This window comes from Mesonia mobilis DSM 19841 (assembly GCF_000423405.1).
GTDB lineage: Bacteria > Bacteroidota > Bacteroidia > Flavobacteriales > Flavobacteriaceae > Mesonia > Mesonia mobilis.
Map to the genome: position 1 here is coordinate 57,672 of NZ_KE384013.1, position 57,671 is coordinate 115,342.

55 protein-coding genes and 1 tRNA gene (2 of these 56 cut by a window edge) are annotated in these 57,671 nt (G+C 34.9%); 31 read left to right on the forward strand and 25 right to left on the reverse strand.

Annotation, left to right across the window (positions count from 1 at the left end):
• Positions 1 to 401, forward strand: the final stretch of a protein-coding gene (locus G551_RS0112665; protein ID WP_027885902.1) for an efflux RND transporter periplasmic adaptor subunit. 871 nt of this gene lie to the left of the window's left edge; the window shows 401 of its 1,272 coding nt (coding positions 872-1,272); its start codon lies off the left edge, out of view; its stop codon occupies positions 399 to 401.
• Between the two features lie 2 nt (positions 402 to 403).
• On the forward strand, positions 404 to 1,078 hold the full coding sequence (gene tsaB / locus G551_RS0112670; RefSeq protein ID WP_027885903.1) for a tRNA (adenosine(37)-N6)-threonylcarbamoyltransferase complex dimerization subunit type 1 TsaB: 675 nt from the start codon (positions 404 to 406) through the stop codon (positions 1,076 to 1,078).
• On the opposite strand, the gene G551_RS0112675 is transcribed toward tsaB, so the two are convergent.
• The gene (locus G551_RS0112675) at positions 1,075 to 1,941 is read right to left on the reverse strand and encodes a mechanosensitive ion channel family protein (RefSeq protein WP_027885904.1); all 867 of its coding nucleotides are present in this window, start codon (positions 1,939 to 1,941) and stop codon (positions 1,075 to 1,077) included. The two genes, tsaB and G551_RS0112675, sit on opposite strands and share 4 nt — an antisense overlap.
• Before the next feature lie 80 nt (positions 1,942 to 2,021).
• On the reverse strand, positions 2,022 to 4,037 hold the full coding sequence (locus tag G551_RS0112680) for a thioredoxin domain-containing protein (protein ID WP_027885905.1): 2,016 nt from the start codon (positions 4,035 to 4,037) through the stop codon (positions 2,022 to 2,024).
• 148 nt (positions 4,038 to 4,185) lie between these two features.
• Between G551_RS0112680 and G551_RS0112685 the strand changes: the two genes are divergently transcribed.
• Positions 4,186 to 6,450, forward strand: a complete 2,265-nt coding sequence (locus G551_RS0112685) for an inorganic phosphate transporter (protein WP_027885906.1) — start codon at positions 4,186 to 4,188, stop codon at positions 6,448 to 6,450.
• Positions 6,451 to 6,524: 74 nt separating this feature from the next.
• Here the strand turns inward: G551_RS0112685 and G551_RS0112690 are convergent, their stop codons facing one another.
• Positions 6,525 to 7,430, reverse strand: coding sequence for a NifU family protein (locus tag G551_RS0112690; RefSeq protein ID WP_027885907.1), 906 nt, complete (start codon positions 7,428 to 7,430; stop codon positions 6,525 to 6,527).
• Between the two features lie 229 nt (positions 7,431 to 7,659).
• On the opposite strand from G551_RS0112690, the gene G551_RS0112695 reads away from it, so the two are divergent.
• Positions 7,660 to 8,679: a PorP/SprF family type IX secretion system membrane protein gene (locus tag G551_RS0112695; protein WP_027885908.1), complete on the forward strand. Its 1,020-nt coding sequence runs from the start codon at positions 7,660 to 7,662 to the stop codon at positions 8,677 to 8,679.
• On the opposite strand, the gene murI is transcribed toward G551_RS0112695, so the two are convergent.
• The 8 genes from murI to G551_RS0112735 all read right to left on the reverse strand — a co-directional run bounded on the left by murI (position 8,676) and on the right by G551_RS0112735 (position 16,672).
• Entirely contained in the window at positions 8,676 to 9,461 is a 786-nt protein-coding gene (gene murI / locus G551_RS0112700; RefSeq protein WP_036243936.1) for a glutamate racemase, read from the reverse strand. The two genes, G551_RS0112695 and murI, sit on opposite strands and share 4 nt — an antisense overlap.
• Positions 9,462 to 9,527: 66 nt before the next feature.
• Complete coding sequence (locus G551_RS0112705) at positions 9,528 to 10,043, reverse strand: OmpH family outer membrane protein (RefSeq protein WP_027885910.1); 516 nt, start codon at positions 10,041 to 10,043, stop codon at positions 9,528 to 9,530.
• A gap of 42 nt (positions 10,044 to 10,085) precedes the next feature.
• Entirely contained in the window at positions 10,086 to 10,955 is an 870-nt protein-coding gene (locus tag G551_RS0112710) for an OmpH family outer membrane protein (protein WP_027885911.1), read from the reverse strand.
• A 42-nt stretch (positions 10,956 to 10,997) separates the two neighbouring features.
• Positions 10,998 to 13,580: an outer membrane protein assembly factor BamA gene (bamA, locus tag G551_RS0112715; RefSeq protein ID WP_084626415.1), complete on the reverse strand. Its 2,583-nt coding sequence runs from the start codon at positions 13,578 to 13,580 to the stop codon at positions 10,998 to 11,000.
• A gap of 7 nt (positions 13,581 to 13,587) precedes the next feature.
• Positions 13,588 to 14,328 (reverse strand): isoprenyl transferase, encoded by a 741-nt coding sequence (locus G551_RS0112720; RefSeq protein ID WP_027885913.1) that lies wholly within the window; start codon positions 14,326 to 14,328, stop codon positions 13,588 to 13,590.
• Positions 14,329 to 14,997 (reverse strand): type IX secretion system protein PorG, encoded by a 669-nt coding sequence (gene porG, locus G551_RS0112725; protein ID WP_229797276.1) that lies wholly within the window; start codon positions 14,995 to 14,997, stop codon positions 14,329 to 14,331.
• A gap of 127 nt (positions 14,998 to 15,124) precedes the next feature.
• A complete protein-coding gene (locus G551_RS0112730; RefSeq protein WP_027885915.1) occupies positions 15,125 to 16,009 on the reverse strand; it encodes an NAD kinase in 885 nt (294 codons plus the stop codon).
• A 3-nt stretch (positions 16,010 to 16,012) separates the two neighbouring features.
• Positions 16,013 to 16,672: a CBS domain-containing protein gene (locus G551_RS0112735; protein ID WP_027885916.1), complete on the reverse strand. Its 660-nt coding sequence runs from the start codon at positions 16,670 to 16,672 to the stop codon at positions 16,013 to 16,015.
• Positions 16,673 to 16,755: 83 nt separating this feature from the next.
• Here G551_RS0112735 and G551_RS0112740 point away from each other — a divergent pair, with 83 nt between their 5' ends.
• From G551_RS0112740 to G551_RS0112780, 9 genes are all read left to right on the forward strand, one after another.
• Complete coding sequence (locus tag G551_RS0112740; protein ID WP_027885917.1) at positions 16,756 to 17,469, forward strand: pyridoxine 5'-phosphate synthase; 714 nt, start codon at positions 16,756 to 16,758, stop codon at positions 17,467 to 17,469.
• Positions 17,470 to 17,477: 8 nt separating this feature from the next.
• Positions 17,478 to 18,248: an alpha/beta fold hydrolase gene (locus tag G551_RS0112745; protein WP_027885918.1), complete on the forward strand. Its 771-nt coding sequence runs from the start codon at positions 17,478 to 17,480 to the stop codon at positions 18,246 to 18,248.
• A 106-nt stretch (positions 18,249 to 18,354) separates the two neighbouring features.
• Complete coding sequence (locus tag G551_RS0112750) at positions 18,355 to 19,608, forward strand: OmpP1/FadL family transporter (protein ID WP_027885919.1); 1,254 nt, start codon at positions 18,355 to 18,357, stop codon at positions 19,606 to 19,608.
• 16 nt (positions 19,609 to 19,624) lie between these two features.
• Positions 19,625 to 21,190: an SGNH/GDSL hydrolase family protein gene (locus G551_RS0112755; RefSeq protein ID WP_027885920.1), complete on the forward strand. Its 1,566-nt coding sequence runs from the start codon at positions 19,625 to 19,627 to the stop codon at positions 21,188 to 21,190.
• A gap of 125 nt (positions 21,191 to 21,315) precedes the next feature.
• On the forward strand, positions 21,316 to 21,663 hold the full coding sequence (locus G551_RS0112760) for a phage holin family protein (RefSeq protein WP_027885921.1): 348 nt from the start codon (positions 21,316 to 21,318) through the stop codon (positions 21,661 to 21,663).
• A gap of 69 nt (positions 21,664 to 21,732) precedes the next feature.
• Entirely contained in the window at positions 21,733 to 23,055 is a 1,323-nt protein-coding gene (gene tig / locus G551_RS0112765) for a trigger factor (RefSeq protein WP_027885922.1), read from the forward strand.
• A 111-nt stretch (positions 23,056 to 23,166) separates the two neighbouring features.
• Positions 23,167 to 23,847 carry an ATP-dependent Clp endopeptidase proteolytic subunit ClpP gene (gene clpP, locus G551_RS0112770; protein WP_027885923.1) on the forward strand — a complete coding sequence of 227 codons (681 nt, stop codon included), beginning with the start codon at positions 23,167 to 23,169 and terminating at the stop codon, positions 23,845 to 23,847.
• Between the two features lie 3 nt (positions 23,848 to 23,850).
• On the forward strand, positions 23,851 to 25,083 hold the full coding sequence (gene clpX / locus G551_RS0112775) for an ATP-dependent Clp protease ATP-binding subunit ClpX (protein ID WP_027885924.1): 1,233 nt from the start codon (positions 23,851 to 23,853) through the stop codon (positions 25,081 to 25,083).
• Positions 25,084 to 25,127: 44 nt separating this feature from the next.
• Positions 25,128 to 26,987, forward strand: a complete 1,860-nt coding sequence (locus tag G551_RS0112780) for a DUF4139 domain-containing protein (protein ID WP_027885925.1) — start codon at positions 25,128 to 25,130, stop codon at positions 26,985 to 26,987.
• Between the two features lie 186 nt (positions 26,988 to 27,173).
• Here G551_RS0112780 and G551_RS0112785 read toward each other — a convergent pair whose 3' ends face one another.
• From G551_RS0112785 to miaB, 8 genes are all read right to left on the reverse strand, one after another.
• Positions 27,174 to 28,820, reverse strand: a complete 1,647-nt coding sequence (locus tag G551_RS0112785) for an ABC1 kinase family protein (RefSeq protein ID WP_027885926.1) — start codon at positions 28,818 to 28,820, stop codon at positions 27,174 to 27,176.
• Between the two features lie 132 nt (positions 28,821 to 28,952).
• Positions 28,953 to 30,593: a chaperonin GroEL gene (gene groL, locus G551_RS0112790; protein WP_027885927.1), complete on the reverse strand. Its 1,641-nt coding sequence runs from the start codon at positions 30,591 to 30,593 to the stop codon at positions 28,953 to 28,955.
• A 57-nt stretch (positions 30,594 to 30,650) separates the two neighbouring features.
• Positions 30,651 to 30,926, reverse strand: a complete 276-nt coding sequence (locus G551_RS0112795) for a co-chaperone GroES (RefSeq protein WP_027885928.1) — start codon at positions 30,924 to 30,926, stop codon at positions 30,651 to 30,653.
• Between the two features lie 147 nt (positions 30,927 to 31,073).
• Positions 31,074 to 31,421: a preprotein translocase subunit SecG gene (gene secG / locus G551_RS0112800; protein ID WP_027885929.1), complete on the reverse strand. Its 348-nt coding sequence runs from the start codon at positions 31,419 to 31,421 to the stop codon at positions 31,074 to 31,076.
• Positions 31,422 to 31,424: 3 nt separating this feature from the next.
• Positions 31,425 to 32,252 (reverse strand): hypothetical protein, encoded by an 828-nt coding sequence (locus G551_RS0112805; RefSeq protein WP_027885930.1) that lies wholly within the window; start codon positions 32,250 to 32,252, stop codon positions 31,425 to 31,427.
• Positions 32,253 to 32,777: an LptE family protein gene (locus G551_RS0112810; RefSeq protein WP_051191398.1), complete on the reverse strand. Its 525-nt coding sequence runs from the start codon at positions 32,775 to 32,777 to the stop codon at positions 32,253 to 32,255.
• A 1-nt stretch (position 32,778) separates the two neighbouring features.
• Positions 32,779 to 34,056 (reverse strand): sigma-54 interaction domain-containing protein, encoded by a 1,278-nt coding sequence (locus tag G551_RS0112815; protein WP_027885932.1) that lies wholly within the window; start codon positions 34,054 to 34,056, stop codon positions 32,779 to 32,781.
• A gap of 3 nt (positions 34,057 to 34,059) precedes the next feature.
• Positions 34,060 to 35,505 (reverse strand): tRNA (N6-isopentenyl adenosine(37)-C2)-methylthiotransferase MiaB, encoded by a 1,446-nt coding sequence (miaB, locus tag G551_RS0112820; RefSeq protein ID WP_027885933.1) that lies wholly within the window; start codon positions 35,503 to 35,505, stop codon positions 34,060 to 34,062.
• Between the two features lie 146 nt (positions 35,506 to 35,651).
• On the opposite strand from miaB, the gene G551_RS0112825 reads away from it, so the two are divergent.
• The 9 genes from G551_RS0112825 to G551_RS0112865 all read left to right on the forward strand — a co-directional run bounded on the left by G551_RS0112825 (position 35,652) and on the right by G551_RS0112865 (position 47,354).
• Positions 35,652 to 36,869 carry an LVIVD repeat-containing protein gene (locus tag G551_RS0112825; RefSeq protein WP_027885934.1) on the forward strand — a complete coding sequence of 406 codons (1,218 nt, stop codon included), beginning with the start codon at positions 35,652 to 35,654 and terminating at the stop codon, positions 36,867 to 36,869.
• Positions 36,870 to 36,973: 104 nt separating this feature from the next.
• Positions 36,974 to 37,756, forward strand: coding sequence for a hypothetical protein (locus tag G551_RS0112830; protein WP_027885935.1), 783 nt, complete (start codon positions 36,974 to 36,976; stop codon positions 37,754 to 37,756).
• A gap of 99 nt (positions 37,757 to 37,855) precedes the next feature.
• Positions 37,856 to 40,375 (forward strand): type I DNA topoisomerase, encoded by a 2,520-nt coding sequence (gene topA / locus G551_RS0112835; RefSeq protein ID WP_027885936.1) that lies wholly within the window; start codon positions 37,856 to 37,858, stop codon positions 40,373 to 40,375.
• 6 nt (positions 40,376 to 40,381) lie between these two features.
• Entirely contained in the window at positions 40,382 to 41,536 is a 1,155-nt protein-coding gene (locus tag G551_RS0112840) for a formimidoylglutamase (RefSeq protein ID WP_027885937.1), read from the forward strand.
• Between the two features lie 114 nt (positions 41,537 to 41,650).
• On the forward strand, positions 41,651 to 43,039 hold the full coding sequence (gene porK, locus G551_RS0112845; protein ID WP_027885938.1) for a T9SS ring complex lipoprotein PorK/GldK: 1,389 nt from the start codon (positions 41,651 to 41,653) through the stop codon (positions 43,037 to 43,039).
• An 85-nt stretch (positions 43,040 to 43,124) separates the two neighbouring features.
• Positions 43,125 to 43,769 carry a type IX secretion system motor protein PorL/GldL gene (porL, locus tag G551_RS0112850; RefSeq protein WP_027885939.1) on the forward strand — a complete coding sequence of 215 codons (645 nt, stop codon included), beginning with the start codon at positions 43,125 to 43,127 and terminating at the stop codon, positions 43,767 to 43,769.
• A gap of 33 nt (positions 43,770 to 43,802) precedes the next feature.
• Positions 43,803 to 45,344 carry a type IX secretion system motor protein PorM/GldM gene (porM, locus tag G551_RS0112855; RefSeq protein ID WP_027885940.1) on the forward strand — a complete coding sequence of 514 codons (1,542 nt, stop codon included), beginning with the start codon at positions 43,803 to 43,805 and terminating at the stop codon, positions 45,342 to 45,344.
• Positions 45,345 to 45,360: 16 nt separating this feature from the next.
• Positions 45,361 to 46,257, forward strand: a complete 897-nt coding sequence (gene porN / locus G551_RS0112860) for a type IX secretion system ring subunit PorN/GldN (protein WP_027885941.1) — start codon at positions 45,361 to 45,363, stop codon at positions 46,255 to 46,257.
• Positions 46,258 to 46,319: 62 nt separating this feature from the next.
• Positions 46,320 to 47,354: an NAD(P)/FAD-dependent oxidoreductase gene (locus G551_RS0112865; protein WP_027885942.1), complete on the forward strand. Its 1,035-nt coding sequence runs from the start codon at positions 46,320 to 46,322 to the stop codon at positions 47,352 to 47,354.
• On the opposite strand, the gene G551_RS0112870 is transcribed toward G551_RS0112865, so the two are convergent.
• Positions 47,347 to 47,724 carry a DUF983 domain-containing protein gene (locus tag G551_RS0112870; RefSeq protein WP_027885943.1) on the reverse strand — a complete coding sequence of 126 codons (378 nt, stop codon included), beginning with the start codon at positions 47,722 to 47,724 and terminating at the stop codon, positions 47,347 to 47,349. The two genes, G551_RS0112865 and G551_RS0112870, sit on opposite strands and share 8 nt — an antisense overlap.
• A gap of 70 nt (positions 47,725 to 47,794) precedes the next feature.
• On the opposite strand from G551_RS0112870, the gene G551_RS0112875 reads away from it, so the two are divergent.
• Together G551_RS0112875 and G551_RS0112880 are read left to right on the forward strand one after the other, a co-directional pair.
• Positions 47,795 to 49,711: an ABC-F family ATP-binding cassette domain-containing protein gene (locus G551_RS0112875; protein ID WP_027885944.1), complete on the forward strand. Its 1,917-nt coding sequence runs from the start codon at positions 47,795 to 47,797 to the stop codon at positions 49,709 to 49,711.
• A gap of 11 nt (positions 49,712 to 49,722) precedes the next feature.
• Positions 49,723 to 49,902 carry a CPXCG motif-containing cysteine-rich protein gene (locus tag G551_RS0112880; RefSeq protein WP_027885945.1) on the forward strand — a complete coding sequence of 60 codons (180 nt, stop codon included), beginning with the start codon at positions 49,723 to 49,725 and terminating at the stop codon, positions 49,900 to 49,902.
• A 46-nt stretch (positions 49,903 to 49,948) separates the two neighbouring features.
• On the opposite strand, the gene G551_RS16475 is transcribed toward G551_RS0112880, so the two are convergent.
• From G551_RS16475 to G551_RS0112895, 3 genes are all read right to left on the reverse strand, one after another.
• Positions 49,949 to 50,110: a DUF1328 domain-containing protein gene (locus G551_RS16475; RefSeq protein ID WP_027885946.1), complete on the reverse strand. Its 162-nt coding sequence runs from the start codon at positions 50,108 to 50,110 to the stop codon at positions 49,949 to 49,951.
• A 5-nt stretch (positions 50,111 to 50,115) separates the two neighbouring features.
• Positions 50,116 to 50,484 (reverse strand): hypothetical protein, encoded by a 369-nt coding sequence (locus tag G551_RS0112890; protein WP_027885947.1) that lies wholly within the window; start codon positions 50,482 to 50,484, stop codon positions 50,116 to 50,118.
• A gap of 99 nt (positions 50,485 to 50,583) precedes the next feature.
• Entirely contained in the window at positions 50,584 to 51,621 is a 1,038-nt protein-coding gene (locus tag G551_RS0112895) for a helix-turn-helix domain-containing protein (protein ID WP_027885948.1), read from the reverse strand.
• Between the two features lie 118 nt (positions 51,622 to 51,739).
• Between G551_RS0112895 and G551_RS0112900 the strand changes: the two genes are divergently transcribed.
• From G551_RS0112900 to G551_RS0112920, 5 genes are all read left to right on the forward strand, one after another.
• Positions 51,740 to 52,792 carry a glycosyltransferase gene (locus G551_RS0112900; protein ID WP_027885949.1) on the forward strand — a complete coding sequence of 351 codons (1,053 nt, stop codon included), beginning with the start codon at positions 51,740 to 51,742 and terminating at the stop codon, positions 52,790 to 52,792.
• Between the two features lie 75 nt (positions 52,793 to 52,867).
• Positions 52,868 to 52,940: transfer RNA gene (locus tag G551_RS0112905), tRNA-Met, on the forward strand.
• Between the two features lie 275 nt (positions 52,941 to 53,215).
• The gene (locus G551_RS15905; protein WP_036243942.1) at positions 53,216 to 53,401 is read left to right on the forward strand and encodes a hypothetical protein; all 186 of its coding nucleotides are present in this window, start codon (positions 53,216 to 53,218) and stop codon (positions 53,399 to 53,401) included.
• 62 nt (positions 53,402 to 53,463) lie between these two features.
• Entirely contained in the window at positions 53,464 to 53,928 is a 465-nt protein-coding gene (locus G551_RS0112915) for an RNA methyltransferase (RefSeq protein ID WP_027885950.1), read from the forward strand.
• 93 nt (positions 53,929 to 54,021) lie between these two features.
• Positions 54,022 to 54,516, forward strand: a complete 495-nt coding sequence (locus tag G551_RS0112920) for a GreA/GreB family elongation factor (RefSeq protein ID WP_027885951.1) — start codon at positions 54,022 to 54,024, stop codon at positions 54,514 to 54,516.
• Here the strand turns inward: G551_RS0112920 and G551_RS16290 are convergent.
• Complete coding sequence (locus G551_RS16290) at positions 54,513 to 55,010, reverse strand: hypothetical protein (protein ID WP_051191399.1); 498 nt, start codon at positions 55,008 to 55,010, stop codon at positions 54,513 to 54,515. The genes G551_RS0112920 and G551_RS16290 overlap by 4 nt on opposite strands.
• A 232-nt stretch (positions 55,011 to 55,242) precedes the next feature.
• The gene (locus G551_RS16295; RefSeq protein ID WP_051191400.1) at positions 55,243 to 55,779 is read right to left on the reverse strand and encodes a carboxypeptidase-like regulatory domain-containing protein; all 537 of its coding nucleotides are present in this window, start codon (positions 55,777 to 55,779) and stop codon (positions 55,243 to 55,245) included.
• 129 nt (positions 55,780 to 55,908) lie between these two features.
• Here G551_RS16295 and trhA point away from each other — a divergent pair, with 129 nt between their 5' ends.
• Complete coding sequence (trhA, locus tag G551_RS0112930; protein WP_027885952.1) at positions 55,909 to 56,556, forward strand: PAQR family membrane homeostasis protein TrhA; 648 nt, start codon at positions 55,909 to 55,911, stop codon at positions 56,554 to 56,556.
• 69 nt (positions 56,557 to 56,625) lie between these two features.
• Positions 56,626 to 57,671, forward strand: partial view of a M1 family metallopeptidase gene (locus G551_RS0112935; protein ID WP_027885953.1) — the 5' portion only. 877 nt of this gene lie beyond the right edge of the window; 1,046 of the gene's 1,923 nt are visible here — the first part of the coding sequence; the start codon lies at positions 56,626 to 56,628; its stop codon lies beyond the right edge, outside the window.

Sequence of the window (57,671 nt, forward strand, 5' to 3'; positions counted from 1 at the left end):
ATTCATATCAAGAATTAAAAGAAGGGAAGCCTGAAAATTATTATCCATTTCGTCCGGGAATGACGGCCACGGTAGATATAATTACCAGTAGACGTAGTAATATTGTAGGTGTTCCTATAAGTGCAATTGTTATTAAAAACGATACCACTTCCACCCGAAAGAACACAGGAGCAGTTTCGACTAAAAAAGAAGAAAATTTTGAATGTGTTTTTGTAAAACAAAACGGAAAAGCGAAATTGCAAGTTGTAGAAACAGGTATACAAGACGATACCAATATTGAAATTACTGCTGGTTTAGAAGAAGGAGTTGAAGTAATTACCGGTCCATATAATATGGTTACCAAACTTTTAAAACCAGGAGATAAAGTAGAAAATCAAACTCAAGAAGAAAAAGAAGAATAATTTTGGCTAAAATTTTAAACCTAGAAACGACCACCACTAACTGTTCGGTTTCGATCGGGATTAATAACGAAGTTGCAGTATTAAAAGAAGATAAAGAAGGCGGTTATTCTCACGCCGAGAAATTACACGTTTTTATTGAAGAGGCTTTAGCAGAAGTTAATTTTCAACTTAGCGATCTAGATGCTATTGCTGTAAGTAAAGGTCCGGGTTCTTATACAGGTTTGCGTATAGGCGTTTCTGCAGCGAAAGGTTTATGTTATAGCTTAGGGATTCCGTTGATTTCTATTTCTACTTTAGAGGCTTTAGCTCATCAAGTAACTCCTGAAAATAAAGAAGAAGTGATCGTACCAATGTTAGATGCTCGAAGAATGGAGGTTTATACGGCGGTTTATTCTTCAGAGAAACTTTTAATTTCACCTATTGAAGCTAAAATTTTAGAAGAACATTCTTTTGATAACTATTTTAGCGATTTTCATCCGGTACATTTTATTGGTAATGGCGTGAAGAAATTTGAAGAGATCTCTTCTGCAAAAAACGCTTTTTTTATCGATGCTTTACCATCAGCCAAAGAAATGGTAAAACTTGCTGAAGCTAAATACAAAAAAAGCGACACCGAAGATGTCGCTTATTTTGAACCTTATTATTTAAAAGATTTTGTAGTAAATCGAAAGAATTAAGCGTTATTTTCTTTTTTCTCTACCGTTCCATTCATTTTGGTTTGGTCGTAAAAGTAAACGTCTCTTTGTGGGTAAGGTATCGTCATACCGGCTTCTTCTAATCTAATTTTACCTTCTTCGATCATATTCCAGTGAATATCCCAGAATTTATCGTTTGGAGCAAAGTAACGAACCGAGAAGTTTACCGAGCTGTCTGCTAATTCAGCAACTAATACTTGCGGAGCAGGATCTTCCATAATGCCATCTTGCTCTTTTACTAATTGCATTAAAACCTCTTTTGCTTTCTTAATATCATCATCGTAAGAAATTCCGAAAGAAAGATTTTCTCTTCGAATACCGTTTACTGTATAGTTTACAATGTTGTCGTTCGCTAAACTTCCGTTAGGGATCACAGCTTCTTGATTACCAAATGTGTTTATTTTGGTATAAAATAAATTTACTTCTTTCACACTACCAGAAACGCCTTGTGCTTCAATCCAATCGCCAATTCGAAATGGTTTTAAAATAATTATTAAAACTCCTCCCGCAAAATTGGCAAGTGAACCTTGTAAAGCTAAACCAATAGCTAAACCTGCGGCACCTAAAACAGCGACTAAAGATGTAGTTTCGATCCCAGCTTGAGAGATGGCAACGATCACTACTAATATTTTTAATGCCCAAGTCACTAAAGTACTTAAAAAACCTTCTAAAGCCGGATCGTAATCTTTTTTAGCAAGCATCTTTTTCATGTACTTTACTACTCGTTTTACAATCCAAAACCCAACGATTAGAATTAGAATTGCGGCAATTAAATCAGGTAAAAAGTCTATAAGTTTTTCAATGTATTCTTTAGCGAGTTTAGAAAAGTCGTTTAATTTTTCCATAGTTAATTTTTTGGTTTTTAAAATGAAGATTTAAAGTTAAAATAAAAATCACCTAACCCATCGTTTAATTTTTGTTAAACTTAGGAATTTAGACGATCTATAACGTTTTCTATAGTTTTTTGCGGAAGCTCACAAGCGCCTTCTTTGCATAAATAGTAAAGTTCATTTTTATTTTCTTTACCGTGAGTTAGCGGAATTTCATCATCTGCAACAGCATAAATAAGCTGAGGTAAATAGTATTGCTGAATTTTTTCTTGGGAAGAAGCGCTTTCTTTCGAAAACACCAATTCATAAAATTGATGGGTAAAATTGAGCTGCAACGATAACCAATTACTGTAACCTGAAGGATAATCGTTTATTTGCGGTAAAATTTTCTTCAGCATCATTTCAGCAACTTCTTGCCATTCGTGTTTTAAATAGAATTTTGAAAGTTTAAAAAGATTATGCGCCATCACAGAATTTGAAGCCGGGATCACATTATCTTGCGTTTCTATACTACGCTGAATAAGTTTTACTTGGGTTGAAGTATAAAAAAAGAAACCACTTTTTTCATCGTAAAAATCTGTAAAAACCTGTTCAGTTAAATTTTTAGCGAGTTTTAGATGTGCAGTTTTAAAAGTAGTTTGATACAGTTTTAGTAAAGCTTCAATTAAAAAAGCATAATCTTCAAGATTAGCGTTGATGCTTTTTTTGTTTTTAAAATTTCTGTAGAGCTGAAGTTCTTCTAGTAAGTTTTCAGTGATAAAATTGATAGCCTTTTCAGCAATGGTTAAATATTCTTTTCTTTGAAAGATTTGATAGGCTTTTGTGTAAGCTTTAATCATCATTGCATTCCACGAGGTTAAACCTTTATCATCTAAACCGGGTCGTTTACGCTCTTTCCTTTTATTGAATAAAAGTTGTTTGCAATAGTTGATCTTTTGTTGAAGCTTCTCTTCAGTTATAGAAAATTGAGCGGCAATTTCTTCGGGAGTTTTGGTATTAATCAATACATAATCGCCTTCTTCCCAATATCCGTAAGCGTTAATATTGAAATATTCAGCAAAAATTTCAAAATCATCTTGAAGAAATTTTTGTAGCTCGTCTTTCTTCCAAGTGTAAAAAGCACCTTCTTTTTTAAGGTTTTCTTCGTTTAAACTATCGGCGTCTAAAGCGGCAAAAAAATAACCTTGTTGCGCAGTAAGCTCTCGTTGAATAAACTCTAAACTTTCTTCAACAACTTTTTTGAAATTTTCGTTTTTAAAGACCACATAAGCATCGCTATATAATTCGATGAGTTGCGCATTATCATAAAGCATTTTCTCGAAATGCGGAATGTGCCAGCGTTCATCGACACTGTATCGCGAAAAGCCTCCGCCGAGTGTGTCGTAAATTCCGCCTTGAGCCATTTTTTCTAGAGAGAATTCAACAAAATCTAAAATTTCTTTTTGTTGATGCTGAAAACCATAGCGCAATAAAAACGAAAGATTATTAGGCATCATAAATTTTGGAGCTCCACGAAAACCTCCGTTTTTAAGATCGAACTTCGATTGCCAAGAGGTAATAGTTTCCTCTAAAAAAGTTGAAGAAAATACTTGTCCTTCACTTTCGCTACTCACAAGGTTATTGAGCTGCTCCATTCCTAAGCTTAATTTTTGAGCATAATCTTCCATATGCTCCGGAGCTTTTTTATACAAATCTGTTAACTGGTGCAGCGATCCCATCCATTTTTTCTTTGGAAGATACGTAACGCCCCAAACCGGTCTGCCGTCTGGTAAAGCCACAATATTTAATGGCCAGCCACCTTGCCCGGTCATAATTTGCAGCGCACTCATATAAATTTGATCGACATCGGGACGTTCTTCTCGATCTACTTTAATGCTAATGAAGTTTTCATTCATCACTTGCGCGACTTCTTCATCTTCAAAACATTCGTGTTCCATCACGTGGCACCAATGGCAAGCAGAATAGCCAATGCTAATGAGTAAAAGTTTATTGTTATCTTTAGCAAACTTTAAGATAGAATCGTTCCAAGATTGCCAAAAAACGGGGTTATTTGCATGTTGTAATAAATAAGGACTTGTTTCTTTTGCAAGTAGATTTTCTAATTGTCTCATAAATCTGTAATATTGGCGTCTGAAAACGTAAAAAATACAAGGTAAAAAGAATAATTTGAAGATGTACAATTTAATGTTTTGGTAACAATAGAAGCATGAAAATCTCAAATTATTAAAACACTTTTGCAGATTGTAAAAAAGAATATTTATGGAGAATATTTATATTGTAATGTTGGTGGTTCTTTTTGGCCTCGCCATTACAGATTTAGTAGTAGGAGTAAGTAACGACGCGGTTAACTTCTTAAATTCTGCTATTGGATCGAAAGCCGTTTCTCTTCGCACAATTATGATTGTTGCTAGTGTGGGAGTTGCTGTTGGAGCCATTTTTTCTAGTGGTCTTATGGAGGTGGCAAGAAAAGGTATTTTTATGCCGAGCCAGTTTTACTTTGATGAGATCATGATCATTTTTATGGCCGTCATGATTACCGATGTCTTACTGCTCGATTTCTTCAACTCGCTTGGTTTACCTACTTCTACAACCGTTTCTATTGTTTTTGAATTGTTGGGTGCGGCAGTGAGTATTGCAGTAATAAAACTTTATTCTGAAGGAGAATCGTTAGCGTTACTTTCTGATTATATAAACACCGCTAAAGCAACAGAAATTGTTTTAGGTATCTTACTTTCGGTGGTAGTTGCCTTTAGTATTGGTGCATTTGTACAATATGTTTCTCGATTAGTATTTACCTTTCAATATGAAAAGAAACTGAAGTATTTTGGTGCTATTTTTGGCGGAGTTTCTTTTGCAGCGATTACTTATTTCATCTTCATTAAAGGGATGAAGAGTATTACCTTTTTATCTTCAGACGTAAAAGAATTTGTAAATGAGCATACTTGGCTCATCATATTAATAAGTTTTGTGTTCTGGTCGTTGATCTCACAATTGTTAATGAGTGTTTTTAAAACGAATATTTTAAAAGCTATTATTATTGTGGGAACATTTGCTTTAGCGTTAGCCTTTGCAGGTAACGACTTGGTGAACTTTATTGGAGTTCCAATTGCGGCGTGGCAATCTTTTGGATTGTGGCAAACCGCTTACGAAACTTCTGGAGTGTTGCCTTCAGAATTTGCAATGAGTGGTTTGGCAGGAAGTGTACAAACTCCGGAATTTCTTTTAATTATCGCCGGTGGGGTAATGGTGTTAACACTTTGGTTATCTAGTAAAGCAAGAGCGGTTGTAGATACCGGTGTAAATCTTTCTCGACAAGGCGATGGTGCTGAACGTTTTGAGCCAAATACCTTAGCACGTGTGTTAGTAAGATATTCTGTTGTGGCAAGTAATGCGGTAACCAGTATTTTACCTGGGCGTGTAAAAAATAAAATTGAAGCAAAGTTCGAAAAGCCGAATTCAGCTCTAGCAGATCGTAGAGTTGATGCTCCGGCTTTTGATACTGTAAGAGCTTCTGTAAATTTAGTAGTTGCCGGTATTTTAATTTCTATTGGTACCAACTTAAAACTTCCTCTTTCAACTACTTATGTAACGTTCATGGTAGCGATGGGTACTTCGTTAGCCGATCGTGCTTGGGATCGTGAAAGTGCGGTTTATCGAGTAGCAGGTGTAGTGAACGTTGTAGGAGGTTGGTTTGTAACTGCCGGTGTTGCCTTTTTAGCAGCTGCGATTTTTGCCGCTATCATTTGGTATGGTGGTACGATTGCTTTAGCGATATTGGTAATTTTAGCGATTGTTCTAATCGTTAGAAGTGCAGTGCTTCATTCTAAGAAAGTAAAAGAAGAAAAAAGTAAAAAACGTTTTAATCGTCACGATATCATTACCATTAATGAAATTACGATTGAAACTTCACAAAATATTTCTAGCGTAATTAGCGGGATTAATAAGCGTTACAGCAAGACTGTAGATCATTTAGGGTATCATGATCTTAGTAAATTGAGAAAAGATACTAAGAAACTGAATGATCTTGAAGATGAGGTCGATGAGTTAAAAGATAACGTATTCTACTTTATCAAGTCGTTAGAAGATAATTCGGTTGGGGCGAGTAAGTTCTATATTTTGTTCTTAGATATTCTTCAGGATATGGTGCAGTCTATTGGTCAAATTACACGTTCAAGTTATAGACACGTGAACAATAACCATAAGAATTTAAAATTCAACCAGATTCGAGACTTAAAGAGTGTAGATAGAGAAATGCAAGTGTTGTTTGATGAGATTATTGAAACTTTTGATAATCACTCATTCTCTAGAATTGATCAGATTTTAAATGATAAGCAAACCTTATTAGATAAAGTTTCAGGATTAATTCAGAAGCAGATTGAGCGTATTAGAACTTCAGAAACGAGTCCTAAGAACACTAAACTATACTTTGGTCTTCTATTAGAAACAAAAGATTTAGTGACATCTACGATGAGTCTTCTACAATTATTTAAAGAATATTACGAAGACGCTAAACGTGAGTTCTAATTCGAAAAAGTTTAGAGATAAAAAAAGGAGCATCAATTTGATGCTCCTTTTTTATTGAATTAAAATCTTACATACTAACCATTAATGGCGTGTACGGTATTTACTTTACCGTGTAGCATATCTTTTAGCATGGTTTCGATTCCGTTTTTTAGTGTAATGGTTGAAGACGGGCAGCCGCTACAAGCTCCTTGTAAAACAACGCTTACATTTTTAGTTTCCGGATCGTAAGAATTAAACATAATATTACCGCCGTCACTTGCTACCGCAGGCTTAATGTATTCATCTAAAATAGCGATGATCTGTTTCGAAGTATCGTCTAAATTTTCAGTATTTACGGCAGATGAGGTTTGTGGTTCTGAAGATTTATCTGAAATCGTACTTTCAGTGATCACTTCATTACCTTCTTGAATGTAGTTGCGAATAAATTCTCTTAGCTCCATTACGACTTCTTCCCATTCAGAAATATCGTATTTAGTGATCGAAACATAATTTTCATCAAAAAATATTTCTTTTACAAAAGGAAAGTGAAATAGCTTTTGAGCTAATGGTGAATTTTTAGCTTCATCAATATTCTTGAATTCTGTCGTATTGATAACCAATTTTTTATTGGCAACAAACTTCATCACTTTTGGGTTCGGTGTACTTTCAGCATACACTGTAACCGGTACATTTTTTTTAGTTTCTGGAGTTTTTACAACTTCTTTGCCTGAATTTAAATAATTTTCAACTTGTTCGGCTACTTCTTTTTCAACATCATTCCATTCTACAATGTTATATTTTTCTATCGCTACAAAATTTTGTGCGATATAAACCGTTTTAACAAAAGGTAAGTGAAAAAGTTGTTGTGCAATTGGAGAATTTTTAGCCTCCTCAATATTTTTAAATTCGTATCCTTCGCCTTGAATTAAAAATGAATTCGCTTCAAATTTCTGAATTGATTCATTATTGGTAGGTTTTATTTCGATAGAATATTTATTCATAACATAAATTTTTGACAAAAATACTAAAAGAAATACAATGAAATCAATATATTTACGCCCAATATTTGCTAGCATAATTTGTTAAAAACCCTAATTATCTATTGTTAACCGGGATTAATGTTGAAAAAGATTAATGTTTTAAGTCTTTATCTGTTTAACATTTTTACAACAAATTTTGCAAAGCTTATATTAAAGTTTATTTTAGTGATGAAATAACCCTTAAGTACCCATGAAAAAACTTAACCCCTTATTAATACTTGTATGTCTTTTTTTAACCGCAGGATTACGTGCGCAAGAAAGAGGGATTCCAGTTTATTCTGATTATTTAACAGATAACTTATATTTAGTACATCCATCAATGGCTGGTGCTGCAACACAAACTAAATTACGTTTAACAGGACGTAGACAGTGGTTTGATGTAGATGATGCTCCCGCTTTAGAAACGGCTAGTTTAAACGGTAAAGTAGGTGAAAATGTTGGTTTAGGAGCGATCTTGTATAACGATTCTAACGGTAGATTTTCACAACAAGGTGTTTATGCTACAATGGCTTATCACTTATTACTTTCTAGAAACCGTATAGACCTTAATCAATTATCTTTTGGATTGAGTGTTGGAGTTCTACAAGAGCGTTTAGACGAAAGTGATTTAATTGGAGGTACAAACCCTAATGATCCTAATATTTCTGGAGCACAACAAAGAGATGCTTTTTTTAATGTAGATTTTGGGATGTCTTATTACTTATTTGAGTTTTATACGCATTTTACGGTAAAAAACTTAATTCCGCAGCAAAGGGATATTTTTTCTCAAGAATTCGAAACTGATAACCAAAGACAGTACTTACTTTCTGCAGGGTATATTATCGATCCTTATAGTACAGAATGGTCTTTTGAGCCTTCTGTTTTATTTCAGTTGAAGGAAGAAACTTCAGAAGCTGCTATCGATGTGAACTTTAAAGCTTACAGAGATTTTGATTTTGGACGTTTATGGGGAGGTTTGTCTTACCGTAGAAGTTTTGATGGTGCAGAATATACTACCGATGGTGCATCTTCTGTAGATAATCAAAAATTACAATATGTTTCTCCGTTTGTAGGTATTAATTACGGTAACTTTATGTTTGCTTACACGTATACTTACCAAGCCAACTCTATTGTGTTGTCTAACTCAGGATTCCATCAAATTACTTTAGGATATAACTTCGGGGAGAACAAAGAGCCTTACGAATGTAACTGTCCAGCAATTAATTATTAAAAGTCTAAATACTTAACCGGAAATTCCGGAACAAAGTTTTTCAATATTTCTTCGCTTCTATTGGTGTAAAAACGAATGGAAGCTTTTTTTTGCTCTTTTTCTAACAGTGATAATTGTTGCAATACATTCTTTGTTTGTCGCGCAACAGCTTCACCAGAATCGATAATAACTACATCTTTTGGTAATAACTCGTGTAGTAAGGGAATTAAATAGGGATAATGACTACAACCCAATACCAAGTAATCTATATTTTTGTTAAGCATTGGTTGTAGTAATTGTGATAATAGTTGTTTTGTAGAAGGCTGGCCGATGTTTCCTTGTTCGATAGCTTCCACCAATCCGGCGCCGATGACTTCGATCACTTCAATATTTTTAGCGAAAAGCTCTGAGGTTTTATGAAATAACTCGCTAGATAAAGTTCCTTTGGTGGCTAAAATGCCAACGGCTTTATTCTTTGAGTTTAGTGCTGCAGGTTTAATGGCAGGTTCAATACCAATAAAAGGTACGTTGTAAGTCGATCTTAGCACGTCTATAGCGTTTACAGTTGCAGTATTACACGCAACAACTATAATCTTACAACCTTGCGCTAAAAGTAGTTCTGTGTTCTTTTTTGAAAGCGCAATTATTTCTTCTTTCGATTTGTAACCGTAAGGTGCATTTTTACTATCGGCTAAATAGATAATGTCTTCGTGAGGTAGTAATTGGTGAATTTCTTTAAAGATAGAAGTTCCGCCGATTCCGGAATCAAAAATACCAATGGGTTGAGAAGAAACTTGAGTCATAATAAATAAAAAAGCACTTTCAAAATTAATGAAAGTGCTTTAGATATTTAGCTTTTTAGCTTGAAATTAGATTCCTAAGTCTTTCTTTACATCTGCCATTAAATCGTAACCATCTGCTAAGATCACTCCACCAGCTCCGGTAGTAGAATCTAAAACATAGTCGTAACCTTTTTCTCTAGCTACTTTCTGAATAGAAGTACGAGCTTTTTCGTAAACTGGTCTTAACAATTCGCTTTCTTTCTTCTGAAGTTCTTTTTGAGCGTTTTGCTGAAACTGAACAATTTTTTGCTGATCTTGTTGAAGTTCTTGTGCTCTTTTAGCATTTTCTTCTTCAGTTTGGTTAACAGCTTCTTGCTGGTATCTTTGGTTTTTACTTTGAGCTTCTTTGTATAAATCGTCTATGTCTGCTCTGTAAGTACTTTCTAATTTTTCTAACTGAGACATTGCAGATTTGTAAGCCGGCATCGTTTCAATTAATTCTTGCGTATTAATGTGCGCAACTTTAGAATCTTGTGCGTTACTTAGGGCAACGGCTCCAAAAACAAATGATAATGCTATTAATAATGTTCTAAACTGTTTCATTTTTGTTTAAATTAAGGTAATTAGATTATTGTAATTGATTATTTATTCTTCTTCTTCATTATTAGCAGGAGCTCCCGGTGGAGTGCTGCTATTATTGCTGTTTTGCTGTTGTTGTTCTCTTATACGTTGTAAAGAATCTCTTTTGCGATCTCGATCGGCTAAAAGTTTGGCTCTTCTGGCTTCAAACTCTCTTTGTCTAGCATCTCGAATAGAGTCTCTTTGGCGTTGTCTTTCATTAAGTATTCTTTCTCGCTCATCTTCTTGCGCTTGTCTTGCGGCTTCGCGCTCCTCTTTCTCTTCTTTATCTTCTGCAGCTTGTTCTACAGATTTATAAGGTTCTTCAGCATTGGCTTCTTTTTCTTCTCTTCGGTTTTCTAGATCTAATTTTCTAGATGAACGCTGAATGATATTTAAAACTTGGTCGCTAATATCGTGTCTTTTTGCTGAAAATAAAAGTAATGCGTCTGCAGAGTTTTCAAAGATGAAATCGTATTGTCTTTTTTCACCTATTTCTTGTACTGCATTAAAAACTTGGTCTTGTATAGGCTGAATTAATTGTCTTTTCTGAACAATAAATTGGCCTTGAGGTCCAAATTTTTCCTGCTGATAGTCTAAAATTACTTTCTCTTCATATTCAATTTCTTCTTCTCTTTCAACAATAAGCTCTTTGGTTAATAGCGCTCGTTCATTTTCTAAATTCTGCTTCATATCTTCAACCTTTTGCATTTTAGATTGAATTTCTGCTCGCCATTTTTGAGTTCTTGCTTCTAACTGATTGCTTGCTTCTTTATATTCAGGAACATTTTCTAAAATATATTCCATATCGATATAAGCAACTTTAATTCCCCTTTGGGCAAAAGTAAATACCGGAATAAGTAGCAGTAAGCATAAGGTTAAAAATCTATTTCTCATAATGTTTTTTGTTTATAGAAAATATCGTGCCAAATCAAAAAACTAGAATTGTTGTCCGATAATAAAGTGCGTTTCCCATCCGTTAGGGCCGGTGTTTGTTCCCGGGATCGGATCGAAACCATAACCAAAGTCAATCCCTAGCAATCCGAAGGCCGGCATAAAGATACGAACCCCAAATCCTGCAGATCTGTTTAATTGAAATGGATTAAAATCTTTAAAACCATCGTAAGAAGCACCACCTTCTGCGAAAGTTAACGCATAAATAGATGCGGAAGGTTTTAAGGTTATAGGATATCTCAATTCTAAGCTATATTTATTGTAGATCGTCGCTCCGTCGTTTCTGGTAACTCCAGTAGTCGCTGTATAATTTCTGTCAATAGGTACTAAGGATTGGTTAGGGTAACCTCTTAATCTAATCGTCTCACGACCATCTAAGCTGTAACCACCAAGACCATCACCACCAAGATAAAAACGCTCGAAAGGTGGGATTCCTCTATCATTGTTATACGCTCCTAAGAAACCATATTCTACGTTTGTTCTAAGAACGAACTTATCTACGATTTGATTGTACCAATCTCCATTAAATTTAATCTTATAATATTCTAACCAGTTAAAACGTTGCTGGTCGATCTTTGCTAAATCTGGATTACCGTCTTCGTCTTGGTAAGCAGTTTGATTAGCTAAATCTCCGTAATCTATACCATTCCATAAAGAATAAGGTGGAGTGAATTTAGCAGTAATACTAAATTTAGATCCTCCTAATGGGTAAATTGGATTGGTAAAGGTGTTATCACGACTTAAGCCTAAAGTAAGCGCAAAATTGTTTGCGTGACCATCAGGGAAATTAAATAAACCAATGTTGTAGTTCTTTAAATTATAATGTTGGAAACTTAAAGCTGTAGATAATGTGAAATAGTCATCAGGAACGCTCAAACGTTTTGCTAAACCAACAGAACCTCCAGTAATCAAAAACCTTCTGTCTCTATCGGCTTCACGAGCGTAAGCATCATAAAAATACTGTACGGTATGCGATAAAGAGGTCGTTAAACGAATTGGCTTTTTACCTCCTAACCAAGGTTCAGAAAATGAAAAGCTAAACGTTCTATAAAACGTAGAAGCTTGTAGTCTTAGCGATAAAGTCTGGCCGTCACCCATTGGTAAAGGTTTGTAAGCGTCTTTATCGAAAATACCTTTTAATGAGAAGTTGTTGAAGGATAAACCTAACGTTCCCACAAAGCCACCACCACCGTAACCCCCTTGAAGCTCGATCTGGCTGGCGCCACTTTCAACTACGTTATATTCTAAGTCTAATGTACCGTCGTTAGGGTTTACATTTTTAAATTCTGGTGAAAGTTGTTCTGCATCGAAAAAGCCTAACTGACCTAATTCTCTCACGGTTCTTACAACATCTTCTTTGCTGTATTTTTGACCGGGACGCGTTCTTAAGTTTCTGTAAATAACGTGATCGTTAGTCTTGTCGTTACCATTAACTACGATATCGTTAAAATAGGCTTCTTTACCTTCAACAATTCTAATTTCGAAGTCGATGGTGTCGTTGTAAACACGAGTTTCTACCGGATTGATCTGAGAGAATAAATATCCGTTGTTTTGGTAAAGGTTGGTTAAGTCGTTAGCATCTGGTTTTTCGTTGTCTGCGATTTTCTTTTTCAATAATACTCCGTTATAAACATCTCCTTTAGAAATACCTAATACTTGTTTTAACTGCTGATCTGAATATACGCTATTCCCTAAAAATTCAATATTTCCGAAGTAATAACGATCACCTTCTTCTAGCTGAAGGTTAATAACGATATCTTTATCACCTTTCTTAATGATCGAATCTGAAGTGATTCTGGCATCACGATAACCTTTTTCTTTGTATTTGTTAATGATCTTTTCTTTATCGTTCTTATAATCTTCAGCGATAAATTTTGATCTTTTCCAGAAGCGTAAGAAATTTTTACGCTTGGTTTTCATTTGTCTTCTCACTTTAGCATCAGAAAAGACATTGTTTCCTTCAATATTAATTGAAGAGATTTTTACTTTTTCACCACGCTCGATATTTAAAATCATATCTACTTTAGAGCTTTCTGAAGCAGTGGTGTCTTGTACTTCTCTGGTTCTAATATCTACAGAAGCATTTAAATATCCGTCACTTTTGTACTCTTCTCTTAAGTTAGCACGGGTATTGGCAATAAGGTTTTCAGTTACTTTAGTGCCTGGTTTAAGTTTATTGTCTTTAATAATTTCTTCACGACGTTTTTTCTTTTTAAGTCCATTAATGGTGACTTCGCGAAGTTCGGGTACTTCTTGTATTTCAAGTTCTAAGTAAGCTTGATCGTCTTCAATTTTAGTAATGTAGAAGTTGATGTCGCTAAAAAGGCCAAGATCCCATAATTTTTTGATGACGTTACTCATTCTGTCGCCAGGAATGTAGATCTTATCTCCCTCGCGTAGACCGGTAAAGGCAATTACAGTTTGTTCATTATAATTTGAAGTTCCTGTTACTTTAATTTCAGCAATCGTATATTCTTTACTGTTTGCGATAGGAACATCATTTTGGGCTATAGCTTTAAAACCAAATGTAATGGTGCATATTAAGATTAAAAATAGTTGTTTGTTCATCATTACATTAACTAAGTTGCTCACTCGTTTTTCCAAATCTTCTCTCTCTGTTTTGATAATTCAATACGGCCTCTAATAAATTTTCTCGTCTAAAATCTGGCCAAAGTGTTGGGGTAAAGTATAATTCTGCATAAGCAATTTGCCATAATAAGAAATTACTTATTCTTTCTTCACCGCTGGTTCTTATTAATAAATCGACGTCTGGTAAATTGTGGGTATATAAATGTTGATTTACCGTATCGTCGTTAATGCTTTCTATATCAAGACTGCCATCTTTTACCTTTGTTGCAATAGATTTTATGGTACTTACCATTTCTTCTCTTGAACCATAGCTTAATGCTAAGGTTAGCGTCATTAATTTATTACCAGAAGTTTTTTGAATTACTTCATCTAATTCTTTTCTGGCTTTGTTAGGTAAGTTTTCTATACGACCAATGGCATTAAGCTTAATGTTATTATCCATTAAGGTTTTAATTTCTTTTTTTAAGGAAGAAACTAAAAGATTCATTAAAGTTTTAACTTCTAATTTAGGTCGGTTCCAGTTTTCTGTAGAAAAGGCGAAAAGGGTTAAATTTTCAATACCTATTTCTGCGCAAATCTCTACGGTTTCTCTTACGGCTTTAGTGCCGGTTTCGTGACCTTTTACTCTTAAAAAGCCTTGTCTTTTTGCCCATCTACCATTACCATCCATAATCACGGCAACGTGTTTTGGTAATTTGGCTCTATTTATTTGTTCTTTTAAATTCATTTAAAAACTACAATAACAAGGTTTTCTTCCAAAGGTATAGGTTAAGGTTATTCCTGTAAACATATACCAGTCGTTTGTGTTTGGATTGCCAAAGGAAGGTAAATTTTCTCCGCCATCAAACTCTTCAGGAGTACTTCCGTCGAGATTGTCTGTAAAAGTGTATCGTGCGCCTACTTCAAGACCTAATACAAATTTGGTGGCTATCGACCATTTAAGACCAAAAACCATAGGAATGGCGAAATCTATATTTCTTCTTCGTTCTGTAAGTTCATTATTACCTGCTAAAGCTAAATCGTGACTTAGAAAACCTGTGATTCCTGTATATAAATAAGGGGTAAATTGGGGTTCAAAATTATGGAGGCTCCATTCTTTAAATGTGAATTCTAAGCCTAATGAGCCTTCTAATAGCGAGTTGTCGAATTTGTACCCACGTTGATTTCTTCTTGCTTCATCAGAGTCTGCATCGTCTGCGCTTAAGCGAGTATAAAGTAAACTGGCTCTAAATGAATGTCTTTCGCTACGGTTCCATTTTACGATACCGCCAATGGCTAATTCGTTAGGAGAGATATAAGTAGTATTCCCTACATCACCAATATAATTGGCGCCACCAAGCATAACTCCTACTTCGTAGGTTTGCGCTTGTAAGGTGTTGTGTAGTAGAACCATCATTATAACTGCCGTTAGATACCTCATAAAATTTCTAAAAGTTTGCAAATATATGAATTAAGTTTTCACTCACTTAATTATATAGCTGTGTATTTGGTATAAAAACACTTTTCAGTAAATTTTATTGTTTTTAGTTACGTTTATCTTCTCCCCAAAGAAGTTTTTGACGTAAGGTTTGAATAAAGCTATCTTCATTTAAAGAAACTAGCCCGATAGTGAACGGAGCTTTTTCGATATAAATAGTAGAGTTTTCTTCTAAAGTAGTTAATCTAGAATCTAAGGATACTAAATATTCTCCTGCTCGGCCTGAAACTTCTAATTTTATTTTTGTTTTGTTGGGGATCACTAAAGGTCTTGCGTTTAGGTTGTGTGGAGCGATAGGAGTTAAGGCTAAAGCATTGGTTTCTGGTGTAATTACCGGTCCGCCGCAGCTTAACGAGTATCCTGTAGATCCGGTGGGAGTGGTGATAATAAGTCCGTCTGCCCAGTAAGCAGTAAGATACTTATCGTCTAACCAAGTATTTATTGTAATCATAGATGTCGTGTTTTTTCTGCTCACGGTAATCTCATTGAGAGCAAAATTGACATCAGAAAGACTGTCGTTTTTTGGCGTTGTTGCAATGGTGAGTAATTCTCTTTCAGAAATGGTGTAGTTTTTCTGAAGAATAGAAGAGATCGTTTCAGAGATTTCTTCTTTTTGAATAGTTGCCAGAAAACCTAATCTACCGGTGTTTATTCCTACGATCGGGATGTCTAGATCTTTTACGTAATTCACGCTTTTTAAAATCGTACCATCACCACCAATACTAAAAAATAGATCGTAAGAATTATCGAGTTGGGTAAAAACTTCAAATTGATTGTATTCTTTTTTAATGACTTCATTTTCCCGAATAATTTCAAGAAAATTTTCTTCAATAAAAACCTCAATATTTTTTTTCTCTAGCGCATCAAGTAGTTGCTGAACGTATTTTTCAGAATTTTGATGGTAAAATTGTCCGTAGATGGCTACTTTCATAAGTTATATATTCAGGTATTTATCGAGGTAATCAGATCTTTCTTTCAAATTTTTTAAGAAAACATCTTCTTGGTGAGCGCTCAGTACTTTGTAATTGTATCGTCTAAAGGTTTGTATGGTTTCGTTTAAACCTAATAATCCAATTTTAATGGTAATTTCAGCCACATCGTTAGAGATCTTGCTTATAAAAGCACCAAGCACTTTACCTTCATTCGATTCGATGATCTGGCTTATTTCACTAAACGAGTAATCTTTCAGTCCTTTTTCAACCACAACAATAGCTCCGGGAGAATCCATAAAAGGAGTTTCGCTTAAAAAAGATAAAACATCGCCAATTTCGAGATAACCCAAATAAGCATTATCTTCTTCAGCTAAAACAGGCATTAAGTTGGTATTGTTTTTAGTGAAAGATTCTAAAACATCTAACCAGTTATCGGTTTCGCGAACAAAGAAAGTTTCTAACGAATATTCGTAATCATTCAACGCATTTTCATTTTCAAAACAACGTACATCATTTTCTGCAATACAACCCATATAAATCCCGTCTTTTTCTACAGGAATATGGCTGTAAGTAAGTTCGTTAAAAACACTTTTTAGTGCTTTTATTTTCTGATGAATAGGTTGAATAGATACATCATTGATAATATAATGTGAAATATTCATAGCATAGGTTTTTCTGCAAATTAAGGAAAATATAGTACAAGAAAGCTTTTCTACTTTGTATTTTTGTTTCTAAAAAGAGAATAATGACAAAATTAAGCGTAAACATAAATAAAATTGCCACTTTACGTAACTCTAGAGGAGGCGACGTGCCAAACGTTTTAAAAGCGGCGAAAGATATAGAAGGTTTTGGAGCAGAAGGGATTACTGTGCATCCAAGACCAGATGAGCGACATATTCGTTACCAAGATGTGAGAGATTTAGCGCCGGTGGTAACTACCGAATTTAATATTGAAGGTAACCCGATCAAGCAGTTTATCGATTTGGTGTTAGAAAATAAACCTACGCAAGTAACTTTAGTGCCTGATGCAGAAGATGCAATTACTTCTAATGCCGGTTGGGATGCCATCAAGCACAAAGATTTTTTAGTTGAAGTGATTAAAGAATTTAAACAAAACGGAATTAGAACTTCCATCTTTGTAGATCCTAATCCTAAAATGGTGGAAGCTGCTGTAAATACAGGAACAGATCGAGTGGAATTATATACGGAAGCTTTTGCTGAAAAATATGCACAAGGAAACGAAAACGGAATTTTACCTTACGTAGAATGTGCTAAAGTGGCGCAAGAAGTCGGTTTAGGGATAAATGCCGGTCACGATTTGTCGTTGAAAAATATCAAGTTCTTTAAAGATAATATTCCGGGGTTGTTAGAAGTTTCTATTGGGCACGCATTAATTGCAGAATCACTTTATGAAGGACTGGAAAGTGTGATCAATCAATATTTATCACTTTTAAAATAAGCTGAAAAATGGAATTATATTCAAATATAATAGGAGAAGGAAAGCCGTTTTTAATTCTACACGGTTTTCTAGGAATGGGTGATAATTGGAAAACTTTAGGAAAGCGTTTTTCTGAAAATGGTTACGAAGTTCATCTCATTGATCAGCGAAATCATGGTCGAAGTGCACATACTTCAGCATTTTCTTACGAACTTATGGCAGAAGATCTAAAAGAATATTGCGATCAACATAACCTTAAAGATATTGTGCTTTTAGGGCATTCGATGGGTGGTAAAACCGCAATGAAGTTTGCTTGCCAATATCCGGAGTTAATGGGGAAACTTATTGTTGCCGATATTGCTCCTAAATACTACGCACCACATCATCAAACCATTTTAGAAGGTTTAACAATGTTGAGCAATGCAGAATTAACCAGTCGTGGTGAAGCCGATGAAAAGTTAGAAGAATATATTAAGGAGTGGGGCGTTCGTCAATTTCTGTTGAAAAATTTGTACTGGAAAGAAAAAGGAAAACTGGCACTTCGAATGAATTTAGAAGCTCTCAAAGAGAATATCAATGAAATCGGTCAGGCGCTAACTTCAGAAGAAACTTTTAGTGGTTCAAGTTTATTTATAAATGGCGGAAATTCTAACTACATCAAAGCGGAAGATAAAAGCTTAATAAAAGAGCATTTTCCTAATTCAGTTGTGTTAACGATCAAAGGCGTAGGGCATTGGCTGCACGCAGAAAAACCAGATGAGTTTTACGAAGCTGTGATCGAATTCATTAATAAATCATAAAAAAATTACTGTGCTTGCATAATATTTCGTAATTTTAGTTGCATTAAATTATTATTCTATTAAATTTGGGTAACAAATTCTTAGAAAAATATAATCAACTTTAATTATGAAGAAACTTTCATTAGTAGCGATACTTCTGTTATTTGCCGTAACGAGTTATGCAGGAGGGTATCGAGTAAGTACTCAAGGTCAACGTGCTTTGGCTATGGGTCATTCGGGTGTTGCTGTGGTAAATAGTGCAGAGTTAGCATTTTTTAATCCCGCAGGTTTAGTTTACTTAGAGAATAAAATTAATATCTCTGCCGGGATGACGGGCGTGATCTCTAATGTAAAATGGCAAAATGAAATGACAGGTGGTTTTGCAGAAACCGAGAGTAGTTTAGGAACGCCGTTTTATTTATATGCTTCTTATAGCGTTTCAGAAAAATTAGCCTTAGGCTTAAGTGTTTATACACCTTACGGTAGTAGTGTAGAATGGCCAACAGATTGGGCAGGTTCTCATTTAATTAATAATATAGACTTACAGGCAGTTTATATTCAGCCTTTAATTTCTTACAAAATTACCGACAATTTAAGCGTTGGTGGTGGGCCAATTTTTGTAACCGGTTCTGTGAACTTCAATAGAAGTATAAATAGAACACTTACCGATGAACAAGGTAACCGTTCTAATGTTGAAGTAGATGCTAGCGGAGTAACTAATTTTGGTTGGTCTGCAAGTGCGATGTTCTCGCCAATAGATAGTTTACGAATAGGTGTGAATTATAGGTCTGAAATAATTTTAAAAGCAGAAGACGGTGAAGCAACATTTAATAATGTACCTAATTCACCATTAGCTCCAGTTTCAAATGGAAGGGTAGCATTTAATGCTGAATTACCGATGCCCGCCGAGTTAACTATCGGTGCATCATATGAGTTTGATAAGTGGTTATTTGCTTTTGATTATAACAGAACATTTTGGGGAGTTTACGAATCTTTAGATATCGATTTTGCTCCAGAAAATATTCCAGATTCTTTCAATCCTAGAAATTACAAAGATTCTTCAACTTATCGATTTGGAGTACAATATGCTGCCTTAGATAAATTAGATTTACGTTTAGGGTATTATTTCGATGAATCTCCAGTGCAGTCAGGTTATTTCGCTCCAGAGACTCCGCGTAACGATTCTCACGGATTTACAGGAGGATTCTCGTATCAGATTTCTTCAAAAGTTGCGATCGATGCTTCTTTTGCTTACTTAAGATTTGAGGAGGTAGACGAATCTTATGATCATTACCAAGAAAACGGTCAAGAGGTTTCTTTTGGTGGAACTTACAAGAGTAACGCCTTTTTGCCGGGGTTAGGAGTGACTGTAAAACTTTAATTAATTTAAGATGAAGATGAAAAATACAATAAAATATATGGCTCTTGTTGCACTAGGTTTAGTTGCATGTGAGCCGGAATTTGATAACTCTGTTGAAGAAAACGAAGGTTTTTATACGAATGGTGAAGCAGATTTTAGCAATTATGTAGCTTTAGGAAATTCGCTAACCGCAGGTTTTGCCGATAACGCATTATATATTCAAGGACAAGAAAATTCTTATCCTAATATTTTAGCTCAGCAGTTTTCTCACGTGGGTGGTGGTGAGTTTACACAACCATTAATGAATGATAATTTAGGCGGATTGCTGTTAGGTGGAACCGAAATTCAAGGTACTCGTTTAATTTTAGATGTTGGAGTAAGTGGCTCACCTTCACCAGTCAATATTCCTGGTGATCCAACTACAGAAATTACCAATACACTTTCGGGGCCTTTTAATAATATGGGGGTTCCTGGAGCAAAGAGTTTTCATTTAGTAGCTGAAGGATACGGGAATGCTGCCGGAGTTCCTTTAGGACAGGCAAATCCTTATTTTGTGCGTTTTCGCTCTTCAGAAAATACAACGATTTTAGAAGATGCTGTAGCACAAAACCCAACTTTCTTTTCACTTTGGATAGGGAATAATGATGTGTTGAGTTATGCGGTTTCTGGAGGAACCGGAGTTAATCAGACAGGAAACCTAGATCCATCAACATACGGAAGTAATGATATAACAGATCCTAATGTTTTTGCACAGGTTTTTTCAAGTCAGGTTAGTGCTTTAATGCAATCTGCTTCAGGCGGAGTGGTGTTGAATATACCTAATGTGACTGATACGGCCTTTTTCAATACAGTTCCAAATAATGCGCTAGTGCTCGATGCTTCTCAGGCTGCAAGTTTAACAGCTTATTTTAGTGCTGTTTCTCAAGTTTTTGCAGGTGTGCTAATGTCGCAAGGTGTTCCTCAGGAGCAGGCAGTTGCCTTAGCATCTCAATATGCAATTACATTTAACGAAGGACCTAACCGATTTATTATTGATGTTCCTGTAACTCAAACCAATCCGTTAGGGTTTAGACAAATGACAGAAGATGAACTTATTCAGTTACAGGTAGATCAAGAGGCTTTGCAAAATGGTTATGGTTCTGTAGTTATAACTCCTATGGTTGAACAGGTTTTAGCAATATTAATGCAAGGAGGAACGCCAAGTCCTGAAGAAGTGAACATTCTCTTTAGTGCGGTAAGTGGTTTAGATGATGGTGATGTTTTAGATAGTGCTGAAATTACAGAAATTGAAACTGCAACAACAGCGTTCAATGCAACTATCGAAAATGTAGCGCAAGCTAATGGTTTAGCCTATGTAGATGCAAATGCATTATTAAATCAAGTTGCAGATGGCGGAATTGTTTTTGATGGTGGTATGGTAACTGCAGAGTTTGCTACAGGGGGAGCTTTCTCTCTAGATGGAATTCATTTAACGCCTAGAGGTTATGCGATCGTAGCCAATAGAATTATTGAAGCAGTAAATAGTACTTACAATTCAACAGTGCCAATGGTAAATGTAGGAGATTACAATGGTGGTCCGGCTATTGGTAGTGGTGCACAATAAAGTTTAGTTTATAAGTTTGTTTTATAAAAGTCGAAGTTTTTGCTTCGGCTTTTTTTGTTTTAAAATTTCATTAAAACCAATCATTGTCAGCATCCAGTTTTTTAATTTTAGAAAAAGATTTTTTCATGAGAACATTATTAAAAATATTAATTACCGCTTTTATTGTTGTTGCTCTGGCCAATTTATTGCCCGGTGTAGGAATTAGAAGTTATTTCACCGGTATCTTAGTAGCTGCAGTTTTAGGATTAATGAATTTGATTGTGCGTCCTATTATTGTACTGTTTACATTGCCGGTCACCATTGTAACTTTAGGTTTATTTTTATTAGCGATCAATGCTTTTATAGTGTTAATGGTCGACGGATTGATTGGTGGTTTTTATGTAGATGGTTTTTGGTGGGCGCTATTTTTTAGTTTGTTACTTTCCTTTTTTCAAACCATTTTATTCTCTGTTTTTAAAGACAAGAAATCATAAACTTTAAAAACTTGGTTGGCAGATAAATAAATTGTAATTTTGCACACCAATTTTTTAGAAGAATAAAGAATGAACATCACAAGAGAAAATATTGACGAGCTTAATGCAGTAGTGAAGGTTGAAATCTCAAAAGAAGATTACAGCCCAAAAGTTGAAAAAATCTTAAAAGATTACCGTAAAAATGCTAACATTCCGGGCTTTAGAAAAGGTCACGTGCCAATGGGCTTAGTAAAAAAACAATACGGTCAAGCAGTACTTGTAGATGAAGTAAATAAGCTTCTTCAAGAAAACTTAAATAAATACTTAGCTGAAGAAAAACTTGACGTTTTAGGAAATCCGCTTCCTAAAGAGCAAGAAAACTTCGATTGGGATAAAGATGATTACGCTTTTGAATTTGAATTAGGTCTTTCTCCTAAGTTTGATGTCGATGTAAAAACAAAAGAAGCGATCACGCATTACCAAATCGTAGCCGATGATGAAATGATCGAAAATCAGATCAAAACCATTCAAAAGCAATACGGGAAGTTAGTTTCTAAAGAAGAAGTTGAAGAAGGAGATTTAGTTGCCGGAGTTTTCAAAAATGAAGAAGAAGGTATCGAGAACACCACCACACTTCCGTTAGAAAAAATAAAAGGTAAGCGTAACCTAAATAAATTTGTAGGTGCTAAAGTAGGTGATGTGATCACACTAAAAACTAAAAGTTTATTTGAAGACGATCACGATTTAATCGAGTTCTTAAAAGTAGAGCACGATCAAGCACACGACCTAGATATCGAAGTAACTTTTGAAATTACAGAAGTAAACAAACAAGAGCCTGCAGAATTAGATCAAGAGCTTTTCGATAAATTATTTGGAGAAGGGAATGTAACTTCTGTAACCGAATTAAAAGAGAAGATTAAAGAAGATGCAGAAAATCAATTCAAACAACAAAGCGATCAGCAGTTGTTGAATGATGTAACAGAAGCTTTAATTGAAAAAACAAACTTTGATCTTCCTGCAGAATTTCTTCAACGTTGGATTATGGTAAGCGGTGAAAAAGAGCTTACAGAAGAAGAAGCAAAAGAAGAATACGAAAAAAGTGAAAAAGGATTACGTTTTCAGTTAATTGAAGGAAAGTTAATTCAGGAGAATGAGCTTCAAGTTCAATTAGATGAAATTAAAGAAATGACCAAAGAGCGTATCAAAATGCAGATGGCGCAATTCGGGCAGATGGATCCTTCAGAAAAAGATTTAGAAGATATTACTGCAAGAGTACTTTCTAACCAAGATGAGGTGAAGAAATTATCTGAGCAAGTAATGAACCAGAAATTATTAGAATTCTATAAAGAGAACGCTAACTTAGAGCAAAAGGAATTGACTTACGAAAATTTTGTTAAGGAAGTTTATAAGTAGTCTTTTATAGAATTTATAGCTATCTTTAAGGCGTTAACCATTTTTGGAATAACGCCTTTTTTAGTCAATAAGAACACGAATTTTGTGTAAAAAATCAGAAAGGAATTTACTATGGATTTTGGAAAAGAATTTGAAAAATTTGCTGTAAAAGATCAAGGGATCAACAGTAACTATTATAATAAAATTGTAAGCAGCATGATGCCCGTTGGTATGACGCCAAATATTATTGAAGAGCGTCAAATGAATGCGGTAGCAATGGATGTTTTTTCTCGTTTAATGATGGACCGTATTATTTTTATGGGTACCGGGATCAACGACCAAATCGCAAATATCATTCAGGCGCAATTGCTGTTTTTAGAAAGTACAGATGCAAATAAAGATATTCAGATTTACGTAAACTCACCGGGAGGTAGTGTTTATGCAGGTTTAGGTATTTACGATACGATGCAGTTTATAAAGCCAGATGTAGCGACGATCTGTACAGGTATGGCAGCATCGATGGGAGCTGTGTTATTATGTGCGGGAGAAAAAGGGAAGCGTAGTGCTTTACCACATTCGCGAGTAATGATTCACCAACCTTTAGGTGGTGCGCAAGGTCAAGCCAGCGATATCGAAATTACAGCGCGTGAAATTATTACCTTAAAAGAAGAACTTTATAACATTATTGCTAAACATAGTGGGCAATCGTATGATAAAGTGTATGAAGATAGTGATCGTGATTACTGGATGAAAGCAGATAAAGCAAAAGCATACGGTATGATCGACGAAATTTTAGTTAGAGAGAAAGAATAATTTATGGCGAAAGAAGAATTAGAATGTTCCTTCTGCGGAAGAAAAAAACCGGAAACCAATTTACTAATTGCAGGGCTCGATGCGCACATTTGTGACCGTTGTATCGAGCAAGCACACGGTATTGTGGTTGAAGAATCGAAGCAAGAAGGCGCAAAAGAACTTACTTCAGAATTAATGCTTCGCAAGCCGAAGGCAATTCATAATTTTTTAGAAGATTATGTGATTGGTCAAGATTATACCAAAAAAGTACTTTCGGTAGCGGTGTATAACCATTACAAGCGTTTGTTGCAGCCGCAAGATGAAGACGATATTGAAATTCAGAAAAGTAATATCGTTATGGTTGGGCAAACCGGTACGGGTAAAACCTTAATGGCAAAAACAATTGCAAAGATGCTTAATGTGCCTTTAGCAATTGTAGATGCAACGGTTTTAACTGAAGCAGGTTATGTAGGAGAAGATGTAGAAAGTATTTTAACTCGTTTACTACAAGCGGCAGACTATAATTTAGAAAAAGCACAGCAAGGTATCGTTTTTATCGATGAGATCGATAAAATTGCCCGTAAAAGTGATAATCCTTCCATTACACGTGATGTTAGTGGTGAAGGTGTTCAGCAAGCTTTATTAAAGTTATTAGAAGGTACAACAGTAAATGTTCCGCCTAAGGGAGGAAGAAAGCATCCCGACCAAAAGTTTATTGAAGTTGATACTAGTAATATTTTATTTATTGCCGGTGGAGCTTTTGATGGTATTGAGCGAAATATTTCTAAGCGTTTAAATATTCAGGCTGTTGGTTATTCAGCTTCGAGAGGTGAAGATGAAATTGAAAAAGAAAACCTGCTGAAGTATATTATCCCAAAAGATTTAAAAGATTTTGGTTTAATTCCTGAAATTATTGGTCGTTTGCCGGTATTAACCTTTATGAATCCGTTAGATGCTGAAACGCTTCGTGCTATTTTAACCGAGCCTAAAAATGCTTTGGTAAAACAGTATAAAAAGCTTTTTGCGATGGATGATATCGAATTCGATATTACCGATGGCGCATTAGATTATATTGTTGAAAAAGCAATTGAATATAAACTTGGCGCAAGAGGTTTACGTTCACTTTGTGAAGCGATCTTAACCGATGCGATGTTCAATCTTCCGGAAAGTGGTGAAACAGAATTTAAGGTAACTAAAGCCTATGCTGAAAAAGCCTTACAGAAATCGACCATCAAGAAATTGAAAGCAGTTTCTTAAAAGAATAATTTTTATCATATTTTAGAGGAAGAAAAACACGAACCATGAACGTTAAATTCTTCCTCTTTTTATTTTTACCTTCCTTACTTTTTTCTGCAGAAATTAATCCGAAGCTTAAGCCCAAAAAAGTTACGGTTTTTCTTAGTGGAGCTCAAATTATTTCAGAAGCCTCTTTTAATTTACCTGCAGGAAGTTCTGAAGTTGTTTTTTCAGACCTCTCGCCAACAATTAATGAGAATAGTATACAAATAAGCGGAGTAGGCGAGGTTACTCTTTCTGCCGTAAAATATCGTATTACGTACTTGGGTGAAGATGATTCTTCTCCTGAAATCATTTCTTTAAAACAAAAATTAGCTTCTACAAAACGCTCGTTAACTTTACTTCAGAATAAAATTGAAGGTTTAAGAGAAGAGGAGTCAGTTCTACTTACCAATAAAAAAATTAATGCAGATAATGAAAGTGCGTCTTTAGATAAACTCAAACAATATGCTGGTTATTATCGTAACAGAATAAGTGATATAAAAACAGAAATATATGATACAACTTCACAGTTAGAAGAGTTAAGGTCTCAAACCACTAAAATTCAGCAAGAATTAAATCAATTAAAGAATAAGCAATCAGGTAGCCGTAGTGAAATTAAACTTCTAATCGATGCGCCGCGTTCGCAAAGTGTGAATTTAAATATAACCTATAACGTTTCGAATGCAGGTTGGTTTCCTACCTATGATATTAAAGCCGATAATACAGAAAGTCCTTTACATTTTTCATATAAAGCAAACGTTTTTCAAGAAACCGGTATAAATTGGGAAAATGTTGAATTAAAAATATCAACGGGAGATCCTGCTATTCCTACAGAACAGCCTACTGTAAATTCTCATTATTTAAATTTCATTAATTCTAGAAATATAAACAAGCCTTATTATCAAGCTAATCGCCCGTATAATCCTTCTGTTAGAAAAGTTTATGGGAAAATTATTGATAATCAAGGAATGCCATTGCCAGGGGTGAATGTTTCGGAAGAAGGAACTAATAATGCTACACAAACCGATTTTGATGGAAATTATAACCTTAGTTTAACTAGCGGAAGAAAATTAGTATATAGTTATGTAGGTTTTGAAACGGCACGAATTCCTATTTACGCCAATCAAATTAATCTACAATTACATAACGATAATTATAGTTTAAATGAAGTGGTAGTTACTGGTTATGCGGGAAAAATCTATGGAGCTAGAGCAGCTAGGGATCAAGTAAAAGAAGAGTCTATTCAAGCACCAAGTGTAGTTAAAGAAGAAAATATAATGTCAACAGAATTTGCTATAGAAAAACCTTATTCAATTCCTTCAAATTCAGAGAGCACTGTTGTAATTATTAAGAACTTTGAAATTCCTGCAGAATATCAATATTATACGGCACCGATTTTAAAAAGCGCTGTATACTTAACTGCAATAATGAAGGATTGGGAAAACTTTGACTTACTTCCCGGGGATGCAAATATATACTTTCAGGACGGTTTTGTAGGTAATACTTTTCTTCAAACTAATGGAGTTTATGATAATTTAAAATTGTCTTTAGGGGTAGATCCATCAATTTCGGTAGAAAGAAAACAGATAAACAATAAAAAAGATAAATCACTTTTTGGAGGAACTAGAATTGTAAATCGCAATTATGAGATCAAGTTGAAAAACAATAGAAATTCTACGGTAAAAATTTATTTAGAAGACCGTATACCAATTTCTCAAAATGATGAGATTAAGGTTGAAGAACAAGAATATGGTAAAGCTTCATATAATGAAAAAACCGGACTTTTATCTTGGGATTTTAGCTTACTAGCTAAAGAATCTAAAACGTTTATGTTTAGTTATGAGGTGAGATATCCCAAGAAAAGAGAGGTGAACTTGAATTAATCTAAGCCTTACAGAAATCAACCATCAAGAAATTAAAAGCAGTTTCTTAAGAAACAATATGCTCAAAATATATAAAAGCCTACTCATCTCGAGTAGGCTTTTTTTGTAAGTCTTTGTTAGTGCGAAATTTATTTTAATGAAAATCTTTTGTCACTTCGAGCGGAGTCGAGAAGTAATTTTTCAAAACTACCTATCCTTAAAAATAATATTGAACATTAAAATAATTCCGCCGAGAGCGGCTAATAAAAATAAAATGATCGCTAAACCGGGATAACCAAAAATCATAAAGCTGGTGGGCACTTGCATAAGCATAGCGGCGCCAATAATTAACGAAGCTAAAATTAAACCCAATGTAATTCTATTAGCCACTTTTTGAAGTCCTTGCGTAAGTTGCTTTTCATCTAAAACTTCTAAATTCAATTTAAGGTCGTTGTTCGCTAATAAACCGGAAACTTTATTGAGTCGGCTAGGCGCTTGTTCAATCAGTTTCTTTAAATCGATAAGTACGTGAAAGAAGTTTTCAGGCTTTAATTCTTCCCACATTTTCTTTTGCATCAGTTTTTTTAGATGATGTCGAATTGCAGGTTGTAATTCGTACTCAGGATCTAATTCAGCAATGATCTGGTCCATATTCATCAGTATTTTTCCGAGGATATTTATTTCCACAGGAATATGAATTCCGTTTTGTGCTGCCACCTGATTGATCTGAATAAGTAATCGTCCGGTTTTTAAGTCTTTGGCTTTACTGTTCTCACTTTCAAATAATAACCGATTTAATATATGTTTAAAATGTTCGAGATCGGCATCTTCATCTATTTCGCTAATTTCCTGCAAAAGTTCGGCTGTTTTATCGCCGTCGGTTTTACTTACCGCCATTAATAACTGTAAAATACTTTCTCGTAAATGAGCAGAAAAACGAGCCGTCATTCCTGCATCAAGCAATGCTAATGCGCAATCGTTGGTAAGATGAATGTTCCCGGGATGCGGATCTGCGTGTACAAAACCATCTTCTAAAATTTGCTGTAAATAAGCTTTGACTAACTCTTCAACCAACGGCGTGTAATTCTCTTCAATTTTTTTGAAAGGAGATATGGAAGTCACTTTAACCCCTTCAATATATTCCATCGTCAAAACTTTTTGTGTGGAATAATCAGCGATAGGTTTTGGTACTTTAATATTTTTGAAATGCTGAAGGTTTCTATGAAGTTTACTCAGGTTAGCGGCTTCTTTTTGGTAATCTAATTCTTGTAAAAGGATGTAACGAAGCTCTTCTAGAACATCGTTAAATGCGTATTGCTGTGCAGTTTTAGAATGTTTCACGGCAAAGGCAGCAATTTCTGTAAGCGTGTCCAGATCTTTTAAAAAATCTTCCTGAATATTTGGTCGCTGAATTTTAACCACCACTTTTTTACCTGAACGTAATTTGGCTAAATGTACTTGACCAATCGATGCGCTGGCGAGTGGTTTTTCTTCAAACTCGTCAAAAGCTTTAGAAATTCGGGTACCTAATTCTGCTTCAACAATCTCATGAATTTTTTCATAAGGTATGGTTGGAGCATCGTCTTGCAGACAAGCTAATTCATTTAAATAAGCTTCGGGTAACAAATCGGGACGTGTAGAAAGCAGCTGACCAAGTTTAATATATGTTGGTCCCATCTGCTTAAGATCTTCAGCTAATTCTTCCGGAGAATGATCGAAATCGTAACTTTCTTCGCTTTGAGTTTCTTCCATGGCTTGAGAGGAAGTGTATCTTAATAATTCACTGTTCCAATACTTCAGCATAAAACTGAAAAATTTTTGATAACGCTGAAGTTTGCTCGAAAGGTTTGTCATGAAGATCGTTGTTTATTTCTAAATGTAGCTATAATTACAGATTGAAGATGAAGCGTAAACTAATATTTAACAAAAGAAAAGCCCACTCAAACGAGCAGACTTTTTCTAATTTATTTAATGGAAAAAATGATCTTACATCATTCCCGGCATACCGCCACCCATTCCTTGTGGCATTCCTCCGCCACCGTTATCATCTTCCGGTAGGTCGATTAATGCACATTCTGTAGTTAGAATCATTCCAGAAACAGAAGCTGCATTTTCTAAAGCTACACGCGTTACTTTTTTAGGATCGATGATTCCTGCTTTAAGCATATCTACGTAAGCTTCGGTTTTTGCATCGTAACCAAATCCTTTCTTACCTTCAAGAACTTTATTGATCACTACAGAACCTTCTCCGCCTGCGTTTTCAACAATTGTTCTTAACGGAGCTTCGATCGCACGGTTCACGATTTGGATACCGGTTGCTTCGTCTGCATTTTCAGATTTTAATTTTGCTAAAGCTTCTTTTGCTCTCACTAAAGCAACACCACCACCGGCAACAATACCTTCTTCTACAGCAGCTCTCGTTGCGTGAAGTGCATCGTCTACACGGTCTTTCTTTTCTTTCATTTCAACTTCTGAAGCTGCACCAACATAAAGTACTGCAACACCACCAGAAAGCTTCGCTAAACGCTCTTGTAGCTTTTCTCTGTCGTAGTCTGAAGTCGTGCTTTCGATCTGAGCTTTAATTTGGTTAACTCTAGCTTTGATGTTTTCATCATCACCAGCACCATTAACAACGGTTGTGTTGTCTTTGTCGATACTTACTTTTTCAGCAGTACCTAATTGGTCGATGGTAGCACTTTCTAAAGTAAATCCTCTTTCTTCAGAAATTACAGTTCCACCGGTTAAGATGGCGATATCTTCTAACATTGCCTTTCTACGGTCACCAAAACCTGGAGCTTTAACCGCAGCAATTTTTAAAGAACCTCTTAATTTGTTTACTACTAATGTCGCTAAAGCTTCACCATCTACATCTTCTGCAACGATTAATAATGGTTTACCGCTTTGAGCAACCGGCTCAAGTACCGGCATTAAATCTTTCATCGTAGAGATTTTCTTATCGTAAATAAGAATGTAAGGATTCTCTAGATCGGTAGTCATTTTTTCGCTGTTGGTTACGAAATAAGGTGATAAGTAACCTCTGTCAAACTGCATACCTTCTACAACATCTACGTAAGTATCTGTTCCTTTAGCTTCTTCAACAGTAATTACACCTTCTTTACCAACTTTGTTAAAAGCTTGAGCGATTAACTCACCGATTACTTCATCGTTGTTTGCAGAAATAGAAGCTACTTGCTTGATTTGCTCAGAGCTGCTTCCTACTTCTTTGCTTTGCTTAGCTAACTCTTCAGTAATAGAAGCTACAGCTTTGTCGATACCTCTTTTAATATCCATTGGGTTTGCTCCTGCAGCAACGTTTTTAAGCCCTTCTTTTACGATAGCTTGTGCTAAAACTGTAGCAGTAGTTGTACCGTCACCGGCAAGATCGTTGGTTTTAGAAGCAACTTCTTTTACCATTTGCGCTCCCATGTTTTCTAAAGCATCTTCTAACTCGATTTCTTTAGCTACAGAAACACCATCTTTTGTGACTACCGGCGCACCGAAAGATTTACTAATAATTACGTTACGACCTTTTGGTCCTAAAGTAACTTTTACAGCATTTGCTAAAGCATCTACGCCGCGTTTAATTCCGTCTCTTGCTTCGAGATCAAATTTTATATCTTTTGCCATTTTTGTTGAATTTTAATTGATTAATTCGTTGAATTGAATGTTGTGGATTGAGATTAATTAAAGAATACCGAAAATCTCTGATTCTTTCATGATCAAGTAATCTTTACCTTCTAATTTTAATTCTGTACCAGAAAATTTACCGTAAAGAACTTGATCGCCTTCTTTCACTGTCATATCGTGGTCTTTAGTACCATTACCAACAGCTACAACTTTACCGTGTTGAGGTTTTTCTTTTGCAGAATCTGGAATATAGATTCCAGAAGCAGTTTTAGTTTCTGCAGCAACAGGTTCTACAACAACTCTGTCTGCTAAAGGTTTAAATTTTAATCCCATTTTATAAGTATTTTAAATTATTATAATGTTTATGGGTTTCGAATATTCGAAAATTATGCCAATGAAAATATGCTGCCAAATAGCAAAAAAAAAATGCCAACTTGTCATCGAACAGTTGGCATTTTTAATTATGTGAAAGAAGTTTACTTATTCAGCATCTTCTGTAGTCGTGGTTTCTGGTTGTACAGCCGGAGTTTCTTCAGCAGGAATTTCTGTTGCCGGTGCAGCGTTATCGCCACCAATAACTCTAGATTCTGATGGGCCGTTACCATCCATAATAGCAACGTTAGATAATAAGATAAGTACTAAAAGCACAGTTGCAAGCGTCCAAGTACTTTTATCTAAAAAGTCGGTTGTTTTTTGAGCGCCACCAATTTGAGCGCCACCACCGCCAAAAGAAGAAGATAATCCTCCGCCTTTAGGGTTTTGAACCATAATAACTACGATTAGCAAAAATGCTACGATAACGATTAGCGTTAAAAATATTGTAAACATTACTTATGAGTTTTTATTTTCTTGTATTTTCTCTATTTCCCGAATTTGGTCTGCAAATAAACCACTTTTTTCGGGATTTTTCAAAATTAATATTTTATATGCTTGTATAGCTTTGCTATAATTTTTCTGTTCTAGATAAACACGGGCTAAAGTTTCTGTCATTAATTGATTGCTAGGCCCTTTGTCTACTAGCTTTACTTCTTTTGACTTGTGTTCTTTAACCGGAGAGATCTTAGGATTATTAGCAATAAAATTATCGATCAATTCAAACTTTTTAGAAGAAACTTTAACCGGTTCTTTTTCTGTGGAAGTTGAATTTTCTCGTTCTATCTTCTTAGCGTTAGTCAATTTTAACCATTCTGCAAATGAGTGTGCCTCTTTTCTGCTGAATTCTAGAGGCTTGCCAATTTCTAAATTATTCTCTTCTTTAGTTGGTTGTTGGCTTTTACTTTCATCTTTAGAAACTTCAAATAAATTAGGATCGAGTACTTGATCGGCTTCTGCCATATTCATCGATAAAGCTTCATCGAAAGTTTCTAGACGCTTATTTTCTTCGTTTCTGTTTTTGATGATCGAAGAAATGCGATGCTGATTAAATTCTGCAGAGGTAATGTAATCGAATAAAATTCTGCGATCGGTAGTGTAAGCCGCTACTTTTCTTAATTCAGCATTATAAGAAAAATGATGATTTTGCTTTAAACCTTTTAAATGAATAGCTCTTGCTGCTTGAAAATAAGGGTGTTTTTCAACAACATCGGCAAGTTGATTGGTTTGCGATTGCGTGATCGCTTGCTCTTTGGCTGCTATGTCTAGAAATTCTTCAGCTTTCATTTACCAGTCGGTGAGCGATGCGTTAAAAATATCTTGCGTTAATCGTGTAAAAATTTCATCTAATGCGGTATCTAGCGTAGAGCCGGTTAATTGCTCGTTGGCACCGTAATCAAAATAGAAAGAAAAACGCTGTTCAAAATCTTTTTCAGGATCGGTGTTATTATAAAATCTAACGTTAACCGCTATCGTTAATCGGTTTTGTGCTGCAGTGTTTTGGCTGGTCGCCGTCATTGGAGCAACATAATATTGTACGATCTCTCCTTCGTAAATCAAATCGCCACCGGTATTTACCAAACTTAAACTTGTTTGATTCTGAATAAAATCTTGTAACTGATTGGTAAAGGTTCGATCGATTCCCGGTTCAACTAAATCGGCGTTATTTTGAAAAAAGTTAACCTGAAAAGTTTCTGCTTCACCAACACTCGCTCCAGAAAGTGAGTAAATACCACAACTGTTCAGTGTGAAGCAAACCAACGCTAATAATGCAAAAGCGAGCGGTCGATGTATTTTTAAAAATTTCAACATTTTATAAATCGTACTGTTTAATTTTTCTGTAAAGCGTTCGTTCGCTAATCCCTAATTCTTCGGCGGCTGCTTTACGTTTTCCGTTATGGCGTTCCAGCGATTTTTTGATCAATTCTATTTCTTTGTCTTGAAGAGAAAGTGTTTCTTCTTCTTCAATCTCTTCAGCAAAAGAATATTTGTCTTCGCTTACCGTTGGCGTTGGTTGGTGCTGAGTGCTTTCGTGCTTTTCCGGAATTTGAAGTACTTCCATCTGTTCTTCTAATTCTTCTTCATACTGTGCTTGCTCCTCATCGTTCCCGTAAATCTTTTGAATAAGACTTTCGTTATCGCTTCTTACTTGATCACTATCACCGTTACGCATTAATTCTAGCGTAAGTTTTTTAAGATCGTTTAAGTCACTTTTCATGTCAAAAAGTACTTTGTAAAGAATTTCACGCTCATTGCTGAAATCGCTTTCGCTTTTTTTCTGATTGACTACCGCCGGTAAATTATCGCCCACATTTGGTAAGTATGAACGTAAAGTTGCAGCATCGATCGAACGAGTTTGCTCAAGAACCGAAATTTGTTCAGCAATATTTCGCAATTGTCTAATATTACCGCTCCATCTGTATTTTTGAAGCACTTGCACCGCGTTATCGTCTAAACGAATAGAGGGCATTTTGTATTTTAAGGCAAAATCTGAAGCAAATTTTCTAAACAGTAAATGAATATCTTCATCACGTTCACGCAAAGGCGGAAGATGAATTTCTACCGTGCTTAAACGATAATATAGATCTTCTCTGAATTTTTCTTTTTTAATAGCTTCAAACATATTCACATTGGTGGCTGCCACGATGCGAACATTGGTTTTTTGCACTTTTGAAGAACCTACTTTTATAAACTCTCCATTTTCTAAGACACGTAATAAACGTACTTGTGTAGTGAGTGGCAATTCGCCCACTTCATCTAAAAAAATGGTTCCGCCATCGGCTTCTTCAAAATAACCACTTCGGGTTTGAGTAGCGCCGGTAAAAGCACCTTTTTCGTGCCCAAAAAGTTCACTGTCGATCGTTCCTTCAGGAATTGCTCCACAGTTCACCGCAATATATTTACCGTGTTTACGGTGCGATAACGAATGAATGATCTTTGGTACGCTTTCTTTACCAACACCACTTTCTCCGGTAACCAATACCGAAATATCGGTAGGCGCTACTTGTATGGCTTTTTCAATCGCTCGGTTAAGGCTTTTGTCGTTACCAATAATGCCAAAGCGTTGTTTTGTTGCTTGAACTGATTCCATGTGTTAGTTGTTATCTGAATAACCTACCGGTTCGCCAATGAGCGTTGCGGTTGTGCAGTCAAGAATTTTTACGTTCACAAAATCACCTACTTTATAATTTTCTTTTGGGAAAACTACCATGGTATTTTGCGTGTTTCTTCCGCTCCAATGTAAATCAGATTTTTTCGATTCTTTTTCAATTAAAACTTCTTCTACTTTGCCTAAGTGTTCTTGCGTACGGTAATGCGAATGTTTTTGCTGAAGATCGATCACTTCTTGTAAACGTCTTTTCTTTACTTTTTCCGGGATATCATCTTCAAATTTTCTTCCTGCCATCGTTCCGGGTCTTTCAGAATATGCAAACATAAATCCGAAATCATATTTTACATATTCCATTAGCGAAAGTGTGTCTTGGTGATCTTCTTCTGTTTCTGTAGGGAAACCGGTGATCATATCTTGAGAGATCGCACAATCTGGAATAATTTCTCTAATGTTATCGATCAATTCAAAATATTCTTCCCGCGTATGCAAACGATTCATTTTCTTTAAAATACGATCGCTACCACTTTGCACCGGTAAATGAATGTATTTACAGATGTTTTTATGTTTCGCCATCGCTTCGATCACATCTAGCGTCATATCTTGCGGGTTCGAAGTAGAAAAACGAATACGCATTTTAGGTTGTGCTTTTGCGACCATATCGAGTAAGCCTGCAAAACCTACTGCGGTTGCCTTTTGCATTTCGGTAGCGTTCTTGAAATCTTTTTTGAGTCCACCGCCGTACCATAAATAGCTATCTACGTTTTGGCCTAAAAGTGTAATTTCTTTGAAACCTCTTTCCGCTAGATCGTTCACTTCTTCTAAAATACTTTGTGGGTCACGACTACGTTCTCTACCACGCGTAAATGGTACTACGCAAAACGTACACATATTATCACAACCTCTGGTAATCGATACAAAAGCTGAAACTCCGTTACTTTGTAAACGCACGGGAGAAACATCGCCATAAGTTTCTTCTTTCGAGAGAATCACATTTACTGCGTTTCTTCCTTCTTCAACTTCATCAATTAAATTTGGGAGATCTTTATATGCATCTGGACCCACAACTAGATCGACGATCTTTTCTTCTTCAAGAAACTTTTCTTTTAGACGTTCTGCCATACAACCTAAAACGCCCACTTTCATTTTTGGATTTTTACGTTTTACGGCATTATATTTTTCTAGACGTTTTCTAACGGTTTGTTCTGCTTTTTCACGAATCGAACAAGTGTTCACCAAAACCAAATCTGCATCTTCTAATTGGTTAGTGGTATTAAAACCTTCTTTGGCTAAAATGGAAGCAACGATTTCACTATCGCTAAAATTCATTTGGCAACCATAACTTTCGATAAAAAGTTTGCGGTCATTCTCTTTCTTGGGTTCCATAACCAAGGTGCTTCCTTGTTTTGTTTCGTCAATTACCTTCTCCATAAATCAAGGTTCTTAATTAAAAGTTGAAGCGCAAAGATACAGTTAAATGCAAATTCTGACAAACTGACAGCCTTAAGTTTTTTATTTTTTATTACGCAACCTTTTTGCGTTACCGGTATCTTTAAATTGTAACTAATCAATAACTTATGAAAAAATTATTATTACTTTTTATCTTGGCTTCTGTGGTTTGGAGTTGTGAAGAAGTTAACGATTCCGAAATCGAAAGAGTGCAAGTAGCTGTTCCGCAGACTATGTCTTTAGCAGAGTTTAGAACTTCAGCAAGTGTAGAAAATGCCCAGCCTATTCAAGAATCGGGTAAAATTTATGCTTACCACGATCTTATCTTTATTAACGATCAATTAGAAGGGGTACACGTGTTAGATAATAGTGATCCTTCAAACCCTATTCAGAAAAACTTTTTGAAAATTCCGCAGAATACAGACGTTGCTATCAAAGACGATAAGTTATATGCGAACAGCGGTCCAGATCTAGTGATTTTCGATTTAAGTGATGTGACGAATATCGAATATGAGACGCGTGTAGAAAATGTTTTTAATTACTATTATCCAACATTGCCAGAAGGTGTGAGTTATTTAGATGAAAGTGATTATGATTATGAAACCGAAATAATTATTGGTTATGAAGTAAGAACAGCATACCGAGAAATTCAAAATGATATTGCATTTTTTGATGGAGCTGAAGCTAGTGGCGGAACGGGAACCGGCGGCTCGATGGCAAGATTTAAAATTGTGAACGACTATTTATATACGGTGACCGAAAGTGAAATACATATTTTTGATATTCAAACCTCGGAAAGCCCGATCGCGGTAAATTCTGAATATGTTGGTTGGCAAATTGAAACTATTTTTAATCAAGACGATTACTTGTATTTAGGAAGCTCTAGCGGAATGTACATTTATAGTATCGAAAACCCTGCTGCGCCGAGTTACGTTTCCCGAATCGATCATGTTATGGGTTGCGATCCTGTTGTGGTTCAAGGAGATTGGGCTTATGTAACCATTCGTGGTGGTAATGATTGTGGTCAAAATTTGAGTCAGCTAGAAGTGATCGATATTTCAAATAAAAATATGCCGGAGCGTGTCGCGGTTTACGAAATGGCAGAACCTTATGGTTTAGGGATTAAAGATGATCATCTTTTTGTGTGTGATGGGAGTGAAGGATTAAAAGTTTTCGACGCCTCTGCAACACCGGAAATTTCGCTTATCGATCATTTTGATAATATAGAAACCTACGATGTTATTCCGTTAGAAAATGTATTATTAATGGTAGGAGGCGATATGCTTTATCAATACCAGTATACTTTAGAAGGAATTGTTTTGTTAAGTTCGTTTAGTTTAAATTAAGTTGAAAAAAATTGCGATGAAGAAAAAGCTCTCTGTTTAGAGGGCTTTTTTGTTTTAGATTAGAAAATATTCTTTCTTTGGAAATCTTTAACCGATAGATTTTTATGAAATTACATTTATTAGAGGAGAAAATTGAAAAAGTACCACCCTTAGATTTCGGGAATATTTTAGATGAATCTTTTGAGCTCTTCAAGAAAGTTTGGGTGCAAGGCTTGGTGGTGAATTTACTTACTGTGGTGTTCACTATTCCTTGTATGTTTATTTTTTATGTACCGATGCTGTTTTTAGGTTTATCAAATCCGGAGGCATTTGCAGATGATGGAGCGCCACCTGTTTTATTACTATTCGTGATGATTCTTGCCTATGTGATTATTTTCTTTTTAATATTTGTGTTGAATACACTTATGCGTGCCGGGTTTTACAGGATTTGTAAACAGCAAGATTTGGGTATTTCTACTTCAGATAATTATTTCTACTACTTCAAAAAAGAATATTTAAGTAAAGTGTTTTTGGTAGCGTTAATGTCTGTGGGAATTGCTTTTGCAGCAGCCTTATTGTGTATGTTGCCTTTATTTTATGTATTGGTGCCGCTTAATTTAATTCCGCTGTGTTTTGCTTTCAATCCAGACTTATCGGCTAAAGATTTACTTAAAGCGAGTTTTAAATTAGGTACAAAAAAATGGTTACTCATTTTTGGGGTAACAATTGTTGCCGGTTTTGCCGCTCAGGTTGTGGGGATGTTTTTATGTTTTGTAGGGATCTTTGTAACCGCCTCTTTTTCGCTTATTCCGCAATATATGGTGTATAAAAATACGATTGGTTTTGATGAAGCTGAAGAAGAAAAACCACAAGAAAACGATCCTAATCGTGGCTTGTTTTTAAAGTAACATTTAATAGGTCGAAGCGGAAGAATTTTAGAATTTTCAGCAGAAAAAAATTGAAATAAAAAAAATCAACTACTTTTGCAATCAACAAATTATTGATCTATGGCGAAGAATTTAGTGATCGTAGAGTCACCAGCGAAGGCAAAAACAATAGAAAAATTTCTAGGAAAAGACTATAAAGTAGAGTCGAGTTTTGGGCATATTGCCGACTTGCCTACCAAAGAGTTAGGTGTCGATGTAGACGGGAATTTTAAGCCAAAATATGTTGTTAGTAAAGACAAGAAAGATGTTGTTCGAAAATTAAAAAATCTAGCTAAAAAATCTGAAATGGTTTGGCTCGCAAGTGATGAGGATCGCGAGGGAGAGGCTATTGCTTGGCACTTAGCAGAAGAGTTAGATTTAAAAGAAGATAAAACAAAACGTATTGTTTTTCACGAGATCACTAAAAACGCCATTTTAAAAGCGATCAAGAATCCACGCGGAATTAATTATAACTTGGTAAATGCACAGCAAGCCAGACGAGTTTTAGACCGTTTGGTAGGTTACGAGCTTTCGCCGATATTATGGAGAAAAGTAAAAGGCGGGCTGTCAGCCGGACGTGTACAATCGGTTTCTGTTCGATTAATTGTAGAGCGTGAACGTGAAATTCAAGATTTTGAAACCAAAGCCAGCTATCGTGTAGATGCTGAATTTTCTACTGAAGAAGGGAAATCGTTCAAAGCAAAACTTCCGAAGAATTTTGATACCAAAGAAGAAGCAGAAGAGTTTCTTCAGCAAAACATAAGCGCCAATTTTAAAGTAGCCGATTTAACTAAAAAACCGGCAAAGAAAACTCCGGCGCCACCATTTACCACGTCAACACTTCAGCAGGAAGCGGCAAGAAAATTATATTTCTCGGTAAGTAAAACCATGAATATGGCGCAACGCTTGTATGAAGCAGGTCATATTACTTATATGAGAACCGATAGTGTGAATTTATCTGATGAAGCAAAGCAAGGCGCGGCGCACGAGATCAATCATGCTTATGGTGAAAAATATTTAAAAGCCAGAAATTATAAAGGTAAATCGAAAGGAGCGCAAGAAGCTCACGAAGCGATTAGACCTACACATTTTGAAAATCATACGGTAAATGCAGAACGCGACCAACAGCGTTTGTATGAATTAATTTGGAAACGTGCCATTGCTTCACAAATGAGTGACGCGCAACTAGAGCGTACCAATGTTAAAATTGAAGCCGATAAACACGATAAGCAGTTTACAGCGAACGGTGAGATTTTAAAATTCGATGGTTTCTTAAAAGTTTACTTAGAAGGAACCGATGATGAAGAAGAAGAGCAGGCAGGTTTATTACCGGCGATGAAGGTGAGCGATTCACTTCAGAATAAATACATCACCGCAACCGAGCGTTTTACCAGACCGCCTTCTAGATATACGGAAGCCTCTTTGGTGAAAAAGTTAGAAGAATTAGGTATTGGTCGACCATCGACTTATGCGCCAACGATTTCAACTATTCAGAATAGAAAATATATTGAAAAAGGTTCGGTAGATGGTAAAGAGCGTGAATACGCAAAATTCACTTTAAAGAATAATAAAGTTTCAGAGAAAACTTTAACCGAAATGGTAGGTTCAGACAAAGGAAAGCTGATCCCGACCGATGTAGGAATGGTGGTGAACGATTTCTTGGTTCAGCACTTTAAAAATATCTTAGATTACAACTTTACGGCAAAAGTAGAGCAGGATTTTGATGATATTGCGGAAGGAAACGAGAAGTGGACCGAGATGATGAATGAGTTTTACAACGAATTTCATCCTACTGTAAAAGATGTGGCAGAAAATGCCGAGCGTGAAGTTGGGGAACGTGTGTTGGGTAAAGATCCTAAAACAGGAAAGCCGGTAAGTGCGCGTTTAGGTAAATTTGGTCCGATGGTGCAAATTGGTTCGGTAGAAGATGATGAGAAACCGCAGTTTGCAAGTTTAGGTCCAGACCAAACCTTAGGTTCGATCACTTTTGAAGAAGCTTTAGATTTGTTTCAACTTCCAAAGGAATTAGGAGAATATAAAGGAGAAAAAGTTGAGGTGAACAATGGGCGTTACGGTCCTTATGTGAAGTTCGGGAAAAAATATGTCTCTTTAGAAAAAGGAGAAGATCCGTTAGATGTTTCTTTTGATCGTGCGATGGAGTTGATCAAAGAAAAAGAGAAAGCAGATGCTCCAATTTATAATTATGAAGATAAAGACGTGCAAAAAGGAGTCGGGAGATTTGGTCCTTATTTAAAGTGGAACGGCATCTTTATTAATGTAAATAAGAAATACGATTTCGATAATCTTTCTGAAGATGATATTATTGAATTAATTGAAGATAAGAAGAAGAAAGAAAGAGAAAAATTAATTCATCATTGGGAAGATGAAGGGATTAAAGTTGAAAAAGCCCGTTGGGGAAGAAGTAAAATTACCAAAGGAAGAACCAAAATAGAGTTGCCAAAAACCGTTGATGCGACCAAGCTTACACTTGATGAAGTGAAAGAGATGATCGAGAAAAAAGCACCAAAGAAGAAAGCGACTAAGAAAAAGACGGCAACTAAGAAGAAAACAACAGCCAAAAAGAAAACGACTAAAAAGTAATTGTTAATGAGTTTTGAATTTCTTCACCCTATTTCAGAAGATATTTTAGCAGAAGTAGAAGGTTTACATAAATCTACTTTAGGAAAGCAATTAAGTTTTCATACCGTAAATGAATTCCCAGATTTATCAAAAACAAAAATAGCGATTATCGGTGTTGTAGAAAGTAGAAGGAGTGTTCGTGAAAACGATGTTCCTTTCAACTTTAACCATATTCGAAAAGAGTTTTATAAACTTTATGCTGGAAATTGGAATGAACCTATTGCCGATTTAGGTGATATTTATGCCGGTGACTCTGTAGATGATACCTATTTTCTGTTGAAGCAAGTCACTGAAGATTTATTAAATAGAAGTATTATTCCGATTATCTTAGGCGGAAGTCAAGATCTTGCTTATGCGCAATATCGCGCTTACGATGATTACGGTCAGATGGTGAATTTAGTCAACGTCGATGCGCAGTTTGATTTAGGCGATACGGAACAAGATTTATGTAATAAGTCTTATGTAGGTAAAATGGTGGTGAACGAGCCTTACAATTTGTTTAATTATGCAAATATTGGTTACCAGACCTATTTTAATGCGCAAGAAGAAATCAACTTAATAGATAAGCTGTTTTTTGAAGCCTATCGATTAGGTGAAATTTCTTCAGACATCACATTGGCAGAACCGGTTATGCGTGATGCTAATTTTGTAACCCTAGACGTAACTTCGGTGGCGATGACGAACGTGAATCCGTCGATGCCTAATGGTTTTAACGGAAAAGAAATATGTGCTTTATCAAGATATGCTGGGATAAGCGATAAAGTAAGTTCTTTAGGTATTTATGAAATACAAGATTTGGATTTAACCAAAAATAGTGCTATGTTGGTGTCCCAAATTTTATGGTATTTTATCGAAGGAGTAAATTTTAGAAAAAAAGAATACAATAATTCCTTTTTAAAAGAGTTTACTAAATTTACCGTTCCTCTGGAAAATGAGCATTTAGTCTTTTATAGAAGCGAACTTTCCGGAAGATGGTGGGTGGAGATACCAAATTCAAAAAAAATTAACAATAAATTAAATAAACAATCGTTATTGTCTTGTAGTCATCAGGATTACTTAGATGCTTGCAATCAGGTAATTCCGGAGCGATGGTTCAAGGCATATAGAAAAAACGAAATTTAAATTTGTGATTTTTTTAAATCTATTTATTAAATAAATTTCTTAAAAAATTGTTTTTTAGGAAATAAATAAATAGGTTTACGCCCTTAAATTAAGATCACCTTAACCTTAAATGTTATGAAGAAAGTATTTTTAATTATTGCAGTAGCCTCATTTTTAGCTAGTTGTAATAGCGGAACACAAGGCCAATTAGTTGGTGCTCGTGGGAAAAAATGGCATCCCGAAAAACCATACGGAATGACAGAAGTTCCTGGAGGTTCGTTTATTATGGGTAAATCTGATGATGATATTGCAGGACTTAATAATGCTCCTACAAAAACGGTAACTGTTCGTTCGTTTTACATGGATGAAACAGAGATCACTAATGCGGAATATAGACAATTCGTGTATTGGGTTAGAGATTCTATCGTAAGGCAAAAATTAGCTGAAGCTGCTGAGATTGGTGGCGGAGGCGGTGGTGATGCTGAAGGTGGTAACGGTGGATCTATTCAGGATTACGCATTTAAAGGTTCTCAACAAGAGGGTGGTAGAAATAATGGGACAGGAGAAACAACAGAAACTCCTTACCAACAATATTCTATTCATTACGATCCGAATAAACAACGTTTGAATTGGGATCCGGAAATTCTTTGGGCAACTGCAGAGTATCCAGATCAAGATTATGTTGCGGTAATGGATGAGATTTACCTTCCAGACACGCAGTCATACAATGGTCAACGTTTAATGGATGTAACTAAGTTTGAATATAGTTACAAAACTATGGATATCGAGGCTGCAGCAAGAGCTCAAGGTGATCGTTCTCAGTTTATCAAAGAAGAGAAAGTTCAGGTTTATCCAGATACTACTGTTTGGATTAAGGATTTTAGTTATTCTTATAATGAGCCAATGCATAACTCTTATTTTTCTCACGCAGCTTATGATGATTATCCTGTTGTTGGTGTGAGTTGGACGCAAGCTAAAGCTTTTTGTGATTGGAGAACTTTAATTCATAATGGTTACAGAAAATCTAAAGGAGAAGATAACGTAGATAGGTATCGTTTGCCTTCAGAAGCAGAATGGGAATATGCTGCTAGAGGAGGATTAGAATCTGCAACTTATCCTTGGGGTGGTCCTTATGCTAAAAATGATAGAGGTTGTTTCTTAGCGAACTTTAAGCCTTTAAGAGGTGATTATGCTGCAGATAATTCTTTATATACTGTTGAAGCAGATTCTTACGAGCCTAATGACTACAATCTTTACAATATGTCTGGAAACGTAGCAGAGTGGGTAGATTCTTCTTATGATGCTGCTTCTTATGAATATTATTCTTCAATGAATCCTAACGTTAACGATAAAGACAATAAACGTAAAGTCGTTAGAGGTGGTTCTTGGAAAGATGTTGCGTATTTCTTACAAGTAAGTTCTAGAGACTACGAATATGCAGATTCAGCAAGAAGTTATATCGGGTTTAGAACTGTACAAGATTATCTTGGTAACGAGGTGAATTTAAATCAACCTCCAAGATAACATATTAATATAGGTGCTAATTTATAGCGCACGATTCTCAATTAATTTTATACTTAACTTAACTTAAACAACTAAAACTTTTATTATGGCAAAGTCAAAAAACAGCAAAAAAATTATGAATATGGTCTACGGTCTTGGAGCGGCTGTAGTAATCTTAGGAGCATTATTTAAAATTATGCACTGGCCGGGAGCGGGTCCAATGTTGATCGCTGGTTTGGTAACAGAGGCATTAGTATTTACAATTTCTGCTTTTGAACCTGTTGATAATGAATTAGACTGGTCTTTGGTTTACCCTGAATTAGCAGGAGGAGCTTCAGCACCAAAAAATGTTGCTAAAAAACAAGACGTTAAAGAAGCAGAAGTTTCTTTATCGAAAAAATTAGATGATATGCTTAAAGAAGCTAAAATTGACGGAGCGTTAATGTCTAGCTTAGGAGAAAGCATTAAAAACTTTGAAGGAGCAGCAAAAGGAATTGCACCTACTGCAGATGCAATGACTTCTCAGAAGAAATACAGTGAAGAAATGACTTTAGCCGCTGCACAAATGGAGTCGTTAAATAATCTTTATAAAGTACAAGTAGAATCTGCAAGTAAGCAAGCTGAAGTTAACCAAGCTGTAGCAGATAACGCTGTAAAACTTAAAGCTGAAATGGAGTCGTTAACTTCAAACTTATCTTCTTTAAATAATGTTTACGGAGGTATGTTAACCGCAATGAGACCTCAAGCCTAATCTAATAATTAATATTTAAAACAATTACTTAGTATGGCAGGAGGAAAACAGACCCCAAGACAAAAGATGGTAAACCTGATGTATTTAGTGTTTATCGCGATGATGGCACTTAATATGTCAAAAGAGGTTCTTACTGCATTTGGTTTAATTAACGAAAGTTTAGTTGAAGCCAATAATGATGCAGAAGAGAGAAATACAGCTTTTATGGCTGGTTTAGCTGCAAAAGCAAATGAGCAACCTAAAACGTATAAACCTTTACAAGAAAAAGCTCAGAAAATTCAAAGTATTTCTTCAGATTTAAATAATTATGTAGCCACTTTAAAAGAAGGGGCGTTAGCAACACAGGAAGATCCAGAGAATTATGAAACGATGGATAATTCTAATTACTTTGATGAAAAATTCTATCAAAGTAAAGTAACCAAAGAAGGTCAAGAATTTGTTGCTGAAATCGATGAGTATCGTAATCAGATGATTGCTTTGATTGGTGAAAACTATCCAACTATTGCTGAAGAAGTAGAGAATAAATTTTCTACAGAGAAAATTAAAGATAGAGAAGGAGTAGAAAAGGAATGGATTTACTACAATTTCGTAGGATTCCCATTAATCGCTTCTATTACTAAGCTTACTCAGATGCAAAATGATATTAAAACTGTTGAGAATGAAGTTCTTTCTACTATGTTACAAGGAGAGATGACATCTCAATTGTCAATGAGTAACTATGAAGCTATTGTAGTTCCTACTAAAACAGCATTTTTTAGTGGCGAGCAATTTCAAGGTAAAGTTGTATTAGGTCGTTTTGATAACAGTTTAACTTTTGATAAAGTCGTTGTAAATGATAACGAATTGACAGGTCAAACTGGTCAAGTTAATCTTGAATTCCCAGCAGGTAATGTTGGTCAACAAGATATTACTGGAGAATTACAATTTAAAGAAGGAGATTCAATTGTCAAGATACCAATTAAAAGTTCTTATACGGTAATCCCAGAACCTAATTCAGCAGTTATTTCTGCAGATAAAATGAATGTAGTTTATCGTGGTGTAAAAAACCCAATGACTATTTCTATTCCTGGAGTACCTTCTGTAAGTGCAAATGCACCAGGTTTATCTCCTAGTGGAGGTGCTGGTAGTTATGTAATGGATGTTACTAACGTTAAATCTAGAGAAGTTACTATTAATGTTTCTGGAGAGCTTCCTGGCGGTAAACCAGTTTCTAGTAGTAAGAAATTTAGAATTAAAGAAATTCCACGTCCAGTTGGTGTAATTGGTGTAAAAGATGGTTCTGACGGAATTATCAGAATGCCAAGAAATCAAGTAGAAATTAGTCCAATTGGTGCTACATTACCAGATTTTGATTTCGATTTAAATTTAACAGTTTCTGGATTTAAATTTCAGGTAACAGGTAAGCCTGCGGTTCAAGTAAACGGTAACCGTTTAACAGGTTCGGCTAAAGCAGCTTTAGCAGGTGCGAAGAGAGGTGCTACTGTTCAAATTTTTGATATTCAAGCTAAGATCGCAGGTAACTCTTCTTATAAATTACCTAAAGTTGCACCGCTTGTTATTGAATTAACTAATTAAGATTAAAAACGAGATAATGAAAAAAAGTTGTTTATTAGCATTTGTTTTATTTTCTGCACTTTCATCTTATGCGCAGTTAAATATTTTAAATGCAACAAAGCCTGAAGAAATAGGTAAGAAAAGCGAAGCTGCTATTCAAGCAGATAATGATGATAAACCGCTTCCTTATGGTTATGTTGGTGAAAGAGATATCTTATGGGCCAAAACAACTTGGGAAGAGATTGATTTAAATCAACGTGTGAATTTTCCTTTACTTTATCCTATAGATGATTTGGGGCCTGGAAGAAGACCTTTGTTTGATCTTTTGGTTGAAGCTGTTACAAAAGATAGCATTAGTGCTTATAGAGATGATTATTTTAAACAAAAGATGTCTGTTGAAGATATAAATCTTAACTTGGAAGCAAAAGATTTGAGTGAAGCTGGTTTAGCTGCACAAAACGCAGGTGAAGAAATTCAAGATTGGATGTATCTTAGAGCAAAAGCTGATGCGAATGCAGTTCAAGCCTATAGAATAAGAGGGTATTGGTATTTTGATAAGCGTCAAGGTGAATTGAAGTATCGTTTAATAGCTATCGCTCCAATGGTATATTCAGCTCAAAACTTGTTACAGCAACAAGAAAATCCTGATATAGAAGTTGAAGCTGTAGAGTTGTTTTGGGTATTTTATCCTGAGGTTAGAGATATTTTGCACGATAACTATGTTTTCAATGGTAAAAACTCTGCAAATCCTATTACTTTTGATCATCTTTTAAATTCTAGACGTTTTGACGCTACGATTTATAAAGAAGATAATGTTCAAGGTGATAGAGCTGTAGATGATTACATCGCAGATAACTCTTTAATGCAACTTTTAGAATCTAATAGAATAAAAGAAACAATCAGAAATTTTGAATCTGATATGTGGAATTACTAAGATTTTCATTATCATAAAACATAAAACGCCCTTTTTATAAGGGCGTTTTTTTATATTCAATTATGAGAGAAATAGATTATATAATTGTCGGTTTTGGACTTTCAGGATTAAATTTTGCAAAAAAACTTATTGATGAAAATAAGAGCTTTGTCGTTTTTGATAATCAATCTGAAGATGCTTCTCGGGTTGCCGGAGGTATTTTTAATCCGGTAATTTTAAAACGCTTCAATTTAGCTTGGAATGCAGATGTGCAACTAATTTATGCTAAAAATGTATATCAATCTATAGAGAAACTATTAGGGGTAAATTTTTTGCATTCAAAACCTATTTATAGACGATTTAATTCAGCCGAAGAGCAAAACGATTGGTTTACGGCTAGCGATCAGCCTCGACTTTCCAAGTTTTTAAATACCGAGTTAAAAAAAACTATACCTAATATTGAATCTGAATTTTCTTTCGGAGAGGTGAACGAAACCGGATATTTAGATACAGTTTTACTTATCGAAACCTTTAAAAAATATCTTCATAAACAGGAAAATTTTATTGAAGAAGCTTTTGATTATAACGAATTGAATTCAACTAAAAATAGCTACAAAGATTTTACCTTCGATAACATTATTTTTTGTGAAGGTAACGGATTAAGCTTAAATCCGTTTTTTAATGATTTGCCCTTGGTAGGTAATAAAGGCGAATATGTTACGATTAAATGTGAAGGTTTAGACTTAGATGAAATGCTTAAATTTTCATTGTTTTTAATCCCATTAGGTGATCATTTATACAAAGTAGGAGCTACTTATAACCGTCAATTTAAAAACAGAAAACCTAGCGCTTCAGCTAAAAAACTAATTTTAGCTAAACTTGATAAAGTTTTACAATTACCTTACGAAGTAGTTCATCAAGAAGCAGGCATTAGACCTACCACAAAAGATAGAAGAGCTCTTATCGGGAGACATTCAGAAATTAAAAACTTCTATGTGAATAATGGTTATGGTAGCCGCGGTATCATTATGGCACCATCAGCTGCAAAATGGTTGTATGATTTTATTGAGCATCAAAAAGCACTTCCGGTAGAAGTAAATATCGATCGTTTTAAGTAGTTTTCTTGTAACTTAAGAAAAAGTTGATCCAGATATTTCTAGACAATCTCATAATTATAGGCATTAATAAAATTAACACTACAATAATGCTTATAAAAGATGCGAAAAGGCCAAAACCAATAAAAAAATGAGCAATGATAAATGATGCGACAGAAAAAGCAACACCTAGCGCATAACTAACATACATAGCACCATAAAAAAACGAAGGTTCAATTTTATATTTCGTTCCGCAATTACTGCATCTTTCGTGCATATCATAGATCTTACCTAATTTGTATGGATTTTTTTCAACATACATACTTTCTTCTTGGCAGACCGGGCAAGTTCCTGTAAAGATGCTGTAAATTTTGCTTCCTTTTAGTAAGTTCATGAGTTCTATTTTTATAGAATTACAAATTTAAGCATCTTTGCAGACAATCAATGTAATTTTAGTTACACAAATGCTGAATATTCACAATTTATCGATATCCTTTCAAGGAGAATTTTTATTTGAAGAAATTACCTATCGCTTAGGCGCAGGAGACCGTATTGGTCTGGTGGGTAAAAATGGTGCAGGAAAATCGACCATGCTTAAAATTTTAGCGGGCGATCTTGAACCCGATACGGGGCAAATCGCCAAAGAGAAAGATTTAAGTATTGGTTTCTTAAGGCAAGATATCGATTTTGTTGAAGGTCGAACGGTTTTAGAAGAGGCCTATGAAGCATTTGAAGAAATTAAAAAGCTAGAATCTCAATTAGCTGAAATTAATGAGCAACTCGCTACGAGAACCGATTACGAAAGTGAAGCTTATAATCAACTAATGATCGACTTAAATGATGTTCAACATCAATATGAAATCTTAGGCGGTTATAATTACCAAGGTGAAACAGAGCGTATTTTACAAGGTTTAGGTTTCAATAGAAAAGATTTTGATAAGCAAACCGATACTTTTTCAGGAGGTTGGCGTATGCGTATCGAGTTGGCTAAACTTCTTCTTCAAAGCAATGATGTTTTACTGTTGGATGAGCCGACTAACCACTTAGATATCGAGAGTATTATTTGGTTAGAAAGCTTTTTAAAAGGTTTTCCTGGTTCAGTCGTGATTGTTTCGCACGATAAAATGTTCTTAGATAATGTAACTAACCGAACGATTGAGATTTCATTAGGTAAGATTTATGACTATAATAAAGCTTATTCAAAATATCTTGTACTTAGAGAAGAACGTCGAGAGCAACAATTAGCTGCGCAGAAAAATCAGCAGAAAGAAATTGAGCAGACAGAAAAGCTGATCGATAAATTTAGAGCAAAAGCCAGTAAAGCTTCAATGGCGCAATCGCTAATCAAGAAGCTCGATAAAGTAGATCGTATTGAAGTAGATGAAGATGATAATGCGGTAATGACGTTGAATTTTCCTATTTCTATCAATCCGGGAAAAGTTGTGATCGAGGCAGAAGATGTTTCTAAATCTTATGGCGATAAAAAAGTACTTAATAATGTCGATCTGATGGTCGAAAGAAATACCAAAACTGCTTTTGTAGGTCAAAACGGACAAGGAAAATCGACTTTAGCCAAAATAATTGTGGGAGAACTTGAACACGAAGGAAATCTTAAATTAGGGCACAACGTACAGATCGCTTACTTCGCGCAAAACCAAGCGGAATATTTAGATGGCAACAAAACTATTCACGAAACGATGGTCGATGCCGCAAACGAAAAAAACAGAACTAAAGTAAGAGATATTTTAGGGGCATTTTTATTTCGTGGTGACGATGTCGATAAATATGTAAAAGTACTTTCCGGAGGTGAAAGAAATCGCTTGGCATTAGCAAAAATGTTGTTGCAACCGTTTAATGTGTTGGTAATGGATGAGCCGACCAATCACCTAGATATTCAATCTAAAAATGTTTTAAAAGAAGCGTTAGCCAATTTTGAGGGCACTTTAATTTTAGTTTCTCACGACCGTGATTTTTTACAGGGTTTAACCAAAACGGTTTACGAATTTAAAGATCATCAGATTAAAGAGTTTTTAGGAGACATTGATTATTACCTAAAAGAAAGAAGCATTGAAGACCTGCGTGAAGCTGAAAAGAAAACAGTTAAGAAAGAACAGAAAGCAACAGAAGAAACTTCAGCTAAAAAATCTTATAAAGACCAAAAGAAGCTAAAATCGCTTAATAATAAACTGAGTAATGTTGAATCGAGCATTAATAAATTAGAGCGCAACATTAAAGAAATAGATGTCGAGTTGGCTACTAATTATGATGAAACTGTTGCAGATCCAAAGTTTTTCGACAATTATCAAGCTAAAAAAGATGAATTAAGTAGGTTGATGAAAGACTGGGAAAACATTCAGTTAGAGTTAGAAAAATACAGCTAAATAAAGTAAAGATGTTAGAACATTTTTTTCAATGTCCATATTGTTGGGAAGAAGTTTCGATGTTGTTAGACCCATCGGTTAGCCAAACCTATGTAGAAGATTGTGAAGTTTGTTGTAATCCGATGAAAGTTAGCGTTCATTTTGAAAATGGAGAACTAATTTCTTTTCAGGCAGAAAATTTAGAACAATAAAAAAGAGGCTTTTAAAGCCTCTTTTTTATTTTACATATCTTATGTTTTATCTTCTAAACGCCCGAGATAGTAAAGAAATTACCAGCAGTACAATAAAAATGTAAAAGATAATTTTTGCTATTTCGGCTGCGCCATCTGCAATTCCACCAAATCCAAAGATTGCTGCTACTAAAGCGATAATAAGAAAAATAACGATCCAACGTATCATAATAATTAATTTTTAGAGGTTAGTATTGGTTTATGATTGTAGCCTCTAACTTGATTATAAAAAGAAATATTCTTTCTGTTTTTTTGTAAACAAGTTAAAAGTAAATCTCTAAGGTTGTTGTAATGAACTTCGGCAATTCTAGTATTTGCCACGAGAATTTTATCATCTGTTACTTGATGATTGTTGTAACTGTATTGTAAAAAAGCAATTTTTCGATGGTAATCGATCACCACATTTTCTGCTTTAAAATGCTTTTTAAGTATGTAACAATACAATTTGTCTGAAGTTTTTTTCACAGAAGAAACTTCACCGGCCAACGAATTTTTTATGGTTGAAATTTGTTCGCCTTCATAATAAAACTCTCTTACTTTCATTTTTTTTTGTTTAAAGATAATTCAGAAAAGAGTTATAAAGTTGTTAATATGAGTAGTTTGGCTTTAGTTTAACAAAGAATTTTCAGAATTCTTAATTTTTTAAGAATCTATCTTGTCTTCTAGATTTGCTTTCCCTTGGCGATATTGATTAGGAGTAATTTTGTACTTCTCTTTAAATATTTTGGAAAAATAACTTGGGTTGCTTAAACCTATTTTTTCAGTGATCTCACCAATGCTTAATTCAGAATTTATAAGTAAATCTTTTGCTTTTTCTACTCGAAGTGATTGAATGTAATTATTTACCGTATCGTTATATAAATACTTAAAGCCTTCTTGCAGTTTGTTGATGTTTATGCCAATAGAATCTGCTAGTTGTTGTACGGTTTTAGAAACCGATAAATCTTTGTTGATCTCCTCTGTAAGTTCAACAATTTTTTCAATTTCTTTCTTTCGAATAACCGATTGGTTTTTATTCAACTTTAAATCGTCGGCATATTGGTCTATTTGCACGGCAAGAATTTCTAAAGCTTTAGATTCAAGTTTTATAGCTCGAAGAAAGTCTGAAAACAGATCAGTATTCATTTCAGTTATAATATCTGCAGTTTGTAAGCTGTAATTGCCTTGATAATAAAAAAGTTTCGTTGCTTTTATATCACCAAGTAATGGTTTTAACGGATGATCTAATTTAGTTAAGCTACAACTGTAATATTTAGTAAATTCTCTTCGATTAATTTCTAAACTATTAATATGAACTTTTTTATTTTTTTCAAAATGAAGTATATGTCCGTTAAATGCGCTACTGGCAACTAAAACATTTTGGTATTTTTCGATGGTGCTTGCTTTTTCAAGTTCTTCAAAGCAATGCTTAATGCTACCTTCGCTGCAAAAAATAAATTTTAAAGGATGAATTTGGCTTAAGGAAAAATGAATCTTTAGATCTTCAAAAAAAGTACAGTTGTATTCAATAACACCGAGGCCCTTTCCAAAATTAATTCCACGAATAAAGCCATTACCAAATTCTTTGGGGATTTCTAAAACAAACTCATCACAATGTTCAACAATCCCACAATTAAATTCTTTAGCAAGGTCTAAAATAACGTCTTTTAACGGAAGCGATTGTACGTATAAATCTTTCATTTAAGCTTATGTGATATTATTTGTTTGATATGAGTTAACTAATAAAGCCTAATCTTTTGAAATTTGACTCTCAATTTCACAAAATTTAACAGTTATAAACAATACGCAGCCCAAAAAAATGAAGATTGCATTACTAGGTTCTAGTTACGATGTAGTTACGTCTGTTCCAGAAAACTATAATCAAGAGTATATTTATTCATTTATCAAAGAATTATTAAATAAAGGTCATGAGGTTACTTATTTTGGCGTTTATGGTTCAAAATTAGCTTGTGAAGTTTACAGTTTAAATTTAGATTCTATCGATTGGGGATATGACAAAGACCTCTCTGATAATGTAAAATCTTACGCCGAAAAGCAACACGCTTATTTCGAGATTTTTAAATATATACAAGAGTCTAATTTTGATATTGTTCACAATTTATCTGAACAACAAATACCCGTATTTACCGCTCAATTTCTAGAGATACCTACGGTTACTACACTTTTTGAAAAGCCCAAAGGTTTATTGCAGAGCTCTGTAAAGCTTAACCAAACACCTAAAAACTATTATGTTGCCGTTAATCACGATATTGCTAATAGTTGGATGGGACACAGCAAGATTAATGAGATTATTTATAGCGGAGTTAACTACAAAGATTGGGTGTATAACTCAGAAAGTAGCTCAAATACTATTCTGCTGCTTTCTAAAATATCAGCGCAACAAAATGTTGAATCGATTATCGATGCAGCTAAGCAAGGAGGTTTTCGATTACAAATTTTTGGTGAAATAGATGATGAAACTTATTATGAGCACAAAATTAAACCTTTATTTAATCAAGAAATTAATTATTACGGAAGCGATCAAGCCTCTGAATATCAAGGGCATTTGAACCAAGCTACGATAGCGGTTATTACCAAAGAGCAATTTGAGAAATCGGGGCACTTTACGTTACAGGCGCTAAGCTGCGGAACACCTGTTGTTGTATTGGCAGAACATATCGATTCTGATTATTTACCAGAAATGTGCGGAACACAAATAAATTCGAACGATCCAAGTGTTTTGCGAAAGGCTTTCGTAAATACGACTAGAAAATCTAGAAGTGATTGCAGAGATTATGTAGTTGAAAAGTTTGATTTTAAAAAAATGACAACCGATTATATCTCCTTCTACGAGAAAGTGTTAGCCGTTTAGGTGAAAATAAAAGTAAAAAATATGTTATTTTATTTGGTTAGATAGATTAAAAAGACATATATTTGCAGTCCAAATCGCGGGATAGAGCAGTAGGTAGCTCGTCGGGCTCATAACCCGAAGGTCACTGGTTCGAGTCCAGTTCCCGCTACTACAAAGCCTTCAGTTTCTACTGAAGGCTTTTTTATTCTCAAAAATGAAGTGACTTGAAACTTGCCTCAAAGAAATTTTTCACGGTTACCATTCAAATTCATTCAATTTAAATATTACCATTTTTTAACACTTAACCCCTAATGTCAAGGTATTTGTTAATAGATGTTATATCAAGCTTAAGAAAAGATTAAATAAGATTTCTGTAACATTATTCACAAACCATTCTTCATAATTTGCTCTCCGCTATGACAATTCTGTCAAAAAAAAATTACTATGAAAAAGATCATTACAATTACATTCTTATTTGCATTTTTATTAGTGTCAACGTCCATTTCGGCACAACCAGGCTTTCCAGATTTTGTGAATGATGAAGAAACTGCTCCGGCAGCACCAATTACAGGATTATTACCATTAGGTTTAGCTTTAGGAGCTTATTTCGGTTTTAGAAAGTTAAAGTAAACTTTAATTTATAAAGTTATAGATTTGTAGCATTTCTAATGATGTTACAATTTTTATAGCTAATGCAAGAGAAAAGTTTAGAACAAGGTTATTTTGGTATAGGAATACAAAATGGTAAAACGCCAGAAAATTTAGGAGTTTTATGGCGTTCTGCACAAAATTTTGGAGCCAGTTTTATCTTTACGATAGGCAATAGATATCAAAAACAAGCTTGTGATACGCATAAAGCTGTTGGTGCTATACCTTATTTTCATTATGATACTTTTCAGGACTTTTATAATAACTTACCTAAAAGTGCTTTGTTAGTTGGGGTTGAATTAACCCATGAAGCAACTTGGCTTGAAGAGTTTGAACACCCTAGGCGATGTGTCTATTTATTGGGTGCTGAAGATCATGGACTTTCAAATGAAGCTATTGAAAAATGTCATAGAATTGTCAAATTCAAAACGCCATTAAGCCTCAATGTTTCTGTGGCAGGTAGTATTGTATTATACGATCGTAATACAAAAGGAACTGTAATTATCTAATATTTGCATAAATCAAAGAAAAATTGTATATTAAAATAATCCCTTTTCGAACTTCGGTTTGGAAGGGGATTTTTTATAAGTAAAAAACAAGTTATGAGTAGAGGTTTTGTAAAAGAAGAAGATCAGGAAGAAGCTCCAATAATTCCGCCAAGAGCAGCTCTGCCTAATGGAGTGACCAATTATGTTACTCCTAAAGGTTATCAAGATTTATTAGATGAATTAAAAGCGTTAGAACAGGAGCGAGTTGAACTCGATGCTTCCAATGAAACAGAAAAACGAAGAGCTTCCGGAGTAATTGATGGTAAAATTGTACTATTAAAGGAACGTATATCTTCCGCAAGAATAATTCAGCCTTCACAACAAAAACAAAATGAAATACGATTTGGAGCTAAAGTAAAATTAAAAATGAATGGCAAGCTTCAGCAATTTCAAATTGTAGGAGTAGATGAAGCAGATATTAAGCAGCAAAAAATTGCTTTTGTTGCTCCTTTAGCAAAAGCCCTAACCGGAAAGGCTAACGGAGATCAAATAAATTTCCGGTTAGGGCAGGAGAGTAGAAAAATAGAAATCTTAAGTATCGATTACTAAATTTTTTCTTTTATTTTTTCGATTGCTTCTTCAATGGTTTTATTGGGTTCGATGATATTATTTTCTCCCCAAAAATCTTTATCGTAAAAGCCAGAAACATCATCGACCATCACAATAGAAGGTCTAATAAGGTTATTTGTTTTTTTCCAATTTTCTTCGTGAGGTTTCCGGTTGGTAATGATCATTTCACTATTAAAATCGTAGCGAGAATTAAAAAGTTTGTTTTTCCAATTCACCACAAATTTCATGTATGCGCTGCTGTAGCTGTAATACCATTTTTCGTTTTCTTCAGAATAATCTATTTGGTAAGCTGTTTCAATAGGAAATACCTTTGCACTTCCCGGCTTTTTTCTAACAAACATATTCATAGCAGCTCTCCGATTGTCTACGTTTAAACTGTAATCGGCTTTCACTAAAGTGAGCGTTTTTGCATCGATGTAAAGCTTGCCAAAGTACCAAGGCAGTGAAGTATTTATTTCTTCAAAATTGATCACGTATAAATATCAATCTATAAATTTTGTAGGCTCGTCAAAAGTAAATTTAAATCCCTCTATTGTGCTATTATAAAAAGAAAATCGGGATACTTCATAATATCTACTTAAAGTGGTCCAAACGGTCCGCCTTTAAGTTTAACCGCCAATGTATCTAAGTTGTTATAGTCAGAACTTTTTCTGGCTTTAAATAAAGAAACACGGTCTTCTCTTTTCGAGTTGTAAGGTTGCTTTTCTATGTTAACAACCGCTTCAGATAAAGAAACATGCTTGTTGCGTTGTTGAATACTTTCACGGTAAATCCGGTTAATAAAACCGTTTCATTTAAATAATTATCACCTTTATTCTCTAAAGTTTGTTTTACGATTTTCTTAGCATCGACGGCAGAAAATAATTCTACTTCAGATAACTTTTCAGTAGTAACTTCTAACGCAATGATCGTATAATCTCTGTTGAAATAATCTAAATGAATATTCTTGGTTTCGTAACCTAATACATAAACAGAAACCACAAGATCTAAATTCTCTTTCGGTACTTTTAAAGTAAATTCTCCTTCATTATTAGTTATAGTAGATAAAGTTGAATTTTTTACCTTTAGATGAGTAGATGCAATTCCGTCTTCACTTTTCTTATCGATTACTTTCCCTTTATATTCTATGTAAGAAACAATTTCGTTATTATTCTGGGCGTTAAGATGAAAAGAAAACAAATCGCAAGTCACAAGTAATAAACCGTAACTTAGCTGAGCTAATAATTTTTGAATAAATTTCATAACAACTATATTTAGGGGTTAAGGAAGCTTTGTGTTTACAATTCACTGAAAATAAGCAAGTTGAAAAAGTTGAAATTTGCTGATTATTCAATAAAAACAGTCAAATTCCATTTAATAAATAATTTTAAGTTGAAAATATTCCCATCCTATTATCGCCAGGCTGAAGAAAAAATTAATGTGATTACGCACGCTTTTGGTTTTTTACTAAGTGTGGTCGCGTTTATATTTTTCATCAGAAAATCAATTGAATTACAAAATTGGGGATATGCAATCTCCACAATAGTTTATGCGGTAAGTCTTATGGTATTGTATGCAGCTTCTACCGGCTATCATTCAGCAAAAGGCAGAAAATTAAGGGCGAGATTAAATATCTTAGATCATGCAGCAATTTATATTTTAATCGCAGGGACGTATACACCATTTACATTAATAATCTTAAAAGGTACTTTAGGTTATATCTTATTTTCCATAGTTTGGGCAGTAGCAGTGGTGGGAGTGATCTTAAAATTATTTTACACCGGCAAATTCAAATTACTATCGACCATCATGTACGTCGCAATGGGGTGGATCGTTATTTTTGCCATCAAACCATTACTTGAAAATTTACCGACTAACGGAATTTGGTTGTTATTTGCCGGCGGTTTTTTCTATACGCTTGGTGCCGTTTTGTTTATGTTCGATAAACTAAAATTTAATCATGCCATCTTTCATGTATTTGTGTTGTTAGGTTCAATTTCTCACTTTTTGGCGATATATTTCTACGTAAATCCGCATTGAATATCGAATAAATTTTAGTCATCATTTCTTAAATTAGCAACTTAAAATTTTCAAACCCAAATAAACCTTATGAAATTACTTTCAAGAAACCTTATCGGTCTTTTCTTACTTACGTTCTGTTTTTATCTACAGGCGCAAGACGTAAAAGAAGATAATCAAGATTTGTTTAACGATGTGTTATACCGTCAAGGAAATGTTTACCGAACTGCATCAGGAAAACCCGGACCAGAATATTGGCAGAATCGCGCCGATTATGAAATTGAAGCCGAATTAGACGATGTAAATCATACGCTAACCGGTAAAATAACCATTACATATACCAACAACAGTCCGGAGCAATTAGAATTTATCTGGCTGTATTTAGAGCAAAACCGTTTTACAGAAGATTCTCGCGGTACTTTAACCACACCAACCGAAGGAAATCGATATAATGGCGATGTTGAAGGAGGTTATAAAATAAGTAATTTAAAAGTTGAAAAAGATGCTGCAGAACACCTAATTACCGATACGCGTATGCAAGTATTTTTAGATGAACCTTTAAAAGCCGGCGGTAAAGACGTAGAGATCTCGATGAATTTCACTTATAAAATTCCGGTGGAAGGAATGGACAGAATGGGAAGATTAGACGTGAACGACGGTACGATTTACGCGATGGCACAATGGTATCCTAGAGTAGCTGTTTTCGACGATGTAACCGGGTGGAATGTTGAGCCTTATTTAGGAGCAGGAGAGTTTTACTTAGAATACGGAAATTTTGAATACGCGATCACCGTACCTTACGATCATACGGTAGTAGGTTCAGGTCTTTTACAAAATCCAAAAGATGTACTTACCAAAACTCAGCAAGAGCGTTGGAAGAAAGCTGAAGAAAGTGATCAAACAGTTTACATCATTAAACCGGAAGAAGTAGGAACCGCTGCTTCACATCCAGAGAAATCTGGTAAAGTAACTTGGGAGTTCGAAATGGAAAATACGCACGATGTTGCTTTTGCTTCCTCTAAAGCATTTATTTGGGATGCAGCGAGAATCAATCTTGCTAATGGTAAAAAAGCAATGGCACAATCGGCTTACCCAAAAGAGAGTGATGGACAAAAAGCTTGGTCTAGATCTACTGA

Bases quoted from the DNA above. Each gene is read 5' to 3' on its own strand.
- G551_RS0112675 (WP_027885904.1), bottom strand. From the start codon at position 1,941: ATGGAAAAATTAAACGACTTTTCTAAACTCGCTAAAGAATACATTGAA.
- G551_RS0112680 (WP_027885905.1), bottom strand. From the start codon at position 4,037: ATGAGACAATTAGAAAATCTACTTGCAAAAGAAACAAGTCCTTATTTA.
- G551_RS0112685 (WP_027885906.1), top strand. From the start codon at position 4,186: ATGGAGAATATTTATATTGTAATGTTGGTGGTTCTTTTTGGCCTCGCC.
- G551_RS0112690 (WP_027885907.1), bottom strand. From the start codon at position 7,430: ATGAATAAATATTCTATCGAAATAAAACCTACCAATAATGAATCAATT.
- G551_RS0112695 (WP_027885908.1), top strand. From the start codon at position 7,660: ATGAAAAAACTTAACCCCTTATTAATACTTGTATGTCTTTTTTTAACC.
- murI (WP_036243936.1), bottom strand. From the start codon at position 9,461: ATGACTCAAGTTTCTTCTCAACCCATTGGTATTTTTGATTCCGGAATC.
- G551_RS0112705 (WP_027885910.1), bottom strand. From the start codon at position 10,043: ATGAAACAGTTTAGAACATTATTAATAGCATTATCATTTGTTTTTGGA.
- G551_RS0112710 (WP_027885911.1), bottom strand. From the start codon at position 10,955: ATGAGAAATAGATTTTTAACCTTATGCTTACTGCTACTTATTCCGGTA.
- bamA (WP_084626415.1), bottom strand. From the start codon at position 13,580: ATGAACAAACAACTATTTTTAATCTTAATATGCACCATTACATTTGGT.
- G551_RS0112720 (WP_027885913.1), bottom strand. From the start codon at position 14,328: ATGAATTTAAAAGAACAAATAAATAGAGCCAAATTACCAAAACACGTT.
- porG (WP_229797276.1), bottom strand. From the start codon at position 14,997: ATGATGGTTCTACTACACAACACCTTACAAGCGCAAACCTACGAAGTA.
- G551_RS0112730 (WP_027885915.1), bottom strand. From the start codon at position 16,009: ATGAAAGTAGCCATCTACGGACAATTTTACCATCAAAATTCTGAAAAA.
- G551_RS0112735 (WP_027885916.1), bottom strand. From the start codon at position 16,672: ATGAATATTTCACATTATATTATCAATGATGTATCTATTCAACCTATT.
- G551_RS0112740 (WP_027885917.1), top strand. From the start codon at position 16,756: ATGACAAAATTAAGCGTAAACATAAATAAAATTGCCACTTTACGTAAC.
- G551_RS0112745 (WP_027885918.1), top strand. From the start codon at position 17,478: ATGGAATTATATTCAAATATAATAGGAGAAGGAAAGCCGTTTTTAATT.
- G551_RS0112750 (WP_027885919.1), top strand. From the start codon at position 18,355: ATGAAGAAACTTTCATTAGTAGCGATACTTCTGTTATTTGCCGTAACG.
- G551_RS0112755 (WP_027885920.1), top strand. From the start codon at position 19,625: ATGAAAAATACAATAAAATATATGGCTCTTGTTGCACTAGGTTTAGTT.
- G551_RS0112760 (WP_027885921.1), top strand. From the start codon at position 21,316: ATGAGAACATTATTAAAAATATTAATTACCGCTTTTATTGTTGTTGCT.
- tig (WP_027885922.1), top strand. From the start codon at position 21,733: ATGAACATCACAAGAGAAAATATTGACGAGCTTAATGCAGTAGTGAAG.
- clpP (WP_027885923.1), top strand. From the start codon at position 23,167: ATGGATTTTGGAAAAGAATTTGAAAAATTTGCTGTAAAAGATCAAGGG.
- clpX (WP_027885924.1), top strand. From the start codon at position 23,851: ATGGCGAAAGAAGAATTAGAATGTTCCTTCTGCGGAAGAAAAAAACCG.
- G551_RS0112780 (WP_027885925.1), top strand. From the start codon at position 25,128: ATGAACGTTAAATTCTTCCTCTTTTTATTTTTACCTTCCTTACTTTTT.
- G551_RS0112785 (WP_027885926.1), bottom strand. From the start codon at position 28,820: ATGACAAACCTTTCGAGCAAACTTCAGCGTTATCAAAAATTTTTCAGT.
- groL (WP_027885927.1), bottom strand. From the start codon at position 30,593: ATGGCAAAAGATATAAAATTTGATCTCGAAGCAAGAGACGGAATTAAA.
- G551_RS0112795 (WP_027885928.1), bottom strand. From the start codon at position 30,926: ATGGGATTAAAATTTAAACCTTTAGCAGACAGAGTTGTTGTAGAACCT.
- secG (WP_027885929.1), bottom strand. From the start codon at position 31,421: ATGTTTACAATATTTTTAACGCTAATCGTTATCGTAGCATTTTTGCTA.
- G551_RS0112805 (WP_027885930.1), bottom strand. From the start codon at position 32,252: ATGAAAGCTGAAGAATTTCTAGACATAGCAGCCAAAGAGCAAGCGATC.
- G551_RS0112810 (WP_051191398.1), bottom strand. From the start codon at position 32,777: ATGTTGAAATTTTTAAAAATACATCGACCGCTCGCTTTTGCATTATTA.
- G551_RS0112815 (WP_027885932.1), bottom strand. From the start codon at position 34,056: ATGGAATCAGTTCAAGCAACAAAACAACGCTTTGGCATTATTGGTAAC.
- miaB (WP_027885933.1), bottom strand. From the start codon at position 35,505: ATGGAGAAGGTAATTGACGAAACAAAACAAGGAAGCACCTTGGTTATG.
- G551_RS0112825 (WP_027885934.1), top strand. From the start codon at position 35,652: ATGAAAAAATTATTATTACTTTTTATCTTGGCTTCTGTGGTTTGGAGT.
- G551_RS0112830 (WP_027885935.1), top strand. From the start codon at position 36,974: ATGAAATTACATTTATTAGAGGAGAAAATTGAAAAAGTACCACCCTTA.
- topA (WP_027885936.1), top strand. From the start codon at position 37,856: ATGGCGAAGAATTTAGTGATCGTAGAGTCACCAGCGAAGGCAAAAACA.
- G551_RS0112840 (WP_027885937.1), top strand. From the start codon at position 40,382: ATGAGTTTTGAATTTCTTCACCCTATTTCAGAAGATATTTTAGCAGAA.
- porK (WP_027885938.1), top strand. From the start codon at position 41,651: ATGAAGAAAGTATTTTTAATTATTGCAGTAGCCTCATTTTTAGCTAGT.
- porL (WP_027885939.1), top strand. From the start codon at position 43,125: ATGGCAAAGTCAAAAAACAGCAAAAAAATTATGAATATGGTCTACGGT.
- porM (WP_027885940.1), top strand. From the start codon at position 43,803: ATGGCAGGAGGAAAACAGACCCCAAGACAAAAGATGGTAAACCTGATG.
- porN (WP_027885941.1), top strand. From the start codon at position 45,361: ATGAAAAAAAGTTGTTTATTAGCATTTGTTTTATTTTCTGCACTTTCA.
- G551_RS0112865 (WP_027885942.1), top strand. From the start codon at position 46,320: ATGAGAGAAATAGATTATATAATTGTCGGTTTTGGACTTTCAGGATTA.
- G551_RS0112870 (WP_027885943.1), bottom strand. From the start codon at position 47,724: ATGAACTTACTAAAAGGAAGCAAAATTTACAGCATCTTTACAGGAACT.
- G551_RS0112875 (WP_027885944.1), top strand. From the start codon at position 47,795: ATGCTGAATATTCACAATTTATCGATATCCTTTCAAGGAGAATTTTTA.
- G551_RS0112880 (WP_027885945.1), top strand. From the start codon at position 49,723: ATGTTAGAACATTTTTTTCAATGTCCATATTGTTGGGAAGAAGTTTCG.
- G551_RS16475 (WP_027885946.1), bottom strand. From the start codon at position 50,110: ATGATACGTTGGATCGTTATTTTTCTTATTATCGCTTTAGTAGCAGCA.
- G551_RS0112890 (WP_027885947.1), bottom strand. From the start codon at position 50,484: ATGAAAGTAAGAGAGTTTTATTATGAAGGCGAACAAATTTCAACCATA.
- G551_RS0112895 (WP_027885948.1), bottom strand. From the start codon at position 51,621: ATGAAAGATTTATACGTACAATCGCTTCCGTTAAAAGACGTTATTTTA.
- G551_RS0112900 (WP_027885949.1), top strand. From the start codon at position 51,740: ATGAAGATTGCATTACTAGGTTCTAGTTACGATGTAGTTACGTCTGTT.
- G551_RS15905 (WP_036243942.1), top strand. From the start codon at position 53,216: ATGAAAAAGATCATTACAATTACATTCTTATTTGCATTTTTATTAGTG.
- G551_RS0112915 (WP_027885950.1), top strand. From the start codon at position 53,464: ATGCAAGAGAAAAGTTTAGAACAAGGTTATTTTGGTATAGGAATACAA.
- G551_RS0112920 (WP_027885951.1), top strand. From the start codon at position 54,022: ATGAGTAGAGGTTTTGTAAAAGAAGAAGATCAGGAAGAAGCTCCAATA.
- G551_RS16295 (WP_051191400.1), bottom strand. From the start codon at position 55,779: ATGAAATTTATTCAAAAATTATTAGCTCAGCTAAGTTACGGTTTATTA.